Here is a 57,671-nt window from a genome sequence, read left to right on the forward strand (position 1 = left end):
AACATTGTTAGACTTTGTTAAATCTTTCAATACAAAGTTGTTTGACGTATTTGTAATTGCTGTTTCAACATTATTCGACAGATCATCTGTTAGGTTATTATTCGACTTATTGATATTCTGAAACAAATATACGATTAAGAGAGCCGAAAAAAATAATATAACATATGTAGTTACTAATTTTAACTTTTTCATAATACACCTCAATATTTCTAATTAGTTACATTAATGATATTCTATTTTCAATTAATTTCAAAGAGGATTGTCAGTTGTCCATCGAAGTCAGTTACTTCGCCTAACACCATATTCACGTATCGGGCATTCGCCCTCGGTCCGGCAAGAAGATAGAAGTGGATCGGAGAGGCATATCAGCTGCAGGGAAGCATAATCAGCCGGACACACCCGCACCACCTAACCGCATCGCGGCCGTCCTTCGGACTTAAGGTGGTGGGGCGTCGTGAATACAACAACGTTAGGCGAAATCAGAATTAAGCATATTAAGAAGAGAGGGATCAGAATGAATAGAGATTTATTATCTGCAAGAGGATTTGAAGGATTCATCCCAATACATTCAATAATAAATACTCCTTGCAAACAAATCCCGAATTCAAGAGGTATTTATGTGATTTATAAGGATACATTCGATAAAATCAAATTCTTAAAGGAAAGCAAAGCAGGATGGTTTAAGAATCAAGACCCAACAGTAGATATTGAGGCGCTTTCAAATAAATGGGTAGATGGATCATATGTTTTATATTTTGGAAAAGCTGGGTCACTAAACGAAAGTTCATCTTCAAATCTCAGAAGCAGAATCAAACAATATTTAGATTTTGGAGCAGGGAAGCCGATTGGACATAGAGGTGGCCGGTACATCTGGCAAATTGAAGGGTTTGAGAATTTGTTGGTTGCATGGTTAGTTAATGAAGAACTAGAACCAAGGCAATTAGAAATTGAATATATTAAAGAATTTACAAGTCATTACGGGGCAAAACCATTTGCTAATATCAATAATTGATTGATTATTCAGGATGGTTCTGACTTCGCCTAACACCATATTCACGCATCGGGCATAAGCCCTCGGTCCGGACCGGAGCAAGATGAGGATTCGATTGAGGCATTCCAGTAGCAAGGAAGTGGAATCAGCCGGACACATCCAACTCCCTAACCGCATCGCGGCCGCCCTTCGGGCTTAAGGGAGTTGGACGTCGTGAATACAAAACGTTAGGCGAAATCAGTCAAGACCATGAATCCAGAGGTGCTAAATGGATAACGAGATTATCTTCAAAGCAAAGGAATTATCAGAAAGAATCATTCGCCAAGCTGGTCAGATTTCTAAAGAGAAGTTTGATAACTTTGTAGAATTGAAATCTAAAGATGATTTTGGAGACGTGGTTACTGAAGTAGACCATATTGCTGAAGAGATTATCATTAATCAGATTAGAACTGCATTTCCAAATCATCAAATTCACAGTGAAGAAGTTGGAGTAATAGGCGAAGAGAATGATTGGCTATGGCTTATTGACCCATTAGATGGAACCAATAATTTTGCAATCGGTTTGTCTGTATTTACTACATCTATCACCTTGATGTACAAGAGAGAACCTGTACTGGGAGTTATTTATGAACCTATGACAGATAGACTTTTTACATCAGTCAGAGATCATGGGGCGTACTGTAATACAAGACCTATTAAAATTAAAAGTAATCCGAATATTCTCAAAGGAAATATTGGATGGATTCAAGGACATAAAGTACAGAACGATATCAAGGCAGTTAAATTAAGGCAATTTATTGATATTAGTTTTAAGAGAATGATGAGGTTATGGGCTCCTACCCTTGTGTGGTGCATGCTTGCCAAAGGAGACATAGATGGAATCATTCTTTTTAATTCAGAGGGTGATGATTTATATTCTGGAATCTTAATGGTAAAGGAAGCTGGAGGGATCGTAATAGATTTTGATGGTAATCCATTTACAGGTATGAATGCAGAACCATATATCATTGCATGCCATCCAGACCATAAAGAACAATTATTACGAATGGTGAGAACAGGTTTGAGTTGACTCGAGGGAGTGACTGACTTCGCCTAACACCGTGTTCACGCATCGGGGGACAAGCCCCCTTGGTCTGGCAGAGGGATCTCGGGGAAGTGGAGGCAGCCAGACACATCCGCACCGACTAAGCGTATCGCGCCCGGCCACTTTGTGGCCTTAAGTTGGTGGGACGTCGTGAACACAACAACGTTAGCTGAAATCCTGGAAAGTGCGAAAAAACCATAGAATCCAAATAAATATTTATATATTCACTGTCATAAAGAGGTGATTTGTATTTTCAAATTTAAAGTAATTGAAATAATGAAAACAGAACAAATGAGTTTTAGTTCACGAATTCCTAAGTACAAAGAAACATTATTTATATATGGACAGAAGATTTTAGATAAGGAAGTTTTGAGAATTGATGAATTGCTCTTTGAAGAAACTAACGAAGAAAACAAAGACTCGGTAATAGATTTTCCACTGGTCAGAAGACTTCCCTATAGAGAAGATCATTTTCATATAATTGTCAAACCACAATTCATAATCAATTCTCTAGATGATCATATAAAGATACTTGAAGAAAGAATATTGTGTAAGCATCCCATTGAAGTCCAGGACATCAGCTAACACCATATTCACGCTTCGGCATTCGCCCCTCGGTCCGGCAGGAGTCAGATGCGGTTCAAGAGGCATTTCAATATGCACGGAAGCAGGCTCAACCGGACACATCCGCACTACCTAACCACATCGCGGCCGCCCCTGTCGGGGCTTAAGGTGGTGGGACGTCGTGAATACACAAACGTTATACGAAACCACTTAACTGCGGGGGAGTTAATTATGGCGGATTCGAAGAAGTGGAAGAGCAAATTACTTTCATCAAGCCTGCCTCTTGAATATGAAGTAGCAAAAATTTTAGTTTCAAAAGGTTTTTCGGTGAGTGCAGATTACACATATAGTAGAAATGACACGGGGTTACACAAAGACTTTTCAGTAGATATCTCTGCAATAGCATTCCCCCCGTTTAGTAACGAACATAAGATTTCCTCGCAGGTAGAATTATTGGTTGAATGTAAGTACCGGGATGAGAACGTTAAATGGTTGTTTTTGCCTGATCCAAACAAACCGGATTATTCACATTTTACAATAGGAAATACAATTAGGATAATTGACCAGTTCTCTTCCTCTTTTATCAATTCAACTAAACCAGCGCAAAAATTTGATGATTTATTTGAGTATGCATATAAAGCAACCGAAATGAGATTAGGAGAAAGTCCTTCAGTTTATGATTCTGAAATAAAACATGGGTTAATGCAACTACAGTATGCTTTACCAGCATTATTTAACGATAGAATAAGCTTTGGAAACCATGTGGATGATATCGAGCCTATTTTTATTTGTCCTATTTTGGTGACATCAGCAGATTTGATATTACTGAATTCTAAGAACTCTGTATCTACAATATACTCCGCGGATACAATTAATGATTTGGGCAAATCGGTCCCATATATTTTACTGTATCATGATTATGGTCCAGACTTTCGAAATCATTGTCAAAACGTGTTTGCTGATTTTGCTGATTTAGAAGATTTGCCAATTATTGTTGAGCTAGAGGAAATGCGGAAGAAATCAAATGATAAATTTTATGATTTTGAATATCCAAGTAATTTTGGTAAATCATTATCATTGGCCACAAGGTACCTTTTGAATAAATATTTCACTCAGATTATTATCTGTAATATTAATGCTTTTCCCGCATTAATCGACAATTTAAAAAAAGCAATTAGTGATATGAACAGATCAATAAGAAAGATATGAATAATAGTTTGCATTTGCAGAGTAGAAGTGGCTTCGTATAACACCGTATTCACGCATCGGACATTCGCCCTCGGTCCGGCACGAAGTTAGAAGTGATTCGGAGAGGGATTTCAGTTTCGGGGAAGCAGAAGCAGCCGGACACATCGATCCCCCTAAGATAGGAGCTATCTAAGGGGGATCGACGTCGTGAATACAAGAACGTTAGATGAAATCTCGAAAGATCTATAAATAGAAAGAATGTCAAAATGATTATTACTAAGTTCAAAGCAAAAGAAATATTCTGAAGATATAAATTACTCATAAATGAGGTTAGTGAAATGAAATTTTCATTTGATGTAGGAATTAATGAGAAACACAGAGTCGATTTCAGCTTCAATCAATTTTGGGGCAATTTAAGCATTTGTGTTAATGGAAAGAAATTAATAAAGGATTTCATAATAATTTCAGTAAGTTTAACAAAGACTTATAATCTAGAGATTGGAGTAGAAGAAAGACACAAAGTAAAAATTGAGAAAACACGAAAACTCTTTTTTGCTGGTTTAAGAAAAACAAAATATAAAGTATATATTGATGGGGTATTAACAAATGAATTTGAAGGAAGATAGAAAAATATTTTATTTTGTGGGTTGGGTCAGAGGAGTTCGAGACTTCATCTAACACCGTATTCACGCATCGGGCATTCGCCCTTGGTCCGACAGGAGTAAGAAGTACATTCAGAGAGGCATTTCAGCTTAATGGAAGTGGAATCAGTCGGACATATCCGCACCGATTAAGCGCATCGCGCCCGGCGACTTCGTCGCCTTAAGTCGGTGGGACGTCGTGAATACAAGAACGTTATCGGAAATTAATGCAATTTATCTTGTGGAGGTATTTCTGTAGGAACTAAATTTGGAAACATTCATATCATTACAAGTTATAAAAATGAAGTGATTTCTGCCTTGAAGGATATTTCTTCAGGCAGAGCACAAACAAGTAGAAATCTTGAAATGTTTCAGGTTTTGAATCGATACTTGAAGAATTAAATAAAACTAAGAACATTTATTACCTTGGTGAATTAAGACCAGGTTGGGTTAGTGTATTGAATGATTCTTTTTATTGGGGAGAAGTTGAAGCATTTGGAGAAGAGCTTTCGAGTTTTATAAATTCTCCGATCTTAACAATCTCATATTTTGATGATGATCTTTTTGAATTGAATTTCTTTTTGAATGGTGGACTGCAAACCGGACATATTTGGTATTCAGAAGAAACTAGAGAAGCTTATGAACTTGAAGAAAAACGTGCTGATATAAGTATTTTGTCTGAACACATAGAGTACCAACACATAAAAAAATCAAATGAAATCTTGAATATTGATGATTGTGAGCAGGCAGTTGAAGAGCTTCAAAATTTACTGGAAATTCCGTTATGGATTAAATCTGACTGGTCTGAAGATATCGATGATAAAGAACTTATCAATAAATTTGAAAAACATAATTTAAATAATTGATTTTAGAGGTATACCGAGAAGGCATTAACTTCCGATAACACCATGTTTACGCATCGAGCCATTCGGCCCTCGGTCCGGCAGAAGTCAGATGGGATTCAGGGATGTAATTGACAGTAGCAGGGAAGCAGAATCAGCCGGACACATCCGCACCGACTTACGGCGACTTCGTCGCCGTAAGTCGGTGGGACGTCGTGAACACAAGAACGTTATCGGAAATTAATGCAATGTACAAATTACAAAACATAAATATCTTTGCAAACAACTGGGGGTAATTATGTGTTACGTATATTAAAAACAAATGAATTTAGAATTGGTGTATTATCAAGCATTGTAGCCACAATCATTTTAGTCTCGATTTTCAATCCTTTGATCAATTTATTTTGGAATTTTTTAAAGAATTCAGGAAATCAATTCTGGACAAGTTATCTAAACGGAATCATCGTTGAAACTTCGAAAGGAAATGACCGCATTATTTTTATTATTTTTTCTTTGGTACTGGCGCTATATATATGGTCCATTTTTACAATTTTTTTCAAAGGAAAAAAAGTAAAAAGGTTGGACAATTTGCTTGAACGGGCGTTAGATAAGACTATTGAGATCTCTAATCATTATACAGAAGAGTATCGATCTACAGTAAGATGGAAGAGGATAAAACGTATTTTTTGGACTTTTAGAACTCTTGAGATCATAACATATATATTTATTTTCGTTTATATTTTGTCAATAATTATTAAAACTACAATGATATTTAGTTTAAACACAACTTTTCAGCACCAGATTGTTATATTAAAACCTTATATAACAGCAAATGAAGTTATTAAGCTAGAGTCAGATTGGGCATTAATGAGGAATTATGAAGATTTTAAAAATATTAATGAATTAATAAATACAAAATTGAGAGAGAACAATATAAAGAAATAATATATAAGAGAACTCATGGAGCCATTAACTGCCAATATCACAATATTCACGCATCGGGGTGTTGCCCCTCGGTCCGGTAGGAGTTGGAGTGTTTCGACTGGAGCGAACTCGGAATCAGCCGGACACATACGCACCACCTAACCGCATCGCGGCCGGCGCTTTTGTCGCCACGACGTGAATACACGAACGTTATCGGAAATTAATGCAAAGCTGGTGAGATTGTAATAGTCGCTGTCAGATATTATTTACGAGATTTCCAAATTTAAAAATAAAAAGGAGAGTGATCAGCTCTCCTTTTTACCTGTAATTAGGGTTGTGTGCTATTTTCTTCTAAGTAAGTATAGCAATATGATTCCCATCAAGGAAGTGCAGACAATCCCGAAAGCCGTAGGGCTTATTGCGGCGATGATGCCCTGAAACCAGGGGAAAAATATCATCCCGAATGCACCTACTAGGAAAACTAACACTTCAATTACATAGCTCGCTGTACCACGCCAATTACTCATTCTAATTGCCCTCCATAGTAGTTTACCTCGGCAACTATTGTTAACTCGAGGGGGGCAACGGACTCTCACCGTTGCCCCGCTATGTTGGCAGCCAATTAGATTGTGTTGTAATGGTAACAGCGAAAATTTATGGAGGGTACAGATTCAAACCAAAGAAGGGCAATGAATGAGAATTGGCGATTTACCCAGCGAAAGTAAATCTATATAAAAAGTTTATCCGGTTAACAAATACGAAACATCCGTTTTGTAAACAATCAACATTTTTTTCATCGACATCCCCTCCTCTGATTGAATTAAGCAAAAAAGTACCCTCCAACGACTATTATATCTTGTATTACTTTATTTTCAAATTGCAAATACCTTTACAATAAAAGAGAATTCCATAAAACCTACTATGAGTTAATTACGATCAAGAATTAATTAAGTGGAAATCTAAGAGGGCATTAACATCCGATAACATCGTATTCACGCTGCGGGGCTTACGCCGCTGGGTCGTCAGATGTATAATGATGGAAGAAATTCAGACGACACACGCCCAAGCCCAAGATAGGAGATATTTAAGGCTTAGCCGCGTCGTGAATACGAGGAACGTTATGTGAAACCACCCAAAGACATATAAAGAATGGATGAAGTATGTGGACCCTATTTCTCTGGAACAATGGATAAAAACTCATTCAATAATTGAAAGAACTATAAACGGCTTCTGGGTCTGTTTTAAGAATTATCTTAACGAGTACCCGGAAGAAGTTAATATGTTTTCTGACGAGATTAATCTTGATGACATTACAATAAAAGTTGATACCATAGCGTATAAAACAACTTTTCATCCGGAATACCAAATCGCAGATAGTGAGTATTCCCAGGAAGTAGTATCTATTTTTGATGTCCTTTATAGGAATAAGAATATTGGATACTACAAGATGTTTTTTTATCTTGATGGTGAGTGCTACGACGATAGTTTAGTGACTGAATGGACAAAGTGGTATATAACAATAAAACTTGAGTCATTGATTGAACTTCAAAGGGATCTGAATAATGAACTCATTAATAATAATGTTAAGGTTGAAGAAGCAAGTATTTTCCAGAACATACTAGAGTCTAAAATAACGAAGATAAGAGCTCAAATATATAACTAAATTACTAGTGAGAATTCGAAGAAGTGGGTGGCATCACATAACAATGTGTTCACGCTTCAGCGGACAAGCCGCCTCGGTCCCGGATGATAAGTCGGGGAAGTGATTGCCGGGACACATCCATTCACCGAACCGCATCGCGGCGGACCTAAAGTTCCTTATGGTGAATGTACGTCGTGAACACGGAAACGTTATTTGAAAGTCTCGAAATACATATTTTATAAGGAGTTGCACTGAAGTGGAAAACCTTAAGAGAAAAATAAAAAGGAAAGCTACTTTGTTTCAGATCGGTGGTTATAGACCTTCCGGAGAACTAACAAGTTCTATATTCGGTAAGGTAAATTTATCGCTTCCCAATGAAGAATGGCCTTATTCAAATAATAAACCTATGATTCCACTATGCCAAATTAACATAACTCAATTACCTTATATTCCAGAATTACTGAAGGATATTGAAATGATCACATTGTTTATTGATAGTGACGAACTTCCGGATAATAATCCAAATGGACAGAAGTGGTGTCTTCGAGCCTATAAATGTATTAAAGATCTTGTCCCTATACTTAACGTCCCATATGAATCTAATATAATGGTTTTTGAGATGAAACCATCACTAATAGAAGAAGACTATCCTTGTTGGGATGATTTTGTTGAGGAGTTAAACAAACAAAACATACCCATTACAGAAGAAGTCAACGAATTCTATGATAATCATTTGAATAATGTTTCAGGATTTAAAGTAGGTGGATGGCCAACAACAATACAATCAGAAATATATTGGGCTCCATATAATCAGCATCCCGTAAATCCTCTGTTTGTATTTCAAATCGATTCAACTGAAAAGGGGAATTGGTATTGGGGAGACAGTGGCGTAGGTTACTTTGGTCGAGGAACAACAAGTGAAGGATCTAATGAGTGGGTTATCGAATGGCAATGTTTTTAGTATTTCGAAGAAGTCGAGACCTTCACATAACACCATATTCACGCTTTGGGCCATTCGACCCTCGTTCCGGTACGAAGTTAGAAGAGGATTCGGAGAGGTATTTCAGTTACGGGGAAGCATTAGCAACCGGACACATCCGCACCACCTAACCGCATCGCGACGCCCTTTGGGCTTAAGGGAGTTGTACGTCGTGAATACAAAACGTTAGGTGAAATTGCTAAAGTACAAATAAAAACGTCCAATTCTGTTAAGAATTGAACTAGTGTTTGTAGACATCACCACGAGAGCTAATCTTGATTACATAAATCATCAGTTTTTGATTTTCAACAGAATAAATTACTCTATGAGAGCCAACCCTCAATCTGAATTCACTTTCTGTTCCCTTTAACCTTTTGATATCAAGTTCCGAATTAAAGGGATTTTCCAAAAGAACTTGTAAGGCATTTGTAATTCTTATTCGTAAAGGACGTTCTAATTTTTGAAGATATTTAAGGGCATCCTTATCAATTTCAATTGAGTAGATCATTTAAAACATCCTTTAGTTTAATACCTTCGCCACGGGCAAACGATTCTTTAGCTTCTTTAATAGCTTTGAGATCATCTTCAGTTGTTGGTTCATCGTCCCATGGAATATGCCTATTGGATTTATTAACCAAGTTCTTTAGGAAATCAGCTGCTATTGGAAGGTCATCTTCAGACAACTGTTGAATTAATTGATTAAGATCACTTTTGGAAACAGCCAAAGTATTCAACCCCTTTAAGGAATATCCTAATAACATTATAACACCAATTCAGAAATTCAGTCATAAGGATATTGATCAAGTGTTCCAGGAAGTCAGCAACATCACCTAACATCATATTCACGCATCGGGGCATTCGCCCCTCGGTCCGCCCGAGGGATTTCATAGAAGAAGATTCAGGCGGACACACCTGCGAGGCTAACTGCGCAAGCGCAACCGGACCTGATCGAACGTAATGAAAGTTCGATCTTTGGAATCCTTAAGCCTCTCGGCGTCGTGAACACGGGAACGTTATCTGAAAGATACGTAGTGATTATTGAAGGGATGATTAAATTGAAGCCAGGGTTAATAGTTTTTCTAAATGGAACTTCAAGTTCTGGAAAGACTTCCATATCGACTGAACTATTAAACAAAAATGAGATCTCGTTTTATCATTTATCAATTGATGATTTTTTTAATGGTTTGTTTCATGACTACATTGATTTCATTAACACCAAATATGCAGAAGATGTGCAAGGCCCAACCAATATAATTATTGAACCATTGATTACTTTGTTTTATTCAACAATTAAATTTATGTCGGTAATGGGGACGAATATCATTGTAGATACAGTAAATGATACGGATGAACGATTTAATACATTTCTAGGTTTATTAATGGATCATCCTGTACTGCTTGTAGGAGTAACTTGCTCGAAAGAGGAGCTTACTAGGAGAGAAAAACTAAGGGGAGATAGAGAGATTGGTTTAGCACTCTCACAGTATGATAAAGTTTATTGCCTTAATAAGTATGACCTTGAACTAAATACTGAAACCTTGAGTCCAGATGAATGCGCTAATTTGATATTAAACTTTATTAGATCAAATCGTGAATGCTCTGCTTTTAAGAAGTTAAATAAAAGAAGTGTTGGTGTTTCTTAGAAGCCGTATCCTTCAGATAACACCATGTTCACGCATCGGGCCATTCGGCCCTCAGTCCGGCAGAAGTTAGATGTGGTTTCGGGGCGGCATTTCAGCAGCGGGGAAGTAAATTCAGCCGGAAACATCCGCACCGACTAAGCGCATCGCGCCCGGCGACTTCGTCGCCTTAAGTAGGTGGGACGTCGTGAACACAAGAACGTTATCTGAAACTACTCGAAGGGCGGGACAAACAATGACAATACATCAAACAATAAAGTTCATCGGTCAGGAACTCTCGCAAACATTAACAGATTATGATAAGTGGTTTGATTTAGATTCAGAACTGCTAAGATTTAGACCTAAAATAGGGTGGAGTATCGAACAAATAACCAATCATTTTTTATTAATATTGATCCGTAAAGGATTTAATAAGGCTCAAGAACTTGCAAGGAAGGTCGACCTAAATGAAGCATTATCAAGTTATCAATATAATTTAAGCGAACTTGATCAGATTGCTAAACATAAATCATTTGAATGGATACGACCAGAACATATGGAACCAAAAGGTGATAAATCATTAATTGAAGTAAAAACAATATTAGCAGAGCAGATAAACGAATGTAAAGATATGCTACATGGAATACCAAATGGTGAAGGGACTTTATATAAAACAACAATGACAGTAAATAATCTTGGAAAGATTGATGTCTATCAATATATTTATTTTTTATGTCAGCATGCAAGACGTCATATTATTCAAATGCAAGGTGTAATAGATGAGTACTGCAGATTCAAAGATGCCGAGTAGCATCAGATAACACCATATTCACGCATCGGGGCGTTGCCCCTCGGTCCGGCAGGAGTTAGATGTGGGTCCGGAGAGGCATTTCAGTATAAAGGGAAGCAGAATCAGCCGGACACACCTGCGAGGCTAAGTGGCGGAGCCACCCGGAGACTTCGTCCCCTTAAGCCTCTCGGCGTCGTGAATACAAGAACGTTAGACGAAACCACTAATTGATAAGAGGTAAATAACATGTATTTATCTAAACTTCTTTTAGCATTTGCGATCTGCCTGTCACATACAGTTTCTCAGAATAATTTCGCTGTTTATAGGGATTTTTCTTTTCACGTTGAGGATAAATCTATTCAAGTTGGCGAGTTTGAGGAACATCTTGATTTAATAAATATACTTGGTAAGGCAAAATACATTGAGGATGGAATTCTTGGAGAAGATGCAGATACCTATGCCGGAATTTATTATAAGAACATTGACTATGAAGACTTGCGGTTGGAATTTTTTGGTGGGTCATTAGTGACGGCTATTTTTAAATCTGATAAATATAAAAGCTATAGAGGAATAAAAGTAGGAGATAGTAAAGGGAAAATGCTTTTATATTATCCTGGGATAATTAATAGAGGCAATGTAACGGATGATCCTAATGTAATTGTATATGAATTAGTAATAAATAATCAGAATTATAGTCTTGATTTTAATGTAAAGAATATGAAGATTATAGAAATTAGAATCGATTATAATTATCAATAAAGTGGGCATCGCCTAACAAAGTATTCACGCTTCGGGCCATACGGCCCTGATCTATCAGAGGTAATTCAAGGAAGATTATTCAGGCAGATACATCCAATCCCCTATGATAAGAGCTATCTAAGGGGATTGGACGTTGTGAATACACGAACGTTAGAGGAAATAGTGGTAGAAATTATTAATAAAGGTGGTAGTTCATTGAAGCAGTTGGTACAGAAAGACTTTGGTATTATCAAGCGTTTTAATTGGGGCGAGAAGAACTTGTTTATTACGGATTCAATTATAGAAGGGAAGAAAGATGCAGAAGTTTTTGTGAATGAGAATCAAACGATGATTCTAATTTGGGACAAAGGACACTGTATCTATATTAATGGTGATGAAGAGACTACCAATGAATTGGTAAGGGTACTTCATTTCTTAACAGATCATTTATTAGATAAAGAAGTAAGAAGTCAATTGAGAGTCTTGAAGATATATTTCAAAGAAGCCGATGAATCGGTTATATTGAATTCTCTTAAAGATTTTAACCCTAGGATTCTCAATAGGATACTGTACAAACATAATCTTAATAAACCATTTCCTCAGATTTTCTTAGAAACAGATATAGTTATCAAAGAAATTAACCGGGAAGCAATATTGAGGAAGAGTCCAGGATCTCATCAGTCAATGATAGAAGAAATCGTTAACATGTGGGGCAGTGAAGAGTCATTTTTACTTAATGGCTTTGGTAATTACGCCACTAATGAAGAAGGTAATATTGTTAGTTGGTGCACATCGGAATATAACAGCAATTCTCATTGTGGAATTGGCATTGAGAGTATAACAGAATATCAAGGAAAAGGGATAGCGACGGCAAATACTATCCATTTTCTAATTAAGTGCCTAGAGAAAAATATAATTCCATATTGGGATTGCTGGAAATCAAATATACCATCAATAAGAGTTGCAGAAAAAACAGGATTTGAAAAACAGTTAGAGTACAAAGTAATTTTGATTAACCTGATATGAACGCGTTTCATAGAAGAGCACTACTTCCTCTAACACCATATTCACGCATCGGGCCATTCGACCCTCGGTCCGGCAGATGTTGAAGAGAAATCGATTGGAGGGAACTCAGATACAGGGAAGCAGAATCAGCCGGACACATCCAACTCCCTAACCGCATCGCGGCCGCCCTTCGGGCTTAAGGGAGTTGGACGTCGCGAATATAAGAACGTTATACTACATCTCTGAAGTGCTTGTAGTGCAGATGATTCGTAATAATCTTTAATATATAAGTTGAGATTCTTGGAGGGGCGTACCATGAAGGTATATTTCAGAAAAGGAATAGACAATGAAATAGCAAACCATAATTTTTATGCTGCTTACGATGGCTTTAAACAGATGGGGTTTGAAATATGCTATTTTCAAGATATTAATGAACTGCCTAAACATCAGAAGGAGGATATCGTTGTTGGTTATGTGGACGACGTTAGAAATATACTTCGCCATTACGAAATTGTCGCCCCAGAGCTTGATTATCCTGAGGAGCTAACTTCATATTTGGGAAGAAAAGTCTGGAAGTCCAGACTCAGCATCGTTGCTAATAATCCGGAGAACTGGAATGTATTTGTCAAGCCAGTAGAAGATAAGAAATTTACGGGAACTGTAGTGAGAAGTACAAAAGACTTAGTGGGCTGTGGGACATATGGTGAAGATCCTGAAATCTTTTGTTCTGAAGTAGTAAAGTTAGTAGCAGAGTGGAGATGCTTCGTAAGATACGGAAACATTTTGGATGTTCGTAGGTATCGTGGAGATTGGCGGAATCATTTTGATCCCCGAATTGTTCAAGATATCGTCAATCAGTTCAAAACTGCTCCAAATGGATATTCGGTAGACATTGGGTTAACTGATAAGGGTGAGACTCTTCTAATTGAAATTAATGATGGATATGCACTAGGACATTATGGTCTAAATTCTCTTGACTATGCAAAATTATTATCTGCCAGGTGGTCAGAATTGACAAAAACAATAGATGAATGTGATTTTTAAGTCAAAAAGGGTAAGTAGTTGATTCGGAGAAGTCAGAGACGTCGTATAACACCATGTTCACGCATCGGGGCATTCGCCCCTCGGTCCGGCAGGAGTTAGATGAGGATTCGAAGTTGCAATTTTCAGCAGCAGTGAAGCGGGATCAGCCGGATACATCCGCACCGACTAAGCGCATCGCACCCGGCGACATTCGTCGCCTTAAGTCGGTGGGACGTCGTGAATACAACAACGTTATCAGATATCATTGCAAGGGCAAAATATTATAATCCATATTATTTACATTTACGAGGTGTGCAGATGTTAGACGCATTCACTAAAAAGAGACTTGAAAAATTAATGACTGATTACGTAGAAGAGAAAATTCCAACGCATATTCGTAATCAAATCAGACTTAACTACAAATTCAGAGGTAATAATATTACTCTAATTGAAGAACGACCGGCCTTCATGAGTGATCAATGGGTAGAAATAGATATAGCCCAATTTCGATTAGATCAAAACAAATGGAAAGTATATTGGAGAGATAGTAAGAATAACTGGCATTTTGTTGAAGACATTATTCCAGATGAAGATTTTGAAAAACAATTGAAAATCGTAGATAAAGATAACAGAGGATTATTTTGGGGCTGATTCGAAGAGGGCAATGACTTCTAATAACACCATGTTCACGCATCGGGCCATTCGGCCTTCGGTCCGTCAGGAGTCAGATGAGGATTCGAAGTTGCAATTTTCAGCAGCGTGAAGCGGGATCAGCCGGACACATTGCAACGACTAAGCGCATCGCGTCCGGCGACATTCGTCGCCTTAAGTAGGTGGGACATCGTGAACACAATAACGTTATATGAAATACGAGGCAAGATCAAAATCATGAAATGGACTAACGTGTTTAAAAGTTGTGTATTATAATAACATAAGGATATCAATGGAGTGATCTCATGAGCGTGAAAGACGAATTGATCAAAATCATTCAGGATCTTCCGGATAATGTAACTGTAGAAGAAACTCTATATAAACTATATGCTCGAGCAAGGATCGAAGAAGGAATTCATGAATTGGATACAGGTAAAGGGATTAGTCACACTGAAGCTCTGGGGAAAATCAGGTCATGGATGAATTAATTTGGTCACCAAGATCTCTTAAAGATCTTGAGCTTATTTATGAATACATCAAAGAAGACTCCATCGAAGCCGCAAGTTTGTTCGTAAATGAACTTATAATTGAAACCACAGCGATTAGTAATTTCCCGCTTAAGGGTTGAAAAGTGCCGGAATTTATGAATGAGCAGATAAGAGAGAAGCTATACAAAAGCTATAGGATTATTTATAGAATTCAAACGGAACAAATTGAGGTTGTAACATTTTTACATCAATCTAGAAGGCTTATCAAACAAGAGTTTAAATGACATCATGTGAAAGTTCAGGCATGGTGTTATTTTTTATTTAAGGGATTATTTGATAGCGAAGCGAAGTCAGTCGGACACATCCAACACCCTAACCGCATCGCGGCCGCCACTTCGTGGCTTAAGTCGCTGGGACGTCGTGAACACAAGAACGTTATACGAAATCCTTGTAAGAGTATAAATTTTAAGGCGAATTAAGGTGCGGCACCCAAGTATACCTTTCTTGGTTTCTGTTTATAGATTGCCGAAGTAATGAAAGTACAAAACATAATATCAAGGAATTTCTACGTATCTTCATTCTTATTTGAACTAAAACAAAAAGGGTTGAACTGCGTGATAAGAAAAGGCTATTTCATTGACAAAGAAAAAAAACGGATTTATAACGATGAAAAAATAGTTTCAAGTAAAATTTACGCTGAATATCCTTCTTTACAGGAACTTGGACAAATGATTTTTAATGGTGAAGTAGAAGAAATATTTATCTGTAACTATCAAACAGGACAAAAATGCGAATTAGAGCGATTATCGATAAATGATGTTAAGGCTGATTGGAATACAAAGTACGAAAATAATATATTCCTTGACGATGAAGCGTATTTAGATGATTTCCCTAATGGATATTGCTTTTTTGTTGAACTTTGGGAAAGCGAAAAAGGAATTCCTTTTCTGGTGTTATTCTATTGTCATTAAAAGTTCCATTAGTTTGGTAGCAGTTCATGAGGACAAGGACTTCGTATAACACCATATTCGCGCTTTAAGGGCCATTCGGCCCTCGATCAGGCCGAGGGCTTTTGAGGAAGTGGGTAGCAGCCGGACACATCCAACTCCCTAACAGCGTCGCGGCCAGTCTTTCGGGCTTGAGGGAGTTTGACGTCGTGAATACATTAACGGTATCTGAAAATGATGTAAGTGCAGTAATACAATAAAATCAGAAAGCGGAGGAATTAACAATATGCTTCGTTGTTCTTGGTGTATGAAGAAAATCAAAGAAAACAATGAATGCTTGGGCTTGGGCGTAAAATTCAAAAATGAAGTAGCTTTTAAACAAGCTCAAGGGACAATCCAATCAATTTTTCTAGCATCTAGGAATACAAGCGTTCCGTTAATTATTGTCGCGGATAACTCGGAAGCAAAGAAACAAGGACAAGATGGGATATTTGCTCTTTGTAGTGAAAAGTGTGGAGTACAGATGAAAAAGACATTAACTGATGAAACAAACCTGTTTAAAGCAATAGGAGAAATGATGGATCTAAGATAAAAAAGCAATACATGTACGATCATAAACATTTTTTCAGTATATTCGAAGAAGACATCAACTTCACATACACCATATTCACGCATCGGGTATTCACCCTTGGTCCGGCAGGAGTTTGGAGTGTGTTCAGAGAGGCATTTCAGTATCGAGGAAGCTGGATCAGCCGGATAAGTAAAAGTACTATTGAATAAGAATTCATGATGGTGATTACTTCAGATAACACCATATTCGCGTTGCGGGCAATTCGGCCCTTGATCACAAAAACGTTAAATGAAATAGTTGCAAAGCGAAATATACTACTCAATTCAGGAGGGCAAAATTGGAATTCATTAATGAAGTTGTTCAAATCTATATTCCTTCAACAGATATTAAGAGATCAGTAGATTGGTATGTTGACGTTTTTGCTTATCAATTAATATGGGTGGAAGAAAGTTCTGCAAATCTTAAATTGCCTAGTGGGCCATTATTATTCTTGAAAAAAATAAAAACATCACAGTCGTTAAAATTTATTACAGAAGATCAAGAGGAATCGCCAGTTATTAGTTTTAAGACAAGCAATTTTATATCATTTCACAACCAATTGAAAGTTAAAGGAATTAATGTGTCGGAAATCAATGAATACGGTTTAGGTGAGAATGGACCATTTAGAGATTTTTTAATTAGAGATCCAGATTCGAACTTAATAGAAGTTAATGAGTTTCCAGACCTTTACATGCCGCAGTACAGAGGAATTGAATAATCGATATGGGAAGCTCCAGAAGGCAACAACTTCATCTATCACCATATTCACGCATCGGGCCATTCGGCCCTCCGTCCGGACCGGAGCAGAAGCGGATACGATAGGAGTGAACTCGCGGCCGCCCTTCGGGCTTACGGGGATGGAAGTCGTGAATACGACAACGTTATATGACTTACAAAGAAAGGAAGTAAGAGATTATTAATACTCCAACACGAATAATGTTTTGTTTCATTGCCTTAATTTTTATTGTAACAAGTTGTAAATATAATTCTGAGAATGAACCTGACATGCCAGACGCATCGCCCACATACATTGGTCCAGCAAATTATGATGATATTAAAGAGTTGTTTACGGATTCTGGATTAGGGGGTTATTGGGATCTTTTCAAGCCGTTGATTGAACCAGGAATTGTTTTAACACCAGTCCCAACAGAAGAACATAACATTGAGATTGGCAAAAGTAAAATTGGTGGGAGTCCCGATTTACCTGCATCATTTTCTTGGCCGCATTGGCGAGACATACCAATGTCCTTTTTAGCTCAAATTAACTTGAGTGAATTACCAATGGAGTCTTTTAACGAGAAATATCCAAGAGAAGGCATTATATATTTCTTTTATGTTTATGATTCTGATATATGGTATGAAGACCCAGAATTTGATGTTGATCAATATAAGAATGGAAAGGTTCTATATTACCCAACAACTTCACAGTTACAAAGAGTTACTGCACCAAAAGAATTAAGAGAGGTCCAAGTTTTTAAGAATTGTTCGATAAAGTTTAATGTTGAGTTAACGATACCAGATTCCGATTATCTACAAGAAAATAGGATAATCCTTGATAATGAGAGCCTCGAAATGTATTGGTCTAAGTTTAGCCCGGCTTTCTTAGATAAACATAGTCTAGGAATAGGCTTTAGATTTCTTGGATACATAGATCCTTTACAATTTGGTGGTTATCTATCAAGTGAAACGTTATTGTTTCAAGCTGATTCTAATAGCGATATAGGAATGGAGTGGGATTCATCAGGTCTTTTATATTTCTTTATTGATAAAGAAGATTTAATAAATCTGGATTTCGAGAACGTTATGACAAGTCGAGTCGGAACTTAGTTGGTATTTTAATCTTCGGGCTTAAGGGAGATCAACGCCGTGAACACAACTGCGCTATAGGAATTATCCGCAAAATATAAAAGAAAGGGAGTTTTCTATGGAACTTCAAGATATCAATCAAAAATTAAAAGAGACCAGAGACGAATTATTTGGAATTCTTACTGGATTGAGTGGGGATCAATTAAACAAACAGAAAGACATAAACAGTTGGAGTATTAGTCAGGTTTGTCAACACCTATATAAGACAGAAGAATTATATGTCGTAGCGATAAAGAAAGGATTAAAGAGCAGCGAAGATTCATTTATAGAAAATAAACCAGTAGAAATTCTACTTGATAGAAGTCATAAGTTAGAAGCTCCTGACATTGCTAAACCAACGGATGAAATTTTAGAATATCAAGAGATCATTGAGAAACTAAACAATTCAAGACAGAAGTTAAATGAACTATTAAATACATTAGCAGACCCGGCAGTGCTGAGTAAAAGACATTTTATACACCCCGCCTTTAAAGAGATGTTATTAATTGAATGGGTTAAATCACTTTACTTGCATGAACAAAGGCATATTAAACAAATAAATGAAATTATAGATAGACTTAAGTAAATGAGCTGAATATTCCGAAGAAAATCGCGAGGCTATTCCTATAACGGGGATGGCCTTTTTAGTGATTTCATAAGAGTATAACTCGTTTTTGCACGAAATTAATTGAAATTAATTTATTTTGCGTGTATTTTAGGTTGTAGACCGACGAATGCCATTATGTATATTTATTTCCATGAGGAGGGTAACGGTATGATCAAATTGCAATTAGCGCTCGATTTTACGGACAGTCAGCAAGCCGCTGCCATGTTGGAGAAAGTCAATCCGTGGTTTGATGTAGTCGAAGTAGGCACGCCATTAATTAAAGCGGAGGGGATGAGAGCGGTCGCGAAAATGAAAGCCGCTGTGCCGGATAAATGGATTCTGGCCGATATGAAAACGATGGATGCCGGTGACTTGGAAGCAAATCTGGCTTTCGATGCGGGGGCCGATATGGTTACCGTGCTGGCAGCTGCAAGCGACATAACAATTCGGAATGCGGTCTTAGCAGCGGAGAAACGGCAGAAGAAAGTTATCGTAGATCTCATCGGTATGAAAGACAAGCTGAGAAGGGCTAGTGAAATGGTTGAGCTAGGCGTGCATTATCTTGGCGTGCACAGCGGGTATGATGAACAGTCGCAAGGCGGAGATCCGTTGTCGGCGCTGCGAGAATTGTCTGCACAGACAACGATGCCGCTTGTCGTGGCTGGCGGAATCGGTTTGCACAATATGGCGCCTATTGCGGCCTGTAGACCTGATATCATCGTCGTTGGTTCGCAGATCACGGCGGCGAAACAACCATCTGAGACAGCCAAAGCGATTCGCGGAGCATTGCACCAATTCCTTGAAGGGGGTCAAACAATATGACATCCCCCGATATCAACCAAATATTCTCCGAACTACAACGTGTATTCGCCTTGATTCGCAAGGAACAAACCGAGATATTGATGCAGTCCATTCTTAAAGCCGACCGAGTGTTCGTCGCGGGAGCGGGGCGTTCCGGATTAATGATGCGAGCATTTGCGATGAGAATGATGCATTTGGGATTAAACGTGTATGTGGTCGGGGAGACGACAACCCCCAATATTTCGCAAGGGGATCTGTTAATCGTAGGATCTGGCTCAGGAGCAACCGGCAGTCTTGTTCATATGGCGGAGAGAGCGAAAAAGTATCAAGCTGGCGTGGCATTAATCACAATTTATCCGGAGTCGCCGATTGGACGAATAGCCGACCATATCGTCGAAATTGCGGCTTCGACACCGAAATCCGAGCAGAAGGCGGCATCCGTATCCGTACAGCCGATGGGATCATTGTTTGAGCAGGTATTGCTTCTATATTTGGATTGGCTCGTTATGCAAGGGATGGTTGCGAAAAATAAAGACGAAGGGCAAATGTTTGCTCGTCATGCTAATCTGGAATAGCGTAGCTTGCTGATGTAGTGCCGGCTAAAGAACCGTTATATGCAGCTGCAAGTACGGATCCACAAGGTTCGATTCAATCTGCTCTTCCGTGATCAAGTATGTCAGAGCGCTTGCGGGAGCTGCGATAAACGAGGAGACTGAGCTTAATTTATCGGACGTCGCTAGAGCGGCGACTTCGGTTGCAACGGAAATCATTTTACGTTTAACTAGCGCTTCTTCTTGGTTTGGGTAGCTGATCCCGGTCTGAGGATGTAAATGATAAACGCCAAGCACGTAAAGATCGACTTTTATATCATTTAGAGATTCCATCGTGCTGGCGCCCAGCGTGACCATAGAATGTTTATACAATTGTCCGCCAAGCAAAATAACGTCTATATGCGGATGCGACTTTAGCGCGTCGGTAATCGGAGGACTGTTCGTGATGACCGTCGCATGCAAGTCTAACGGCAGGTGCAGCGCGAATTGGACATTCGTCGTTCCGCCGTCGATCAGAATGACCTGTCCGTTGTGCACAAGCTGCAAAGCTTTCTTGGCCAGCAATGTCTTCGTAGAGGCAGCGACGTTCCGCCGTTCGTCGAAGTCGACGAGCGGAGGTCCGATCAGCAGCGCGCCTCCATGAACGCGACGCAGCAAACCGGCTTTATCCAATTCCCGCAAATCTCTTCGCACGGTGTCTTCCGACACTTGGAGCCGATGGATGAGATCTGTAGCAACGACTTTTTGTTCGTTTCGCAGCCAATGCAGAATGAGCTGATGTCTTTCTTCTCTTAACATAGGATCCATAACCTCTCGACAGCAAAGATTATAATGCGAGTCGACAGAATTATATCCGATCGCTGCAAGACAGGTCAATGCATTCCGGCCTTAGCCGGACAGTAAGATAAAAATGTAAAGAATAAGTGGTAAAGACATCTTGACAAACATTTTGCAAGGTGGTTAGAATAGGGACAGGAAGAGATTAGCATATCAGCAGTGGTATAGACATCCTTACATCATTCGGATAAAATGAAAGCCTTCACTTCATTTTCATTGTCGAATCTGTCGTTATAATAGGAGAGAGGGATTTTAATTCGCAGAGGTGTGGGATGATGTTGGAGAAAATAAAGTTGCAGAAGGAAAGTCCGCTTCCCTTGTACTATCAACTGAAATCAATTATTAAGACCGAAATTGAAAATGGCGGATTAATCCAAGGGGATCTGATTCCTTCGGAGAGAGAATTGGTGGAAGTATGCCAAATCAGCAGACCGACGGTCAGGCAAGCGATTAATGAGTTGGTTGCCGAAGGTTTGCTGATGCGGGAGAAAGGCCGAGGCACCTTCGTGTCGAAGCCGAAAGTAGATCAGTGGTTTCTGGAAAGCCTGCTGAGCTTTTCGAAAGAAATGGAATTAAAAGGTATGGTTCCGTCCACGAAAGTGATTTCTTTAGAAGTCGTTAAGGCGGAAGACCCCGTGTTGATCGATATTTTCGGAGAAGATTGCAATGAACTCGTTTGTTTGAAACGAGTCAGGTACGCAGATGGTCAGCCTTTGGTTGTTGTAACGAGTTACATTCCGCTTCAAATCGCTCCGGGGTTGGAGAAGGAGGACTTCAGCTCAGCTTCTCTGTATGATCTCATCGAAAATAAGTATGGCAATCAAATAAGTTATGTCACGCGGGTTCTGGAATCGATCAACGTTCACAAAGAGGATGTTGAATGGCTGCAGGTAGATCCGAAGGCTGCCGTTCAATTGATCAAGACGACGGCCTACTTGGAAGGCGACCGGCCATTCGAGTATTCGATTGCCCGTTACCGTGGCGACAACAATAGTTTTACCGTTACATTAAAGTATCGCAAATAAGAGACGTAAGGAAGGAGGTGAAACCCGTAATGAAAACACTTATACTTGCACATGACATTGGCACGACAGGGAATAAAGCCTCGCTGTATAACGAAGAGGGCGAAGCATTGGGAAGCACTTTCTACGGTTATGACACCAGCTTCCCCGAAGTCGGTTGGGCGGAACAAAATCCGCACGATTGGTGGAAAGCGGTCTGTGTTTCCTCGAAAGAACTGCTTCGAAAAACCGGAGTACTGCCAAATCGAATCGCCTGTGTCACGTTTAGCGGTCAGATGATGGGCTGTGTCTTGGTGAACCGGCAGGGCGAAGTGCTTAGGGATGCGCTCATTTGGGCGGATATGCGCGCAGAGCAGGAAGCGGAGCAGTTACTTGATAAAATAGGTATGGAGAAGGTGTATCGGACAACCGGACACCGGGCCAGCTCTTCGTACTCGGGCGCCAAATTCAAGTGGATCCAAGCGCATGAGCCTGATATTTATAAGCAAACGTACAAGATGCTTCATGCAAAAGACTACCTGGTGTACAAATTAACGGGCGAATTCGCTACCGATTACTCGGATGCATCGGGGACAAATCTGTTCGATCTTGTCGGCAAAAGATGGTCCGAAGAAATCATAGACGCTTGGGGGCTGGATGCCGATAAACTGCCCGTCCCCTACCCTTCCACGCATGTGGCAGGGGAAGTAACGAGACGTGCTGCAGAAGAAACGGGATTGGACGCAGGCACGCCGGTAGTTATCGGAGGCGGAGACGGCTGTTGCGCAGCGGCGGGAGTTGGCGTCGTATCGAATGGCGATGCATTCAATTACATTGGATCATCATCCTGGATTGCCGTTGCTACGGATGCGCCTGTTTTTGACAAAGAAATGAAAACGTATACATGGGCGCATGTCGATCCGACCAAATACTCGCCGAACGGCACTATGCAAGCGGCGGGTGCTTCGTATCAATGGTTGCGGGATCAGTTGTACGCGCAAGAGCATTTGTCCGCCAAACAAGTGCAAACGTCTGTCTACGATCTGATGAACGAGGAAGCTGCGGCCTCGCAGCCGGGAGCCAATAAATTAATTTATTTGCCCTATTTGATGGGAGAACGTTCACCTAGATGGAACCCCAACGCGAGAGGCGCTTTCGTCGGCATGCATATCAAGCATTCCCGGGGAGACATGGCGAGGGCTGTCATGGAAGGTGTTGCTTTTAATTTGAAAATCGTACTTGACACTTTCCAGCGCGAGGGCATTCCGATCGATCGCATGTGGGTGTTGGGCGGCGGTGCAAAGGGTAAGCTTTGGCGGCAGATTCTGGCCGATATTTACGAGGTCGAGATTACTGTTCCCGCATTGCTGGAAGAAGCGCCGTCCATGGGCGCCGCGGTCGCGGGGGGCGTTGGCGTCGGATTGTTAAAAGACTTTTCTGCCGCCAAACAATGGGTCCGCCAAAAAGAAGCTATTGCGCCAGACAAGACAAATTATCCGATCTACCGGCAAATGTATGACGTGTTCGAGGAGGCGTACATGCAGCTTGTACCGGTATACGGAAAGCTAGCGAAGTTATAGGTCGCGCTAATCAACATGTTTAGAAAATCAAAATGGATATTGAGGGAGAACTTATGACTAAGATTTTTCAGCCTTTTTCAACGATGTACGAATTTGATAGTGGTGCCTTGAATCCCCAAGGAAAATTGATTTCTCGACGGCTGTCGGACATGTCGAGCATGTACCAAGACAGCGAAGCGGTACAGGCTCTGTTGAATGACAACCCGCTTATTTACGAGGTATACAACGTTGAGGTGCCAGAGAACGAGGAACATATTCAGCACTGTACAACGATTCTCTATCCCGGCAAAGTCGGCAGCGAATTTTTTATGACAAAGGGACACTATCACGAAATCATCAATCGCGCCGAGATTTATTTTTGCTTGAAAGGAAAAGGTTTGCTGATCATGCAGACGAAAGAAGGAGAATTCAGCTCGCTTGAGATGGAACCCGGAACCATTGCGTACGTCCCTCCGTACTGGGCCCATCGGACGGTAAATACCGGCGACGAGACATTCGTGTTCTTCGCGGCGTATCCGGGCGATGCCGGTCATGATTACGGACTAATCGAGACGGAAGGCTTCGTGAAGGCGGTCATGGAACAGGCTGAGAAATATGCGCTTGTAGCCAATCCGAGCTATAGAAAAGAAAACGAGATAGGAGAATAAGCGTGTTGGCGCTCGTTGAACGATCAAGTTCCGAGGCGACATGAATAGGGGGAGAAGAGCGATGCCGAATGTCGTCATCACTCCGCGTTCGTATGGCGTTTATTCGCCGGACATATGGAAAGATTGGAAGGACGCCGGTTTCGAGGTCATTGCAGAGCCGGGGCCGCTGCCTGAAGAGCGGTTGGCCGAATTGTTAGCGGAAGCGGACGCTTTGTTGGTCGGCACGGACGTTGTCTCGCGACATGTGCTAGAGCGTTCGCCGACTTTGAAGGTGATTGCCAAATACGGCGTCGGCGTGGACAACATCGCCGTGGATTACGCTAAGGAAAGAGGAATTTCCGTATTCAATACGCCGGGCGTCAATACGGAAGCCGTTGCCGACTACGCATTCGGACTTATCCTATCATTGGCAAGAAATATACCAGGCAGTCACGCCGATCTCATGGATGGCAAGTGGAAGAAAGCGGTCGGTCGTGAAATATGGAGCAAGACGATCGGGATTCTCGGTCTCGGTTCAATCGGGAAGGCCTTGGCGAGAAGAGCCAAAGGGTTCAATATGCAAGTACTCGCTTACGATCTATATCCCGACCATAAATTTGCCAATGAGCATGGTGTTATGTTCGCAGATTTTGAAACGGTAATTCGCTCTAGTGACGTCATTAGCGTTCACCTGGCACTGACGCCGGACACGCGTCATTTAATCGGGGCCAAGGAATTGGAATGGATGAAGGAAGAAACGCTCCTTATCAATACGGCAAGGGGCGGTATCGTGGATGAAGATGCGCTCTTCGAGGCTCTATCCCGCAATCGCATAGCTGGTGCTGCACTGGACGTGTTTCAGGTCGAGCCGCCTATCGCATCTCCGTTGCGGAAACTGAACAATGTCATTCTGACTCCGCACAATGCTTCGGCTAGCGTGGAAGCGATTAAAAGGATGACGGAACAGTCTACGGAGCAAATTATGCGTTTTTACTCCCATAAATGAAAGCCCTTACATTTTGTTGCGAATGTACCGGGAAACCGTTACAGATAGATTTCACATGAAAATTTGAGAGGGGATTGATTTCTGTGTTTAGAAGAAAAGGGTTCACATCGGCGTTTGTCCTATTGTTATCCGTAATGATCGTTGTGGGTTGTTCTACGAACAGTAATACGGCAAGCACAAGCGAAGCGCCAAGTAATTCGCCGAGCAAAACGTCATCCGAAGGAAATTCATCCAAAACTTATAACATTGACGTTATTGTGAAAGCGACGGATTCCGATTTCTGGCAAACGGTTCTTAAAGGGGCGGAGGGCGCCGCGGCAGATTCCGGAGGCAAAATAAAAGTAAAAACGTACGGACCGCCATCAGAAAAAGATATCGATCAGCAAATATCGATTCTGGAAAATGTCATTTCCAAAAAGCCGGACGGCATCGTCATTGCCTCGACAAGCTCGGACGCAAGCATACCGGCAATCGAGAAAGCAATGGGGCAGAACATTCCGGTTGTGCTAGTCGATAACCGTGTAAATACTGACCAATTTACTAGCTTCCTGGCGACTGACAACAAGAAGGGCGGCGCATTGGCTGCCGACATGTTCGTTGAAGCATTGAAGGGACAGGGCAAAGAATTAAAAGGCACCATAGGTATTATCAGCTCCATGGCAGGCGTACAGGTGTTGATTAACCGGAATGAAGGTTTCATAGAACGTTTGAAGGAAATCGCGCCGGACATCAAGCCGCTTGAGACTCGCTACACGGATGCCGACATCATGAAAGCGCTCGGCGCGGCGGAAGATATTTTGACGAAAGACCCGAACGTACTGGGATTTTTCGCGGACAACAACTCTACGGGCGTGGGCGTTGCCAGAGCAATTACCGAACGTAATCTGAGCGGTAAAGTACCGGTTGTTGCTTACGATGCGGATAACGAAGAAATCAATGCATTGAAATCCGGCGCGATCTATGCGTTGGTCGTACAAGATCCGTACGGCATGGGTTATAAGGGCGTCTTGAGCGTCATTGACTCGCTAGAAGGCAAGGAAGTGGCTAAAGAAGTGGATACGGGTGCAACGGCCGTGACGCAAGCGAACTTTGACACAGATGAAATTCAGAAACTATTGTTCCCTGAAAAAAGATAATAACCGTTCGGACTCCTTGGGAGGAGACAGCTCTTTCCAAGGAGCTTCATTTTATAGGAGGTGAGCGCGGATGGGTGACGCATTCATTGAAATGAAGGGCATCGTGAAAAAATTCAGAGGCACGGTCGCATTAAAGGGCGTTGATTTTGAGGTTAAACCGGGCGAAATACACGCTTTGCTCGGCGAAAATGGTGCGGGGAAGAGCACGTTGATCAAAATTTTGACTGGCGCTTACGCACCGGATGAAGGGGAAATTCTTGTCGCGGATAAATCGTTTTCTTCGATTCCCGTCAAAGAATTAGCGGACTTGGGTATTTCCGTCGTGTACCAGGATTTGAAGCTGGCCCCCGGCGTCTCGATTATGGAAAACATTCTGATGGGCAATCTGCCGAAAAAAGCGGGGATGTTCATCGATCGCAAAGCAGCGCTCCAATTGGCAAAAGAGGCGATCTCCAAAGCCGGCGTCGAGATGGATCCGGACACGATCGTCGGCGATTTGAAAGCGGCGGATCAGGAAATCGTTGCAATCGCCAAAGCATTGTCCAAAAACGCAAAGCTGCTCATTCTGGACGAGCCGACGGCACTGTTGGCCGAAGACGATGTACAGCGTTTATTCGAAATCCTTCGTGCGCTGGCGAAGAAAGGCGTCTCCATTCTGTACATATCGCACCGTCTAGAAGAGGTATTTACGATATGCGACCGAGTGACCGTTTTGCGAGATGGCAGCAAAGTATGGACCAAGTCTATTGCCGACGTCTCGAAAAATCTTCTGATCGAAGCGATTGCCGGTAGCATGCATGCCGAAGGCGACCTGTATTATAAAGCGCCAATCAAAGATACGTTGTTGAAGGTTGAAGGTTTGAGCCGAAAGCCATATTACCAACAAATTTCATTCGAATTACGAGGCGGAGAAGTCGTTGGACTGTTCGGGTTGGTAGGTGGCGGAAAAAGCGAAATGCTTAAAGGGATTTTCGGCGATATGAAGCCGGACTCGGGTACAATCTATCTCGGCGGTGAGCGGTATGCGACGCCTTCTCCGCAGGCGTCCATTAATAAGGGCATTGGTTTTGTGCCCGAAGACCGCAAGTCGGAAGGGTTTCTCCCGCGAATGCCGATTTATATTAACGCCAATCTGCCGGCTTACCGACGGATTTACGCCAGGTCCGGTTGGGTGGCCCCTAAGGCGGAAAAGCGAAGAGCGCAAGCGCTAGTAGAAGGATTTAACGTTAAATTCAGTTCTCTTGAACAAGATATAGACGGGCTTAGCGGCGGTAATCAGCAGAAAATCGTCGTTGCCAAATGGATCGGCACGAAAATCAAAGTATTACTGCTGGACGAACCGACGGCAGGGATCGATGTTGGGGCGAGACGAGATATTTTCCGTGTTTCTCGCAAGCTGGCGGATGAAGGAAAGACCGTCATGTATTGCTCGTCTTATTTGCCGGAAATTATGGAAGTGGCGGATCGCATTCTGGTCATGAGTAAGGGCCGGATTACGGAGGAATTTCATCGGAACGATGGATTTCATGAAGATGAAATCATGAAAGCGGCTTATCAGTAACTTTTACTATAGGAGGAATTTGTATGGGTGTGAGGGGAGAATCACTGCTGCAGGCTAACAAATCGGGCGGCTGGAAAAAAAAGCTGTCTAAGTTTACACTGCCGCTAATTATGGTATTGATGTGGCTGATCGTCTTTATGTTCGAACCGCGTTTTTTGTCCTTTGAGAACTTATCCAATCTAGGCAGACAAACTTCGATTATTGCGATTGTGGCGATTGCCCAAACGTTCGTTATTATTACCAGAGGGATCGACTTATCGGTTGGCTCGACCGTTGGGTTGGCGAGTATTATCTCTGCCAAGCTATTAGTTGCGGGAATGCCCGTCATACCGACGATTCTGATCTCCCTACTTGTTGGCGCCGCCGTTGGGATTGTCAATGGCATTATCGTTCACGATGCGAAAATTACGCCGTTCATCGCTACGCTCGGTATGATGACCATATTACGGGGAGCGACGTTGCTTCAGAGCGAAGGCAAGTTGATCAGCAACGTACCGAAAAGCATATCCAAAATCTCTGAGTCGTCCTTTCTTGGCATACCTGTACTCCTGTACTTCCTTCTATTCATTGCGATCATTGCTGCGATCATCATTAAGTATACGGTCTTCGGAAGAAATCTGTTCGCGATTGGCAGCAGCGAAGACTCCGCTCGGCTGTCGGGCGTGAATGTGCGGGCAACGACATATGGGGCGTATATGGTTTCAGGTCTTCTATCTGCGGTTGCCGGCTTTTTGCTAACCGCCCGATTGGCAAGTGGCATCCCGACAGCCGGTACAGGCTACGAATTGGATGCAATCGCCTCCGCCGTCATTGGGGGAGCTAGCTTGTTCGGCGCGCAGGGCAGCATAATCGGCACTGTCATCGGTTCGTTTATTATGACGACGCTGCGCAATGCGGGGAATTTGCTTGGCATCGAGGCATTCTGGCTGCAGATTGCCGTTGGCACGCTTCTTATTATCGTTGTATTCTTCGATCAACTTCGTAAACGGGTGAAATAATCGATAGATCGTTTTCAAGCATGAACGTTAGCTGTCAAAAAGGTGGAGAAGAGAACATGAGAAAGATAATGGAAAAAGCCATACAGCCGACGTTTTATTTTATCGGTGTGACGACCGGACAATCCGCGATTATGGATATTTTTCCGAGGTGGGCGGAAGCGCTTGGGCTTGAAAAAGCTGTCATCAAAGGCATCGATATCGAATTAGACTCAGCGCCGGAAATCTACAGGGAAGTCGTTCAATTTATTAAAAACGATGAACTTTCCCTGGGAGCGCTCGTCACGACGCATAAGCTGAAAGTTTATGAAGCGGCGCACGATCTGTTCGATTATCTGGATCCCTACGCGAAGGCATTCGGCGAAATGTCGAGCATATCGAAAAGGGACGGTAGGCTGGAGGGATATGCCAAGGACCCGATCTCCAGCGGATTGGCGATGGAGGACTTTATCCCGAATCAATATTGGAGCAGGCATCATGGCGAGGCGTTTATTATGGGTGCAGGTGGTAGCGCCATTGCCATCGCATCCTACTTGATCAAGGAGATCCACGGAGCGAACAAACCGTCGAAAATTTTCGTCAGCGACCGAAATCGGGAACGATTGAATCATATGTCCCAAATGATAGGAGCCATCAATCACGCCAATGTGGCGTTCGAATATAGGCTAGCGGAAAACGAAGGGGATAATGACTTGATCTTAAGCGGATTGCGTCCTCACTCGCTTGCGATCAACGCGACGGGTCTTGGCAAAGACAGGCCGGGCTCGCCGGTAACGAAAGCTGCTGTATTCCCGCTCGACTGTCTCGTCTGGGAGTTGAACTATCGGGGAGATTTGCTGTTCATGGAACAAGCGCAGCAGCAAAAAGAAGAGCGCAATCTGCGCATTCACGACGGATGGATTTACTTTATTCATGGTTGGACTCAAGTCATCGCTGAAGTATTTCATATTTCGATCGATCCGAAGAAGATCATACGGTTATCGGAGATTGCTTTGAAATGAGACAAATTGAATGATGTAGCTTGGAGGGAAAAACGTTATGCGTTATAGGCAGGTTGCTTCGATGGATTTAAAGTTTTCGGAAGTCGGACTAGGGTGTTGGGCCTTTTCCGGGGACTCTGTCTGGGACGGTTACGACAAACGCTCATCGATTGCGACAATCCACGAGGCGCTTGATGCGGGCATTCAGTTTTTTGATGTGGCGCCGATCTACGGCTTCGGACAGGCGGAGAGGGTGCTCGGGGAAGCATTGGCCGGAAGGAGCAGGGACTCAGTCGTTATCGCTTCCAAGTGCGGGCTTGTCTGGGACGATGCGAAACGGGACCGGATCGATCTGTCTGGAGCCAGCATTCGAGATGAAATCGAGGCTAGTCTCTGCAGGCTGCAAACCGACTATATCGATCTGTATCAGATGCATTGGCCGGATCCATTAACGCCGATCGAAGAAACGATGGATATGTTAGTGCAGCTTAAGGAACAAGGGAAAATACGATATATTGGCGCTTCAAATTACAGCATTTCCTTGAATGAAGAAGCGAATCGGTATGGCCCCATTGCTTCGCAGCAAAGTTTATACAATATGATCGAACGCAATCCTTCCACTTATCACGCCATATCGCTAACTTATCGGACGGAAGCGGAAATATTGCCGTATTGTAAAGAGCATGGGCAGGCATTTTTCCCGTATAGTCCTTTATTCCAGGGTCTGCTCTCGGGAAGGTTTGAACCGGAAGGGAATTTCAGTGAGCAGGATGTTCGGAATAACAACCCTAAGCTACGGGGAGATCGGTTTACGCAATACTACAAGCTGATTGAAAGCTTGACGCGTTATAGTGCAGAGTCGATCGGCAGACCCATGAATGAAGTGGCGATTAACTGGCTGCTGCATCGGAACGAGGTAACGTCGGTCATTTGCGGCGCACAAACGCCCGAACAAATCCGCGCGAACGCGAAGGCATCCGAATGGCGGTTAACTGATCAGCAGTTTGCGCATTTGAACGATATTGTGGAACTGAGATCGGATTTGGAACATTAATGTAAAGGATGCCATTGATACATATATTATCGTGGCGATAAAGAATCGCGAGGCTTTTCTTATCTAAATGATAGGGGATGGCCTCTTTTTTTGTTTTCCAAATGTTGGGGCATTTTGATAAAATGAGAGGGTGAGGGTATTCCAAAGTGCAAAAAATAAAGGATGGAGCAAAGATGAAGGTGCGTTATCCATTATAGGAGGATTTATATATATTTATATGAATTCTAAAATTAAAGAAGAAGCGGATTCGACGACTAAGTGGGATTGATGATGTCGTGAATGTAAGAACGTTATAGAAAATCAACGGATAGCAATAAAGACAAAAAAAACAAATAAAGAAAGAGTTGGTTCTGTGAGGATAGTTGAACTCAATGAAAAGAAGCTAGTAGGAATAAGAGTCGTTTGTCCTGGTGATCAATATGTCAATGAAATCCCAAAGGCGTCTTTTAAACTTAAGGAACGACTAAACGAGATAAATGACGTTGTAAACCCAACAAGACTTGTTGGGGCATTTGTTGTTGGTGATTTCTCCGAAGAAGAGGATGGTTACTGGGTATGTATTGAGGTAAAAGAGATTAATAAAGTTCCTGAAGGAATGGTTTATTTAGTAGTTCCTAAACAAAAGTATGCAGTTATAAGGCATAAGGGACCCAATCATGAAATCAGAAACACGTATGAAAAGCTACATAAATGGATAAAAGAAAATAAATTTGAAAGATTACAAAGATCCTGGCATTTGGAAATTTCTGATGAATGGGGACATATGGAAAAAGTCGATATTGAAATAGACTTGTATGACACAATTATTTAGAATCTGAGAGTTTTTCTGAGTGGTTTTGACATTCTATAACACTATATTCACACATTGGGGCATTCGGTGGGACATCGTGAACACATGAACGTTAGCTGAAACAATGGCATGAGATTAATCAACAAATAGGGGAGAGATGATGATGCAGATTTCACAAATTGAAATTGTTACGTTAGAAGCGAAGTATTTTATCGGAGTTCCGGTGACCAATGTATTCCAAAAATTTGATTCAGAAAGAATGAAAGAAGCAAACCAACTTTTTCTTGAAAGGAAAAATGAAATTAAAGGGATTATTAATGAACAAGAATATGTTTGCCCTCATTTTGCTAACGATATACTGTTCACATATATTTACTGCATGGAAGTAGAAGGGATTGGTGATGTTCCCAAAGGAATGATTGGATTTGAAGTGCCTCGTCAAAGATACATCAAGGTAAGATCATCGGATCAAGATCCATATGCAATTAGCCAGGAATACTTAAAAGAAAAAGGTATTGAAAACAATATCAAATCTTTAGCATTAGAAGTATTTAGATTTGGAGAAGAACAACACTTCAACAATGCGGATATTTACATACCAATAGTAGAAACAAAAATATAAGTTGCTCAGGAATGCAGTTATTCTAGCTATCACCGTATTCACTCATCGTAGCCTTTCGGGTTTAAGGTGGTGAAACGTCGTGAACACATGAATGTTATCCGAATTCTAAGCGATGGAATTAGCGAGGTGAATGGTTATGCCAACGACAAACCATTTGTTCAAAAGTGATATTCAAGAAATGGGGTATAAGCTGTTTTTGCCTAATGGTTATGTAGGAAATAAAAATGAATTTTTCCCCTTGATTCTCTTTTTACATGGAATTAAGAGACGCGGAAATGATCTTAGTTTATTGGATGGCTATGGATTAATGCAAATTGCAGAACAAGACCCTGGATTCAATTACATAGTTATAACACCGCAATGTCCTATTAATACGTTTTGGCCAGAAAATCATTTAATTCTTGTTGAATTAGTAAATAGACTTATTAGAGAGTATAGAGTAGATCAAAGTCGAATTTACTTAACCGGATTCAGTATGGGTGGTAATGGCGTATGGGATCTTGCGGCAAAGACGAGAGGTTTATTTGCTGCCGCTGTACCAATAGCAGGATGGTATGAGAGCAATGAAGCACAAAATTTAACTCACATTCCTATTTGGGTATTTCATGGAGAAAAGGACGATGTTGTTCCAGTATCTTATTCAGAATCTATGGTCAATGCGATAAAGAGAATTGATGGTGATATCAAGTTTACTCGGTACTCTGATTTTGATCACAGTCACAATGTAATGAAAGAAACGTTTACAAATCCGGAACTATACAGTTGGTTAGAGATGAATAAAAAGACTGATTGAAAGTAACTCGAGGGATTCATAGGTTTCGGATAACAACGTGTTCTCGCATCGGGGCTACGTCGGATGTGCGATCAATAATCATGGAAAAAGCTCAGACAACACACGACCCAGCCTAAGATAGGAGTTATCTAGGGCTGGGTCGCGTCGTGAATACAAGAACGTTAGGTGAATACCAATAGAGCTGATAAAGACAGGAGAATAATTCGTGAATAATTTAACCTGGATTAGTTCAATTCAACACCTCGATTCATTTATTTCAGTAGCAAAAGATTCTTCAAAATTAAGAACAACTAAGTTGCCTAAAGTTAGAGCACTTTTTTCATTCGTGCCCATTGTGTACTTTTCAAGAGGCATATTAAATGTTGAAGAAAGAAGTATTCTCTATAATGCAAATAAGCCTCAAAACGGTTTTTTTAAAGGCTACTATAACTTACAGAACGATCTACATTTTGAAATCGATTTTAATGAGATAACATCAATTGAACGCTATAAACATCCAAACTCTATTAACGATTACTTTAATACTAATTGGATAAGAATTAAAACGTCAAAAGAAATTCTTAATGGCGATTTCTTAGTAGCACAACATGGAACAGGACCAACAATGAAACAAGTTAATGAGGGATCAGATAGAATTTACAAAGAAATTTTGAGTCGAGTTAATCGATGAAAATTGGTATTTCACCTAACACAATGCTCATGCTTCGGGCTATTTGGCCCTCGGTCCGGCAGGAGTCAGATGTGATTTCTAAGAAGTAATTGGCAGTAGCAGAGAAGCGGAATCAGCCGAACACATAGGGGAGCGAGAGTAGATCCAATGAAGATGGGAAAAACTATTAATCTACTTCTATTAGTAATTGTATTTTGTTTAAGTGGATGTAATAAAAGCCCCGATTATTTAATTGAGGAAGTAAACATTCAAGAAATAAATAAAGACGCTCAAACTTTTGTAAAGAATATCCAGGATAGTACAGGACTTTTCTTATTTTCGCCAGTTAATAAAGATCAATATTTGATTGTGAAATATTCAAGTGTCCTGCAGGGAGAAGAAGCAAAATTTCTAAATTCTATCTCGTCTGAGATAGCTGATCGTAAACTGATTATTAATATTGAAGAGCTGGGGACTAACAATTACGATGATAATAGATTACGGGGAATTAGAATATTTAAAATCGGGAGAATTAAAGAATTCGATAAAATACAGATTTTTAAAAATGGGGAAGAAAGAAAAATTGATTCAGTGGGTGGATAATGAGGGTCCTGAATTTCTGATGTCACCATACTCACGCTTTGGCAGACAAGCTGCTTCGGCGCGAAGTTAGAAAGAGACTTCGAAGAGGCATATATAGGTTTGGTTTGAAACTACTAAAACATATCTGGAGTAGGTGCCTTCATGGAAAAGAAGTCTGTAAATAGATCAAGTATTATTGGCGCTTGCGAAGTTGGCATCGCTATTTCAGAAGACGTGGATAAGAATGTTATTCATAAGACAAACAGCTTCTATTGGGATACAAAAGGCAATGACTTCTTAAGAGCAATCGTACTTCCTTATTATGGAGCGTTTGTCTCAGAAGAAAAATACAAGCTCTTTGGTGATATTTCAGGGAAAAAGTTATTGGAGATAGGCTGTGGCAACGGTCAATCCTTGCAATATCAAGCGGAGCGCAACGCATCTGAACTATGGGCTATTGATATTTCAGAAAAACAAATCGAAAAGGCAGCGCAGCATTTGGAGTCATCCGGTGTTTCGGCAAAGTTGATCTGTTCACCCATGGAAGAAGAATGCGGCATACCGGAGGATTACTTTGACTATGTTTATTCGATTTATGCCATCGGTTGGACAACCAATCTTGAGGGTACTTTTTGCCGGATCGCTTCTTACCTTAAAAAAGACGGTGTATTTATCTTCAGTTGGTCTCATCCTATACACAGATGTGTTACTGAAGATAATGGTAGGTTTGTTTTTAAGAAGAGTTATTTCGATGAAGCTTGGTATCCGGTAGCTGTTGAAGGTGAACTATTATTAGCGGACCGTAAGCTATCAACCTATGTGAACGCATTGGCGAAAGCGGGATTTGTAGTAGAGCAAATGATTGAGCAGACTGATGATGAGATTATTCAATCGAGTGAAGATGATGGTGATATGGCAAAGAGAGCAAAGATGTTTCCTGTAACTTTCGTGATTAAGGCAAGAAAACTATAAATCTGATGTCAAAGCGCAATTTAGATAAAGATCTTTAGATGAATCGAGGAAGGCATTAACACCATATTCACGCATCGGGGCGTTGCCCCTCGGTCCGGACAGAAGTTGGAGAAGATTCGAATAAAGCGAACTCAGATACAGGGAAGCGGAAACGGCCGGACGCATCGATCTTCCTAAGATATAAGTTGTCTTAAGAAGAACGACGTCGTGAATACAAGAACGTTAGATGAAATTACCGAAAAAACAGAAAGGAATAAAAACATGGGAAACGCAATATCACTACCTAACGAATTAGAACATTTAGTTGACTCCTTACATATGTCTAATGGATTAACTTCAGTTTTTATTGAGGTTTTAGCTATTAGTGGATCCATATTAGCTAAAACAAATAGAGAAAAAGAACTAATTATCTGGTTAGCACAACGTGATCAAGCAATAGTAGGAATAGGTACTGTAGGTTTTGACATAGATGAAATGCCCTGGACAATTGGTTACTTTGAAAAAGAAAAGGAGTTTATCTTACGAGTTATTAATAGTGCAATGGATGGTTTAGGATGGGAGAGATTAAGTTATGAACCGCGCAAAGATTGGGTTATTAAAAGCTTAGATAAATTTCGACTAATGATTTGTACTTTTGATAAAGAAAATGTAAATTTAAATAATTATTTAGAATGGTCTGAAATTGAAGAAGATGATGAGTGGCCAACAATCCCAATAGGATACCCCAAATGTGAGAAACATGATCTTTACTTGTCATGTCATGGCTGTATTCTCTGTAATAATGGAAGCTAGATAAAGCTGGACCAAGAAGTTTTTAGAACATCGGAGTCTCTCGGCTTCGTGAATACAAGAACGTTAGCAGAAACTTCTGCAGTGCATGTTCAAATCCAAAATTGGGGTTGAATTTATATGTTTCTTATTTTTTGTTCAGATCCGATGAATAAAAATGTAGTAGATTCGGATTATCAATTGGAATATACCATTGCTAAATCTCTTGGGTTTACTGTGAAGTTGATCAGCCTTGAGGAGTTATTGGAAGGCAACATTGACGGAGCACTTAGTAAAATTAGTGCTGTTGAACATCCTGAATCAGCCCTATATAGGGGCTGGATGATGAAGCCTAAGATCTATGAAAACTTTTATACCGGATTGCATAAAAAGAATATCATTCTCATTAACAATCCTGATGCGTATAGGAATGGTCATTGGCTGCCCCATTCTTATGACAAAATTAAAGACTTTACCCCTTATAGCAATTGGATTCAAATTGAAAATATTAAGAATGATTTCGATCAGATCTTAAAGAATCTATCTGAATTTGGGCAAAAGCCGATAATCATAAAGGACTATGTAAAGTCTAGAAAACACGAATGGAACGAATCATTTTTCATACCTGATGCTTCGGATAGTCAACATGCAACCAAAGTAATCAAGAGTTTCATCGATCGACAAGGCGAAGACATTAATGAAGGTATAGTATTTAGGGAATTCGTGAATCTCGAACGAATAACTGTGCATACAAAGAGCCAGATGCCACTCTCAAAGGAATATAGGTTATTTTATCTCGAGAATCGTTTTCTTTTTCAGTTCGATTATTGGGAAGAAATCCAATATGATGAAGACAAACCTGATTTGACGATCTTCAATCGTCTTGCCCAACAGATTAGTAGCAACTTTTTTACGATGGACATAGGCAAGACAGTTTATGGAGATTGGATAGTTATTGAAATCGGGGATGGGCAAGTATCTGGTTTGCCAATTGATTCAGATATTCTGGGATTTTATAAAGCCATTAAAGAGCGTATGGGTTGAATCGGAGAGGGCAGTAGCATCAGCTAACACCATGTTCTAAGAAAGGACTATAATATGGCTACAATTGCCCTAGTAAGGCACGGGACAACTGATTGGAACAAAGAAGGCAGGGCCCAGGGGAGTTCAGATATTTCTCTAGATCAAGAAGGAATTCACCAAGCATTGCTTTTGGCCCATAGGATAAGTTCTGAAGATTGGGGCCATATATATTCAAGTAGTTTAGCAAGAGCACATCAAACAGCAATTATTTTAGGCAATGCAATTGGACTTGATATCAAATTTGATAATCGCCTTAAAGAAAGGCGAGGAGGTCAAATTGAAGGAACCACTGAAAATGAAAGAATAAATAAATGGGGGGAAAATTGGAGGAATTTAGATCTTGGTATTGAACCCATTGAGGATGTTCAAAAAAGGGGAATTAACTTCTTAGAAGAGATAAACTTAAAACATAAAGGTGAAAAAATTCTTGTGGTTTCTCACGGTGCTTTGATTCAATATAGTTTTAATAAATTATTACCACATATCCCAATAAAACACTTAGGTAATACATCAATTACTATCATAGAAAAGATTGATAACCAATGGTCAACCGAATTATATAATTGCACGAAACATCTTTTGAGTACATTCAAAGAAGACTGATCCTTCTGATAAACCATATTCACGCTTTGGGGCACTTGCCCCTCGATCCGGCAGAAGTATGAAGAGGATTCGATGATGAATTTTCAAAGCAAGAAAGCAGATCAGTCGGACACATCCGCACCACCTAACCGCATCGTTGCCGCCCTTCCGGCTTAAGGTGGTGAGACGCCGTGAACACAAGAACGTTAGATGAAATACATGCACGAGCGGAGAGGATCTTATGGTTTTTCGATTGCTGACATTAGCTTTAGTTTTTATTTCTCTTATTTCAGCTTGTAGTTCAAAGCCGTATAACTATGATACAGCTATTAATAACGGGAACATTGTAAATTTACATGGAAACATAAAGAATGGTGAACGACTCGAAGTATTTTATCAAAACTATAAATCAAAAACTAAAGACAAAATAAGAATCACGCAGTTCACAATTGAGGGAGATCCAATTATTTATGATTTTGATTTTGATGGGATAGATATTAAATTAAGGTATGATAACTCGAAAGATAAGCATGGAACATCGAATATCAGATCTACTGCCTGTAAAGAACTTATAAAAACAGCAACCAAGGCTGGAAATGATTACACATTAAAAGGATGTTACGGTAAGGATATAGATTTAGGAAATGATTTCAGGTTCGAAGTGAGCACTTAATGATTTTGAGGGTAGCCCAAGATGGAAGAAAATTAATATACTCTGGCGTAAGGAGAGAAGCACATATGAGCAGAAAGAAAAAAACCTTACCGAAAAATTTTGATGAACTCGTTAAAGCAGGCGACATAACAGTATTAAAAGAGGTATTCACCCAAAGCGAATTGAATGCCCGTGGCGGTTACAGTAAATCACCAGCCTTGAGCTTTTTCAAAATACCGAATGAATTGATTCGCTGGCTCGTAGTACAGGGGGCGGATATAAATGCTAGAGACAATTACGGAAGAACGCCTTTGCACGAACATGCAATAAGTTGGTGCGGTAATACTGAATTGCTGCTTGAATTAGGTGCAGATATAGAAGCCATTGATTATCAAAACGAGACACCTTTATTTGCCGCCGCAGGTTCGTTTAAATCAAATGCGGTTCACACGTTGGTTACTAAAGGTGCAAATATCAGCGCAGAAAATAAGATGAAACAGACTCCATTAGAAAAAGCTTTGGCACGGTGCAAAAACGCGGATATTGTTAATATCGCGGAAATTGCCGATATTTTGCTTAACGCTGGAACAGCAGTAACGCCGGAAATGAAAGACTCTATTAGGCGAATTGGAAACGATTTTGAATTTCATAGAGATGGCTTTAATAAAGAATATTTGAATCAAACCGATGAGGCACTTTTACGTCTATATGAGCTATTTGATGTTCCCCCAGTAGAAAAGCGAAAGACGCACGACGGCGCTTCTTCAATAACAGTATCAACAAAGGGGTGGCAGGCGCAACATAATGAACTCTGGAGTTTACTTATTCCTTCAAAGGGACATGCGAAAACCGTACAAGGTGAGGTTATCCGTATTACTGGTAAAGTGTCATACGAAATTTTAGATAATGGCGGTATCAACTGGGATAATCAATATCGTAAAATGCTCAATAGTTTAATACATTACTTTGGCTTAGGTACACCATTAAATCCCGATGCACTTCAGGAGGCAGTAACATTGGCGAAAGAACTTCACATTATAAATGGTAGTGCTGAGCCTGCGAGACTGTGCGAACTGGCTGTGCATTGGGTACTCAGCAATCCGAATCCTATTACTCTGGAAAAGCCTGACTATAGGCGATAACTAATGTTCGAGCGAGAAAGGAAAAACAAAATTGATTACTCTAAGACTTACTAAAGAATTATTGAAAGACATGAAAACAACTCCAATTGAAAAAATGAGCTTGCCTCCGTTGTTAAGCTGGCATGTAAATATCTATAACTTAAACAAGCGTAAACACATCGTCTTTGTGAATGATCTTACAAGATTAGCAATAATCATTGATGGAATAAGAACAGGACAGTTAGAGCGATTGAAAGAGAAATTCTTGTTAACTCTCCGGGAATACCTACTGCGAGAGGGAGTTGAAGAGAATTTGATCAATACATATTTAGAGTATGGTAACGAAGTAGTTATTTCAAAGTCAAACAATAGAAGTGTACTAGGAACGATGAAGGAAGTTACATTTTTCATAGAAGATGATTTTAACGACAACACTGAAAGATTGAAATGGCTGAATAGATTAATTCATAAACCAATAGATTACAAGAAACCAATAAAGCTCTTTGAAGAATCAATCAAAGAGCATAAAAACTATCTTGCAGAATGAATGTAAACACAGACGGGCACTGGCGTCGCCTAACACGATATTCATGCATCGAGGCATTCACCTTTCGGTCCGATTGGAAGTAAAGACGAATTCAAATCAGCGCGAACTCAGATACAGGGAAGCAGAAGCAGTCGAACACATCCAACCCCCAAACCGCATAGCTGCCGTCCTTCGGGCCGTTAAATGAAACCACCTTAGCGAAATAGAGATCTATATCCTAAAAATGGATTTTGTTGTAGAATAATAGAGAATTTAATAAGTCCTAAAGCATAGGGCATTTCAGGTGAATATATGAAAAAGTTATTTGTGATTCTCATTGCTCTGGCAGTATTAGTTGGGACTACATCTTCTGCATATGCTCATTCAGGGCGGACTGATAAAAATGGTGGACATAATTGCTCGGCAAAATCTAAACAAAAAGGACTTTGTACAGGATATCATTATCACAATAAGAAGAAATAATAAAATAAAAAAGTATCATCTTAAACCCAGCTTAAGTAATCAAAAGCTGGGTTGATCTCTATGAGGACGAAGAACAGCATGAAGGGCGGAAATTATTTGATTACTGTTACGACTCACATTGAGATCTCTGCACCTATTCAGATTTGTTTTGATTTAGCAAGAGATATTGAAATACATACAAAAACAGTCTGGAAACACACAAAAGAAAAAGCAATTATGGGGATTACATCGGGACCTATCGGATCAGGTCAAACCGTAACATTTGAAGCCACTCATTTTTTAGTAAGGCAAAGACTGACCTCAAAAATTACAGAATATCATGAACCCTATTTATTCGTTGATGAAATGGAAAAAGGAGCTTTTAAGAGCCTTAAGCATGTACACGAATTTAAACAAAGTTTTTAGAACATCGGAATTATCAATTAAAGATACTTGCTGAAGAACGAGTGTAGGCATCTCAAGGATCCGCCAGAGGCATTTCGGAGAAGGGGGAATAACAATGAAAAAATATATTGAATTTTCTTTTTATTTACCGTTTTTTGATTTGATAGATGATACAGATGAAACTTCTAGTCTAGAAGAATTAATGAGACAATTTGATTTAAGTCTTAATATAGAGGGGTTAGATAATCAATATTTATCATATGGAGATGGGGCTTTTAGAGCAGGAAAGGGCGATATTTTTGTATTTTTTAAGAAAGACGATAAGGAAAGTTTTATATTAATAGATTTGTTTAACGACTTTACCGATCAACATAACATGGTGAAATTAGGAGTACGCTGTGAAGTTAATAAAGATAAACAAATAAGGAATATACTATCAAGTATACACTCAAGGGCGGAAATTAAAAGCAGCCTAAAAGAGAGCGATGATGATTTACTGAAGTTTGAGATATGTAACGTAGATTATCCAAAAGAGATTCGTTATGGGAATCAAAAATACATAATAAACATTTATTATAACGCTATCTAGACATTATGAGAGTAGTTCAAAGTCAGATACTTTTTATAACACCATATTCAAGCATCGAATCATCACGACTTTTTTTGAAGTAGTAAGCCAGTAAATCATACATATCAACGTCCTGTGGCTGCCCAAAAAACAGAACATACGTTTTTGTGTGTGGTAATATGAAATTATTACTATTTTAAGGAGATGACTAGGATGTCAAATGAGCCATTAAAGGTAATAGAAGCATACACATATTTTTGGGCGGATTATGAATTCAATGATTTAACCTGGAACCAATCATATGCCGAAGGAAAAGCGACTATTGCAGAAATTATTGGTCATCTTATGAATTGGGATCACTACTTAATATCTAACGTCGTTCGTGCTGTGAAAGCAGGGAAAGGAATAGAATTCCCTGATTTTGATTCACATAATAAGCTCGGATATGAATACGTAAAGAATAAAACGAAAAACCAGATAGTAAATGAGTTTAAAGAAACCAGGATTCAATTGCATAGTTTATTAATTGAAAACCTAGAAATAGTGAATAGGCACACAACAGCCAACGGAGTGAGTAACTGCCCGAATACAGGAACCCCATATAGTTTACTTTATATCATCCAAGAATTTATAGAACATGATGAACATCATAAAAAACAAATAGAATCTGTGAATACAAACGAATAAGGAATTGAAAGACTCTTTTGGGCCGACCACGAAACCCGAAACAAGATCAAAATCGTGAAATGGACTAACGTGTTTTATTGCGTATTATAATAAAATAAGGATATAATACGCCCGAGCAAAGATCGAAGAAGGAATCCTTGAATTGGATTCAAGTAAAGGGATTAGTCATTCTGAAGCGATGGAGAAAATCAGGTCATGGATGAATTAGTTTGGTCACCAAGATCACTTAAGGATTTTGATGAGATTGTAACATTTTTACATCAATCTAGAAGACTAATCAAACAAGAATTTAGATGACATCATGTGAAAGATCAGGCATGGTGTTATTTTTATTTTAAGGGATTATTTGATAGCGATTCAGGTGTGCTTCGTTCCTTTAGACTGGTGGGACGTCGTGATTACAAGAACGTTATACGACATAGACTAAATTCTTATTTGGAGTGATTTCAAAGATGTTTAAATTAAACAAGCGTATTCAAGCAATTATGGGAGATGTAATTGTATTTTATTATGCTTTGTTTAAGTGGAGTGGTGTTAATGAAGAGGGGCTATGCAATTCATTTTCATTCCATAAAAGGAGCATCTATTTTTTTATTTTTCTTATTCTTTATTAATGTTCGTACAAATGATTCACCTATATGGCATCGTTTATATGATAGGTGATTATAATTTAATCCGTCAGAGTCGAGTTAAGATAGCCGACAACAAATTGTTAGTCAACGTTGGGATAAGAAGAACAACTGAAATTGAACTGACTAACATTGAATTTATAAAGGAAATCAAAAGTGATAAAGAATTGATTCAGTCTTTTAATAGTTTTTGGGCATGTGTTACCCCATTAATATTGAAATATTTGATTGGATTTAAAGATGAAGTAAATTGTCAGATTAAGCTGAAGAAACAGGTTAAGGCATACGGTATCTTGGGGAGATCTTACCCTATTACTAATGTAAATTTGTCATTAGATAATTGTAAGGATTTCGTTAATAAAATGATTAAGTAACTTTTTGAAACCTTTTTTTCAGAGGCGTGTAGTCGTATTACACCGTATTCGCGCACCTGGCAACTTCGCTGTCTTCAGCCGCGGAGACGTCGTGAATGACAATAAAGTTATCGAAAATTCATGTAGAACTAAGAGCAGGTGAAACCATGGATTTTACCGCCATAATTCTCGTGATTGTTTCTGGTTTATTTCATTCAATATGGAATGTATTTACAAAGCGGAGTGTAAATAAAGATGTATTTTTGTGGTTTTGTCAGTGGGCGGCCATTATTATTTTTCTTCCTTTTCTTCTAATAGAAATAAGATCGATTACTTCAGTTTCAGCTAGTGGGTTATTGTTGGTATTGCTAAGCATGCTGTTTCATGGTCTATATGTAATATTGCTTGCACGAGCATATGTGGTTGGAGATCTCTCTCAGGTATACCCAATCATGCGTGGGACTAGCCCGTTATTAGTTCCGATCATTGGAATGATTGTACTTGATGAACGGCTGGGCTTAATTGGCGTTACGGGTGTGTTTATAATTGTAGCAGGGATATTTCTCAATGGAGATTTTAAATCGTTTAGGAACTTGAAGAACTCAAACAAGGGAATCATTTATGCATTTTTAGTAGGATGTATGATAACTTTGTATACAATACTTGATAAAATAACCTTGAAATACATACCACCAATTACGTTAAACGAAGCGACTAATCTCGGGAACATAATCGCTTTATCCTTTTTTGTTATGAAATCAGGAGCTGTTTGCAGAGAATGGACGGTCAATTGGCGAACGATTTTGTTAGGTGGAATTTTAGCACCAGGTGGATATATTCTATTTCTGAAGGCAATAGAGTTTGGGTCTGTTTCACAACTGGCTCCGATGCGAGAAGTAGGTACGGTCTTTGGAACTTTGTTTGGAATTTTGATATTGAAGGAATCAAAAGGATTAAGAAGAATAATAGCATCAATATTGATTACATTAGGAATTATTTTTCTTGCTCAGTGAGGCATTTTGGAGAAGGGGATCAGGCGCACACACTAACGAAGCTAACTGTTCAATACAGCCGGACCTATTCGATCGAATAAAGTTCGATCTTTGGAATCCTTAAGCCTCTCGGCGTCGTAAATACAAGAACTTTAGATGAAATATCTTTTTAGTACTCAAAGGACGTGAGACCATGAAAGATCTGATTAATACCTGGGGATTGTATCCTTGGTTCAATGAAGACGGCGGAGAACTAATTCATCCAGAAGATATAAGGCAGTTTACACCAAATAACACTAAAGTATTTCACTGTATCGGGCTAGAAGATGAATACATGATTTTACAGTCTGCAACTGCACAATTCCGAGTGAACCCGGAAAACTATAAGAGACTTAATGTGCCTCTTTATCGGTTTAGAGATCAAATAGTAACAAATGATCAAGAAAGAATAGGAGAAATACATGAAATTGAGTGGCATTATAGAGATAAGGAGTTTATTTACTATATAAGCGTAGAAGGGGTTAATAAGACAAGAAGATATAAAGAACACGAATTGAAAAGATATGAATGAAGCGAATTCAGATACTGGGAAGCGTGATCAGCCAGACACATCCAACTCCCTAACCGCATCGCAGCCGCCCTTTTGGGCGTGCTTAAGGGGGTTGAACGTCGTGAATACAAGAACGTTAGCTGAAATCTTATTTAATTGAAAAGGGAGAATTAAAAAATGAATTTAGATAAGTTTTTGAAAACTTTTCCGCCCGATTATTTTGTTAAGCCTATAAGAGATAAATTACCTAGTTCATTACCGGTACCATTACTAGGTTTATTTGAGAAGATTGGTGCTGGTAAATACAGAAAAGGAATTATTGAAATCGTAGACTCTGAGGAATATAGACCTACACTTGAAACGTGGCTTGGAAGAAAAGCGCCGAATTATTTTCCTCTAGCATTAAGTGCATTTGGAGATCTTTATTATTATAGAAAGTTAACCGATACGGATGAAGATGTTTGCGTTCTTTCCCCACATTATCGTTCAATAAATACATGTGTTTGGAGTCTTAATTCATTTTTGAATGAATATTTAACAGATGATGAAGTAATAAAAAGTAAGTTAAGAGAAGATTTGTTTATGAAGTCGGTCAATAAATTAGGGGCTCTCGATGTTGGAGAAATTTTTTATTTTGAGCCAGCATTAATATTAGGTGGAGCAGAGGAACTCCAATTTGTTAGTAAAGGTAAAGCAAAAGTACATTTGGACATTTTATTTCAGATAGGATGAATATATTTATTTTTGTTGGGTTAAATAAAATACCCTGCGAGGCTAAGTCCGTTGGACCCGGCGCAGACAAGAGCGGGTGAGTCTAATACGTTTTGATCTTATATCTGATATTCATTTGGATTTTTGGGTTGAAAACACTAGTAATCATTCAAAGCAAGATAAAAGGCTTGATAAGTTTATTGATAATATTTTACCAGACAATCTTTCGAATACTTTAATAATAGCTGGAGACATTGGCCACTATAATATTCAAAATATTAGATTTCTTGAAAAAGTGAAGAAGTACTATCCGTACATACTTATAGTGCCAGGTAATCATGATTATTACTTAATTTCAAAATCCACAAAGAACAAATATAAGCGGAATTCAATTAACAGATTCCTTGAAATGAAAACAATGGCAGAACAAATATCCGGTATTAGTTATCTTGATGGAAATCTGGTGGAGATCGATGGTATTGTATATGGCGGTTGTGGCATGTGGTATGACTTTGAATATGGACTACAGCAATTGAAAGCAGATTGGAATAGGGTTTTTGATAATTGGAAGTCAATATCAAATGATTCTGTATTAATCGAAGGATTGCCTCGCAGGGTAGAAGCAATGTTCATGAAAGAAAAAGCAAAACTAATGAAGATATTGAATATTTCAGACGTTGTAGTAACTCATATCTCGCCTGATTGGTCTAAGGTACCCAAAAGTAAGGAAATGGATTTGTCCAATAGCTTTTATTACTTTAATGGTAAGGAATTTTTATCGGAATTAAAGGGACGAGTATGGTGTTATGGGCACGTTCATAAGAGAACTGACTATTTAAATGACGGTTGTAGATTAATTAATGCATCTTTAGGATATCCCGATGAAAACAACAATCTCCCTCAAAGAATTATGAACGTAACACAAACATCGTCGAGAACATAAGAACGTTATCGGAAATTCATTCAATACACAAGGAGTGATAAATATCAAAAGAAAAATACTTATTACAATTATTGTATTGCTTGTTGTAATAGGACTATCAACATTAACAGAAAAGAGAGCGTTTGCATGTAGTTGTGTAGGAGGGAGTGCAAAAGATAAATTAGAAAGCCATTCAGTTGTTTTTGTAGGAAAGGTAATTAAAAAAGGTGGCACAATAAAATCCCAGATTGGTGGATTAAGAGAGTATACATTTGATGTTCATAAAGCATGGAAAGGTGTTAGTTCTAATACGATTACGATCTATAGTTATGATGGAAGTGAAGCTTCTTGTGGGATGCAGTTTATTCTGGGTGAGAGTTATTTGGTTTTTTCAAATTTAGATAAAGATGAATCACTGCAAACTAATTACTGTAGTGGAAATTTACTTGTTTCACAAGCTGAAAACGAAATAAAACAGTTAGGAATAGGAACGACGTTTAGTGCGGAGGAAGATATACTAATAGTTACGGAAAAGGAAAATGATAAAGGATCAATGTATGTTCCGGTTTTGGGAGTCGGAATACTTATTCTAATATCAATTTTACTTTATTGGAGATTTAAGAAGAGAACTTTAAAGACCAGGTGAAACCTCACATATTTCATATGAACCAATCAGGATATATATAGATTCTTATAACCCACCGATTCCGAACTTTGCTCCTCACGGCAATATCATAGCTTCTTGCTGCCGCCGCCGGATTACTCTATTTATTGAAGAATCGACTATCTTTCCATAAGCTTGTCGTAGCGAAAAGAGACAATAAACCGATTATAATAGAATAAGTAAAAGCGCTTTCGACGTTTCGTTAAATAAAGGCCGCGGCCTATACACACTTTGGCATTTTCTTCGGGGAGGACGCCTATGTACAAGCTGATCATCGTGGATGACGAGTATTCGACGCGCAACGGCCTGAAACTTTGCATCCATTGGTTCGATTACGGCATTGAAATCGCCGGGGAGGCCGAGAACGGCAACAAGGGGCTAGAGCTGGCCGACCGGGTTCAGCCGGACATTGTGCTGACCGATGTGAAGATGCCGGGCATGGACGGGATCGAGATGGTGAAACGGTTGAAGGAACGCCATCCCGATACGAAGATCGTATTCATCAGCGGTTACGACGATATTGAATATTTGAAATCAGCGATGAAGATGGATGCGGTGGACTACATCCTGAAGCCCGTTAATCTGCAGGAATTGACCACGGTCATCGAGAAAATCATGGCGATGTCGAAGCGGGAAGAAAACCGGAAGGATATGCTTCAGCAGTTATCCGCCAAGCTGAACGAGAGCATCCCGCTGTTGAGGGAGAAGTTTTTCGTCCAACTGATCAAGGACGGCAACATGGACCGCGCTTCGACGGAGAAGCGCATCGATTTCCTCGACTTGCTGCTGCCCTACCAGGCGCCTTACTGTGCAATCATCATCGGCATTGACAACCCGCGGACCGTATTTGAGAAGATGCCCGAGCAGAATACACAGCTCATTTCCTTTGCCATTCAAAATATATGCCGGGAAGTCATCGAGGCGCGCGCCTCCGGCAGCGTGTTCGAGCATCAACGGGGAGAATACGTGCTGATCGTGGAATTGCCGGAGAATGAAGGGGAAGAGATCATCTTTCCCCTGGTAAGCGAATTGATGGCCAGTCTGAACGGGTTCCTGAATCGGATGATCGGCGGAATCAGCCTGACGATCGGCATCGGCGGTACGGTCGAGCATCTGGGGCGATTGGCCGACAGCTACCAGATGGCGTCGGACGCGATCGAGCGCAAACTGTTTCTCGGCAAAAATCAGGTCGTGACCTTCGACGCGATGGCAGCGCGCAAGGATGTCGATTACCGCGCCATTAACGAACGAATGACATCGCTTTCCTCCGTGCTCAAAACGGGCAATGCCGGCCAGGTGTCGCAACGGCTGGATGCGCTGTTTGAAGAATTGCGCGGCAGCTCGGGAATCGGCTATATCGATTGTCAGCGGATAGGCTTGCAGGTACTGCTTGTCGCCTCGCAGTTTCTATCCGAGTCCGGCATTCGTGCGGGCGATCTAGGCGAACGGGAGTCCGAAGCCTGGGCGCAACTGATGAAGCTGGAGACGCTGGACGATATGAGCCATCATTTAATGGTGTACTTAACGCAGGTATGCGAACGGATAGAGCATCGGGAAGAAAGAAAAATACCGGAAGTCATTACGGAAATCATGCGCATCATCCAGGAGCGGTTCTCCGAAAATTTGACGATTGCGGACATTGCTTCGCAAGTGTATCTGGCCAAAACGTATATTTGCCTATTGTTCAAGCAGGAGACCGGAGAGACGATCAACGAATATATAACAAGAGTCAGAATGGAGAAAGCGAAGGAATTGTTGAACGGCACGGACCGCAAGCTGGCAGAGATATGCACGGCGATCGGCTATGCGGAGCCAAGTTATTTCACCAAGCAATTCCGCAAATTTACGGGCATGAATCCGAGCGACTACCGGGACATCCAGAGGAGGACGAGCGGATGAACAGGGTCAGGTGGCACGCTGCCTACTGCTGTAGGACATAAATGGACCTTCATGGCGGAGGTAAACAGAGCAATGGGGATTTGGCGTAAATTACAGCTGTTGTGGCTCACCTACCGGAAAATGCTGCTGCTCTATCTCTTGGTTGTGTTGCTGCCGGCCGGCGTTATGCTGTATTACTATTTCGAGAAATCGGCCGATATTTTGGAACGACAGGTCACGCAGTCGATGCTGAAATCTGTCCAACAAGTGAAAATCAATCTGGATTATCGATTGTCCAAGGTAGGCGATATTTCCGATGCGCTGATTCTCAACTCCGATCTGTACGACATTCTCGCCCTCGATCCGCTTGTCGGCACCAGGTTCAGCCAAGTGGAAGAGGAGAAGAAGCTGGGTAACATGATCCGAGGTCTCCAAGGCAGCGATATTCTGAAAATCAAGCTGTACGTTAACGCAGACAAAATGTACGCGGGCGAGCACGTTAACTTTTTCAGTCTCGACCTTGCGCGGCAGATGCCGTGGTATGACGATGTGATCGGGCGCAATGGCGCAGTGGAGTGGGTTCCGACGCATGTCGAGAATTATATCAGTACGCCCGGAGAGGTCCGGGTATTCTCGTCTGCTCGCATGATTCGGGACCCGAACGAATATGCCCGCATTATCGGCATTCTGATGCTGGACATGCCGGAAGCCAATCTTGCCGCCATTCTGAACGATGCCGAGCTGGACGCTTCCAATCGGAACATGTATATCGTCGATCAAGACGGCGTTATCGTATCCCACGGGCAACCGGACAAAATCGGAAGCAAGCTTCCGGTGCCGGAATCCGTCAGTTTTTCCGGCAAACGGCCGTCCGGCATCGAGAAGTTTGTGATGAACGGGCAGCCCTATTTCATGATTCACGCCGCGCTGGGCGCAGGCGGATGGAGCGTTGTGTCCTTGCTGCCCGCTCGTCAGATCAACCACACGAACAACGATTTCAATTTAGGATTTTCGCTTGTTTTGACTTTGTCGCTGGTGCTGCTGTTTATTCTTGGCGCTTTCCTTGTTTTCGTGCATGTCACCCGCGGTACGATCAACCGTGTTCGCCATATTACCGAGCAATTGCGGGAGCGCGGCGCTGCCATGATCGAAGAAGGGATTCCCCATCGCAGCGGAGTCGTCATCCGACTGGAGAAGAGCGTGGCGCACATGCTATCGACGTTCCAGCATCTGCTAGAAGACAATTACCGCGTCAAGGAACAGGAGAAGGAAGCGAGATTTCGGGCTTTGCAGGCGCAGATCAATCCGCATTTTCTGTACAACGCGCTTGATACGATCAATTGGATGGCGTTGACCAAGGGCGCACACGACATCAGCCGGATGCTGAACATGCTGGCGCAGTATTTTCGGCTTACCTTGAGCAAGGGCAAGGACATCGTGTCGCTGGAGGACGAGATGAACCTGGCGCGGGCCTATCTGGAAATCCAGAAGCAGCGATTCCACAGCTTCGATTACGCGGTGGAGTGTCCGGCGGCCCTGTCCGATCTGCTCATTCCCAAGCTGTCGATTCAGCCGCTGATCGAAAACGCGATTTTGCACGGCATACAGGGCATCGAAGGACATTACGGCAGCATTCGAGTGGAGGCGGAGCCCGTTGCTGACGGCGGCGGATTCGTTATCCGGGTATCCGACGACGGAAACGGCATGAACGAAGATCAGGTGGCGCAGCTATATGCCAGTCTAGACGCCCCGCCGTCACCCTCGCCGTCCGGCTACGGTCTGTATAACGTATGGGAGCGCGTTCGTCTGTTCACCGGCGGCGAGGGCAGGCTGCACTTTCGGTCGGCGCCGGGAGAAGGGACGACCGTAAGCCTGTCTTTGCCAGAGCGCATCGAGCCTGAAGGCTCGCAGTAGGGAAAATCCGAATCGCAGAAGAACGTGACAAGGCTGTCCGCAAGGCCGTAAGCAGGCCGGGGCAGCCTTTTTGCTGCGCTTGTCGCAGCATCCGACCTGAAGAATGTACCAGTAGCGTTGAATGATGTACCTCACGACCGAGCGCCGCCGGCCGCTATGATAAAACCATGATCAAGCAGCGACGCTGGATGGGAGGGATAACATGAGGGGCCGTACCCAGTGGGTTTCTCAAGTCAGACGCAATTACGATTTATACCTGTTACTTATTCCTGGACTCGTATTTTTGGCGATATTCAAATATACCCCGATATACGGTCTTGTGATCGCGTTTCAGGATTTTAACATTTTCAAGGGAATCGACGGCAGCGAGTGGGCCGGGCTAAAGCAGTTCGAGCGATTGTTCTCCTCCGACGATTTCGTCCGGGTCATGACAAACACGCTGCTCATTAGCTTGTACAAGATCGTCATCCTGTTTCCGATTCCGATCGCGATCGCGATCTTCCTGAACGAAGTCGGAAAAATGTGGTTCAAGCGCACGATTCAGACGATCATCTATTTGCCCCACTTTCTGTCGTGGGTCATCATCGCCGGGTTGTTCATCAACATCATGTCGCCCTCTACCGGCATTGTGAACAACATTATCGAATTTTTCGGCGGTGAACCTATCAACTTCTTCATGGACAACAACTATTTTCGCAGTGTTGTCGTGGCGACGGCAGGGTGGAAGGAAGCGGGATGGAACGCCATCATATTCATCGCCGCGATCGCCGGGCTCGATCCTGAATTGTATGAGGCTTCGAAGCTGGACGGCGCCAGCCGCATTCAGCAGATTTTCACCATTACGCTGCCCGGAATTGCCTCGACAATCGTGCTCATGTTCATTTTACGGATCGGTAATGTGCTGGAGGCGGGAACGGAACAAATTCTGCTGTTGTACAACCCGACCGTCTACGAGACAGGCGACGTGATCGGCACTTATATTTACCGGATGGGGCTGACCTCGATGGAATACAGCTTCTCCACCGCTGTCGGACTGTTCGAATCGGTCATCGGGTTTTTCCTGGTCATCGGAGGCAACTGGATGGCCAAGCGGGTGACGGGCAAGGGCATATGGTAACGAAGGAGGCGGACGAAGTTGGAAAATTCGATCAAACGGCCATGGTCTGAAAAGATTTACATCGGGGCGGTGTACGTCACCCTGATCGTCTCAGGCATTCTCTGCCTGTTTCCCTTTTTGAACGTGCTTGCCAAATCGTTCAGCTCCAACTGGGCGATCATATCCGGCAAAGTGGGGCTGCTGCCGGTGGCATTCACGATGGAGAACGTCATGTTCGTCATTCGCGACCGTCTGTTTCAGAACGCGTTCCTGATATCGGTCTTCGTGACTGTCGTCGGCTCGCTCGGCGCCGTCGTGTTTACCGCCGTGTCCGCGTACCCGCTGTCCAAAAAGCATTTGCCGGGCATCAAGTTTATTTTGCTGCTCTACATCTTCACGATGCTGTTCAAAGGCGGCCTGGTGCCTACCTACTTGCTTGTCAAAAATCTTCATCTCATGGATAACCTGGGTTCGCTTATTCTGCCGGCTCTGATCAATGTGTTCAACCTGCTGCTGATGAAAAATTACTACGAGAGCCTTCCGGAAAGCCTGGAGGAATCGGCCAAGCTCGACGGCGCGAGCAACCTGAGGATCGTACTCTCCATCATCATTCCGATCTCGGCGCCGGTATTTGCGACCATCAGCCTGTTCTATGCGGTGTACTTCTGGAGCGACTGGTTCCATCCGATGCTGTATTTGAACGATCCTTCGCTGAAACCGCTGCAATTGTACTTGCGGGACATTATGTTGCAGGCTTCGGATGAGAATCTGCTCAACCAGGACATCGATGCGTTGCTTAATCTGTCGCCGGAGGGCATCCGCAATGCGACCATCATCGTATCGACGATTCCGATTCTGCTCGTCTATCCGATGCTGCAGAAGTATTTTACCAAAGGGATATTGATCGGATCCGTGAAAGGTTGACCATATCAAGAGGGACTTGCCGGACGGAATACTCCCTTGCGCTTTCATCTCGGCACCTGCTCTTGACGGGGGTGGCAAGCTTGTGCAAATTTGCAGCAAAGCGCAATGGGTTTATTTATAATAAAGTTTATTGGAGGGGTTCGACATGTCGAGGAAAAAAGGTCTCTTTGCACTGCTCGTACTACTGCTTTCATTCACGACGGTCCTGGCAGCGTGCGGAGGCAAGAACAACGATGCCGGCGGCAAGTCCGGCGAAGGCTCGGCTGCGCCGAGCGCAAGCGGCAAGGCGACTGAAAGCTCTGTGGCAGCGGCGGAACAGAAGCCGGTTCTGAAAGCTTTGCGCAACTACATGCAGGTCGATTACAACAGCTATCCGGTGAATCAGTACATCGAGGAAAAGACAGGCTATAAAGTTCAAAATGATATGCTGCCGCAAGAGAAGCCGAGCGACAAGCTGAACTTGATCATGGCTTCCGGTACGGATTACGATTTCATCGATGCGTTGAACACGCAGGACTTCTTCAACTTCGCGAAGAACGGGGCGCTGACCGATCTTACGCCGCTGATCGAGCAGTACGGCCCTAATATCAAGCAAATGCTCTCTCCGGAATCGCTGGCGGGCGCGACGGTGGACGGAAAAATATATGGAATTCCTACGCTTAACGTCAGCTATGTGAGGGATGGCTTGCTGATTCGCACCGATTGGCTGGAGAAGGTTGGAAAGTCCATGCCGACAACGCTGGACGAGTTCGTCGATGTGCTGAAGGCGTTCAAAGAGCAGGATCCTGGCGGCAACGGGAAGAACAACATTCCGTTAACGATCGACAGTATCGGGCTCGTGGACAACATCATGGGCGCTTTCGGGATTTACGGCCAATGGAACGAGCTCGACGGCAAGCCGGTCAACGTGTCGAACCATCCTGCGTTGAAGGATTATGCGGCCTTCATGCGCTCCTTGTACGAGCAGGGGTTGCTGGACAAAGAATTCGCCACGAACAAATCGGCGACTTCCGCCGAGAAGTTCACCAGCGGCCGCGCAGGCGTCATGTGGACGCGCTGGTCGTCGATTCCCGGATATGACGAAGCGATCAAGAAGAATGTCCCCGACGCCGCATACCAGTTCATTCCGCCGATGAAAGGCCCGGACGGACAAAGCGGGTTTACGCTGTTCGGAGGATTTAACAAAATCACGTTCGTGCCCAAGTCGGCGAAGCATCCCGAAGATGTTGTGAAACTGGTCAATGCGATGCTGGACCCGGAGACGTTCAAAGGGGTATTCGTCGGCGAGGAAGGCGTCACCTATACGATCGAGAACGGCAACTACATGCCGATCGAACCGGCGTTCTTCGATCAAAGAGGCTCCGCGAACAACTTCGTAATCGGCATGGATGAATCCAACTTCGTCACGTATTGGCAAGCTCGCCTGCAGAAGAGTAAAGCGATGTTCGACAATTTCCAGATCGTCAACAACATCCCCAAGGAGCAAATTCATCAAGACGTGCTGGCGTTCGCGCCGTATTTGCCGAAATATTCGGCGAACGTCGCCAAGCTGGAAAGCGCCGTGAACGACTATCTGATTAAGATGATCGTGGACGGCGTATCGGATGATTCGATCGCAAGCCTTCAGAAAGCCTGGAAAGGCGCGGGGGGAGAAGAAGTCGCGCAAGAAGTAAGCGCCTGGTACGCGAGCAAATAAAGTCTGAATCGGGGCTCCGTCTGCGCCGGGGTCCCCGATTTGTGTGCGCCGCTTAAGACGGCGAATTCCGGCGATTCCGACATCGAAAAGACTGGAAAGTGGAGAGGAAGTGGCAGGGATGGCGAGTTTTAGGTCAAATGAAAACGGCGCAGCAGGCGTTCCGCTGCAGTCGGCGCCGATTATTCAACGGTATTCGGACAATCCCGTGTTGTCGCCCAGTCAAGTGCCTTATGGGCCAGCGATGGTGTTCAACGCAGGCGTAACCAAGTACGAGGGAAAATACGCGATGGTGTTCCGCAACGATTACGGCGATGAACAGGCCGAGCGAGTACATGACAGCCGGACGACGAATCTAGGGCTGGCCTTCAGCGACGACGGCGTAAATTGGGAGGTGCAGCCATCGCCTGTCTGGCAGTGGTGCGATGATGAAGTGGATCGCGTGTACGATCCGCGCTTGACTGTCATCGAAGGCAAGGTGTATTTGTGCTTCGCGATGGATACGAAACACGGACTGCGGGGCGGCATTGCGACGACGGAAGATTTTGCGAGCTTCGACGTGGTCAGTCTGAGCGTGCCGGACAATCGTAACATGGTGCTGTTTCCGGAACGAATTGGCGGCCGTTATGTGCGGTTGGAGCGGCCGATGCCGGTGTACAGTCGGGGTGGGCGCGATCGGTTCGATCTGTGGCTGTCCGAGTCGCCGGACCTAGTCTACTGGGGGAATTCGTCCTTGTTGCTGGGCGTTGAACAAGTCGCGTATGCCAACGACAAGATCGGTCCCGGCGCGCCGCCGGTTCGCACGAAGCAGGGCTGGCTCACGACGTTCCATGTGGTCGATATCGATCCGGCGCGCGGTAAGAACGGCTGGGAGCCGAAGTGGACCAAGCGCTACAGCGCCGGCATCATGCTGCTCGATCTGGACGATCCGCGCAAGGTGATCGGCCGCTCCCGCGCGCCGCTGCTGGCGCCAGAGGCTCCCTATGAGGTCGAAGGCGGATTTCGCAACGATGTGATCTTTCCCGGGGGCATGATTCTTGAAGACAGCGGAGAAGTGAAAATCTATTACGGTGCCGCAGATACGGTGGAGTGTCTGGCGACCGCGCATGTGGACGATCTGATTGCCCTGTGCCTTAAGGACGGTCCAAGTGGTTCCGCGACGGTGGAGGATTGACGAATGATATATGATCTGGTGATCTATGGAGGCACATCGGCAGGGTTGGCTGCCGCCGTGCAGGCAAGCAAGCTGGGACTGCGCACGGTCGTACTGGAGCCGTCCGCGCGTTTGGGCGGACTTAGCTCGGGAGGGCTAGGCGACACCGATTTCGGGGACAAAAGTACGATAGGCGGATTGTCGTTGGATTTCTATCGGAGGCTCGGCCGCAGGTACGGCACGGATAACGCGGCGGCCTGGCTGTTCGAACCCAAAACAGCGCTGGCCGTGTTCCGGGAATGGGCCGAGGAATACAGACTTGACGTGCGCTTCGGAGAACGGCTCGACCCGATCGACCCGATCGTCAAGCAAGGGAACCGCATTGCGGCGATCCGGATGGAATCCGGCAGCATCTTCAGCGGGCGGATGTATATGGATGCCGGGTACGAAGGGGATCTGATGAAAGCCGCGGGCGTGTCTTACGCGACGGGCCGCGAGTCCAACAGCGTATACGGGGAAACGTACAACGGCATTCAGACCGCCACCGCGGTTAAAAACCAGCTACCGCATGGCGTCGATCCTTATGTGGTAAAAGGTGACCCGTCAAGCGGCTTGCTCCCGGGCGTCAATCCGAATGCCGGCGGCACTGACGGACAGGGGGACCACAGAATACAAGCCTACTGTTACCGGATGTGCCTGACGGACGACCCGGCCAACCGGGTATTCGTAGAGCAGCCGACAGGCTACGACGAGCGGGATTACGAGCTGTTGTTCAGGGCGATCGAGCAGGGCGAGAAAATATTTTTCAAGTTGAACAAGGTGCCGAATCGCAAGACCGATTCGAACAATGATAAAGGTTTCTCCACGGACTTTATTGGCTGCAACTACGATTATCCGGAAGCTTCGTACGCCGAACGGGATTTGTCCGCGGCTGCGCACGAGCGCCACCAGCGCGGCTTGATCTGGACACTGCAGAATCATCCGAGGGTGCCGGAACAATTGCGCGCATTCTATGCGCCGTGGGGGCTGCCCCTGGACGAATTTGAAGAGAGCGGCCATTGGTCGCCGCAGCTCTATATTCGGGAAGCCAGAAGAATGGTTAGCGACTTCGTAATGAACGAGCACCATATCTTTCTACGTTCGCCCGTGGCGGATGCCATCGGGCAAGGCTCCTACACGATGGACTCGCATAACGTGCAAAGACATGTGAGCTCGGAAGGCTTCGCGGTCAACGAAGGCGATGTACAGATCAAGCTGAAAGGCCCATACCCGATCAGCTATCGCGCCATCGTGCCCAAAGAAGAAGAGTGCGTCAATCTGTTTGTACCCGTCTGCTTGTCAGCCTCGCATATCGCTTATGGCTCGATCCGAATGGAGCCTGTGTTCATGGTGTTGGGGCAATCTGCGGCAGCTGCCGCGGCGCTCGCATTGGAAGCGGACATCGCTGTGCAGGCGGTGGATTACGCTGCGCTGCAGGCGCAGATGCTGCGGGACGGGCAAGTGTTGACGTGAACATAGCCGCCTTGCCGGGCAGAGCTGCGTAACGAACGCCGGGGCAGTCGCATCGGGTGCGGGGCAACGAATAAAGTGGATGTATAAGCTAATAGGAACGAAGTCGCTCCAA

At 42.3% G+C, this 57,671-nt stretch carries 63 protein-coding genes and 1 pseudogene; 61 read left to right on the forward strand and 3 right to left on the reverse strand.

The features are described 5' to 3' along the window. Positions 1-454 precede the first annotated feature (454 nt). The 9 genes from FPZ45_RS21165 to FPZ45_RS21205 all read left to right on the forward strand — a co-directional run bounded on the left by FPZ45_RS21165 (position 455) and on the right by FPZ45_RS21205 (position 8,837). Positions 455-1,012: a hypothetical protein gene (locus FPZ45_RS21165; RefSeq protein ID WP_144706250.1), complete on the forward strand. Its 558-nt coding sequence runs from the start codon at positions 455-457 to the stop codon at positions 1,010-1,012. A 247-nt stretch (positions 1,013-1,259) separates the two neighbouring features. Then, positions 1,260-2,060: an inositol monophosphatase family protein gene (locus tag FPZ45_RS21170; RefSeq protein WP_144706252.1), complete on the forward strand. Its 801-nt coding sequence runs from the start codon at positions 1,260-1,262 to the stop codon at positions 2,058-2,060. A gap of 291 nt (positions 2,061-2,351) precedes the next feature. Continuing rightward, positions 2,352-2,660, forward strand: a complete 309-nt coding sequence (locus tag FPZ45_RS21175; protein WP_144706254.1) for a hypothetical protein — start codon at positions 2,352-2,354, stop codon at positions 2,658-2,660. Between the two features lie 210 nt (positions 2,661-2,870). Continuing rightward, complete coding sequence (locus FPZ45_RS21180; RefSeq protein WP_144706256.1) at positions 2,871-3,848, forward strand: hypothetical protein; 978 nt, start codon at positions 2,871-2,873, stop codon at positions 3,846-3,848. A 317-nt stretch (positions 3,849-4,165) separates the two neighbouring features. Beyond that, on the forward strand, positions 4,166-4,453 hold the full coding sequence (locus tag FPZ45_RS21185) for a hypothetical protein (RefSeq protein WP_144706258.1): 288 nt from the start codon (positions 4,166-4,168) through the stop codon (positions 4,451-4,453). 473 nt (positions 4,454-4,926) lie between these two features. Further along, a complete protein-coding gene (locus tag FPZ45_RS21190) occupies positions 4,927-5,334 on the forward strand; it encodes a hypothetical protein (protein WP_144706260.1) in 408 nt (135 codons plus the stop codon). Between the two features lie 276 nt (positions 5,335-5,610). Then, positions 5,611-6,255: a hypothetical protein gene (locus tag FPZ45_RS21195; protein ID WP_144706262.1), complete on the forward strand. Its 645-nt coding sequence runs from the start codon at positions 5,611-5,613 to the stop codon at positions 6,253-6,255. A 1,141-nt stretch (positions 6,256-7,396) separates the two neighbouring features. Further along, positions 7,397-7,897: a hypothetical protein gene (locus FPZ45_RS21200; RefSeq protein WP_144706264.1), complete on the forward strand. Its 501-nt coding sequence runs from the start codon at positions 7,397-7,399 to the stop codon at positions 7,895-7,897. 235 nt (positions 7,898-8,132) lie between these two features. Continuing rightward, positions 8,133-8,837 carry a DUF1963 domain-containing protein gene (locus FPZ45_RS21205; RefSeq protein WP_222430798.1) on the forward strand — a complete coding sequence of 235 codons (705 nt, stop codon included), beginning with the start codon at positions 8,133-8,135 and terminating at the stop codon, positions 8,835-8,837. 259 nt (positions 8,838-9,096) lie between these two features. Here FPZ45_RS21205 and FPZ45_RS21210 read toward each other — a convergent pair whose 3' ends face one another. Together FPZ45_RS21210 and FPZ45_RS21215 are read right to left on the reverse strand one after the other, a co-directional pair. After that, complete coding sequence (locus FPZ45_RS21210; RefSeq protein WP_222430799.1) at positions 9,097-9,363, reverse strand: type II toxin-antitoxin system RelE family toxin; 267 nt, start codon at positions 9,361-9,363, stop codon at positions 9,097-9,099. Continuing rightward, a complete protein-coding gene (locus FPZ45_RS21215) occupies positions 9,347-9,580 on the reverse strand; it encodes a hypothetical protein (protein ID WP_144706266.1) in 234 nt (77 codons plus the stop codon). Before FPZ45_RS21215 ends, FPZ45_RS21210 begins: the two co-directional genes overlap by 17 nt. Before the next feature lie 330 nt (positions 9,581-9,910). On the opposite strand from FPZ45_RS21215, the gene FPZ45_RS21220 reads away from it, so the two are divergent. The 15 genes and pseudogenes from FPZ45_RS21220 to hxlB all read left to right on the forward strand — a co-directional run bounded on the left by FPZ45_RS21220 (position 9,911) and on the right by hxlB (position 20,554). Continuing rightward, complete coding sequence (locus FPZ45_RS21220) at positions 9,911-10,498, forward strand: chloramphenicol phosphotransferase CPT family protein (RefSeq protein WP_144706268.1); 588 nt, start codon at positions 9,911-9,913, stop codon at positions 10,496-10,498. A 184-nt stretch (positions 10,499-10,682) separates the two neighbouring features. After that, on the forward strand, positions 10,683-11,285 hold the full coding sequence (locus FPZ45_RS21225; protein WP_246120537.1) for a DinB family protein: 603 nt from the start codon (positions 10,683-10,685) through the stop codon (positions 11,283-11,285). 225 nt (positions 11,286-11,510) lie between these two features. Then, entirely contained in the window at positions 11,511-12,023 is a 513-nt protein-coding gene (locus FPZ45_RS21230) for a hypothetical protein (protein ID WP_144706269.1), read from the forward strand. A 135-nt stretch (positions 12,024-12,158) separates the two neighbouring features. Beyond that, positions 12,159-13,028 carry a GNAT family N-acetyltransferase gene (locus FPZ45_RS21235; RefSeq protein WP_186438498.1) on the forward strand — a complete coding sequence of 290 codons (870 nt, stop codon included), beginning with the start codon at positions 12,159-12,161 and terminating at the stop codon, positions 13,026-13,028. A 294-nt stretch (positions 13,029-13,322) separates the two neighbouring features. Continuing rightward, positions 13,323-14,051 (forward strand): ATP-grasp domain-containing protein, encoded by a 729-nt coding sequence (locus FPZ45_RS21240; RefSeq protein ID WP_144706273.1) that lies wholly within the window; start codon positions 13,323-13,325, stop codon positions 14,049-14,051. A gap of 216 nt (positions 14,052-14,267) precedes the next feature. Beyond that, complete coding sequence (locus FPZ45_RS21245; RefSeq protein WP_246120538.1) at positions 14,268-14,681, forward strand: DUF3024 domain-containing protein; 414 nt, start codon at positions 14,268-14,270, stop codon at positions 14,679-14,681. Between the two features lie 305 nt (positions 14,682-14,986). Next, positions 14,987-15,169: a hypothetical protein gene (locus FPZ45_RS21250; RefSeq protein ID WP_144706275.1), complete on the forward strand. Its 183-nt coding sequence runs from the start codon at positions 14,987-14,989 to the stop codon at positions 15,167-15,169. Then, positions 15,157-15,453: pseudogene (locus FPZ45_RS25845) on the forward strand (type II toxin-antitoxin system RelE/ParE family toxin). The gene FPZ45_RS21250 and the pseudogene FPZ45_RS25845 overlap by 13 nt, the downstream one beginning before the upstream one ends. 330 nt (positions 15,454-15,783) lie before the next feature. Next, positions 15,784-16,140, forward strand: coding sequence for a hypothetical protein (locus FPZ45_RS21265; RefSeq protein WP_144706281.1), 357 nt, complete (start codon positions 15,784-15,786; stop codon positions 16,138-16,140). A 262-nt stretch (positions 16,141-16,402) separates the two neighbouring features. Further along, positions 16,403-16,708 carry a hypothetical protein gene (locus FPZ45_RS21270; protein ID WP_144706283.1) on the forward strand — a complete coding sequence of 102 codons (306 nt, stop codon included), beginning with the start codon at positions 16,403-16,405 and terminating at the stop codon, positions 16,706-16,708. A gap of 316 nt (positions 16,709-17,024) precedes the next feature. Beyond that, entirely contained in the window at positions 17,025-17,444 is a 420-nt protein-coding gene (locus FPZ45_RS21275) for a VOC family protein (protein ID WP_144706285.1), read from the forward strand. Between the two features lie 287 nt (positions 17,445-17,731). Beyond that, positions 17,732-18,553 carry a YwqG family protein gene (locus FPZ45_RS21280; protein ID WP_186438499.1) on the forward strand — a complete coding sequence of 274 codons (822 nt, stop codon included), beginning with the start codon at positions 17,732-17,734 and terminating at the stop codon, positions 18,551-18,553. 97 nt (positions 18,554-18,650) lie between these two features. Beyond that, on the forward strand, positions 18,651-19,157 hold the full coding sequence (locus FPZ45_RS21285) for a DinB family protein (protein ID WP_144706289.1): 507 nt from the start codon (positions 18,651-18,653) through the stop codon (positions 19,155-19,157). A gap of 189 nt (positions 19,158-19,346) precedes the next feature. Beyond that, positions 19,347-20,000 (forward strand): 3-hexulose-6-phosphate synthase, encoded by a 654-nt coding sequence (hxlA, locus tag FPZ45_RS21290; protein WP_222430800.1) that lies wholly within the window; start codon positions 19,347-19,349, stop codon positions 19,998-20,000. After that, complete coding sequence (gene hxlB, locus FPZ45_RS21295; protein WP_144706291.1) at positions 19,997-20,554, forward strand: 6-phospho-3-hexuloisomerase; 558 nt, start codon at positions 19,997-19,999, stop codon at positions 20,552-20,554. Before hxlA ends, hxlB begins: the two co-directional genes overlap by 4 nt. Positions 20,555-20,578: 24 nt before the next feature. Here hxlB and FPZ45_RS21300 read toward each other — a convergent pair whose 3' ends face one another. Next, a complete protein-coding gene (locus tag FPZ45_RS21300; protein ID WP_144706293.1) occupies positions 20,579-21,328 on the reverse strand; it encodes a DeoR/GlpR family DNA-binding transcription regulator in 750 nt (249 codons plus the stop codon). Between the two features lie 311 nt (positions 21,329-21,639). Here FPZ45_RS21300 and FPZ45_RS21305 point away from each other — a divergent pair, with 311 nt between their 5' ends. The 37 genes from FPZ45_RS21305 to FPZ45_RS21485 all read left to right on the forward strand — a co-directional run bounded on the left by FPZ45_RS21305 (position 21,640) and on the right by FPZ45_RS21485 (position 57,559). After that, positions 21,640-22,392 carry a GntR family transcriptional regulator gene (locus tag FPZ45_RS21305; protein WP_144706295.1) on the forward strand — a complete coding sequence of 251 codons (753 nt, stop codon included), beginning with the start codon at positions 21,640-21,642 and terminating at the stop codon, positions 22,390-22,392. A gap of 29 nt (positions 22,393-22,421) precedes the next feature. After that, on the forward strand, positions 22,422-23,948 hold the full coding sequence (gene xylB / locus FPZ45_RS21310) for a xylulokinase (protein WP_144706297.1): 1,527 nt from the start codon (positions 22,422-22,424) through the stop codon (positions 23,946-23,948). A gap of 53 nt (positions 23,949-24,001) precedes the next feature. Next, positions 24,002-24,595 carry a glucose-6-phosphate isomerase gene (locus FPZ45_RS21315; protein ID WP_144706299.1) on the forward strand — a complete coding sequence of 198 codons (594 nt, stop codon included), beginning with the start codon at positions 24,002-24,004 and terminating at the stop codon, positions 24,593-24,595. Between the two features lie 61 nt (positions 24,596-24,656). After that, positions 24,657-25,580 (forward strand): phosphoglycerate dehydrogenase, encoded by a 924-nt coding sequence (locus tag FPZ45_RS21320; RefSeq protein WP_186438500.1) that lies wholly within the window; start codon positions 24,657-24,659, stop codon positions 25,578-25,580. 83 nt (positions 25,581-25,663) lie between these two features. Further along, positions 25,664-26,716 (forward strand): ABC transporter substrate-binding protein, encoded by a 1,053-nt coding sequence (locus FPZ45_RS21325; RefSeq protein ID WP_222430801.1) that lies wholly within the window; start codon positions 25,664-25,666, stop codon positions 26,714-26,716. A 70-nt stretch (positions 26,717-26,786) separates the two neighbouring features. Further along, positions 26,787-28,277, forward strand: coding sequence for a sugar ABC transporter ATP-binding protein (locus tag FPZ45_RS21330; RefSeq protein WP_144706303.1), 1,491 nt, complete (start codon positions 26,787-26,789; stop codon positions 28,275-28,277). Positions 28,278-28,300: 23 nt separating this feature from the next. Then, positions 28,301-29,275, forward strand: a complete 975-nt coding sequence (locus tag FPZ45_RS21335) for an ABC transporter permease (RefSeq protein ID WP_144706305.1) — start codon at positions 28,301-28,303, stop codon at positions 29,273-29,275. Between the two features lie 56 nt (positions 29,276-29,331). Beyond that, the gene (locus FPZ45_RS21340; protein ID WP_144706307.1) at positions 29,332-30,273 is read left to right on the forward strand and encodes a shikimate dehydrogenase family protein; all 942 of its coding nucleotides are present in this window, start codon (positions 29,332-29,334) and stop codon (positions 30,271-30,273) included. 37 nt (positions 30,274-30,310) lie between these two features. Next, complete coding sequence (locus FPZ45_RS21345) at positions 30,311-31,306, forward strand: aldo/keto reductase (protein ID WP_144706309.1); 996 nt, start codon at positions 30,311-30,313, stop codon at positions 31,304-31,306. 352 nt (positions 31,307-31,658) lie between these two features. After that, positions 31,659-32,117 carry a GyrI-like domain-containing protein gene (locus tag FPZ45_RS21350; protein WP_144706311.1) on the forward strand — a complete coding sequence of 153 codons (459 nt, stop codon included), beginning with the start codon at positions 31,659-31,661 and terminating at the stop codon, positions 32,115-32,117. A 136-nt stretch (positions 32,118-32,253) separates the two neighbouring features. Continuing rightward, positions 32,254-32,718, forward strand: a complete 465-nt coding sequence (locus FPZ45_RS21355; RefSeq protein WP_144706313.1) for a GyrI-like domain-containing protein — start codon at positions 32,254-32,256, stop codon at positions 32,716-32,718. A 136-nt stretch (positions 32,719-32,854) separates the two neighbouring features. Further along, a complete protein-coding gene (locus FPZ45_RS21360) occupies positions 32,855-33,511 on the forward strand; it encodes a carboxylesterase family protein (protein ID WP_186438501.1) in 657 nt (218 codons plus the stop codon). Between the two features lie 205 nt (positions 33,512-33,716). Beyond that, a complete protein-coding gene (locus FPZ45_RS21365) occupies positions 33,717-34,181 on the forward strand; it encodes a hypothetical protein (RefSeq protein ID WP_144706317.1) in 465 nt (154 codons plus the stop codon). Positions 34,182-34,328: 147 nt separating this feature from the next. Continuing rightward, the gene (locus FPZ45_RS21370) at positions 34,329-34,763 is read left to right on the forward strand and encodes a hypothetical protein (protein ID WP_144706319.1); all 435 of its coding nucleotides are present in this window, start codon (positions 34,329-34,331) and stop codon (positions 34,761-34,763) included. Positions 34,764-34,904: 141 nt separating this feature from the next. Further along, positions 34,905-35,714 (forward strand): class I SAM-dependent methyltransferase, encoded by an 810-nt coding sequence (locus FPZ45_RS21375; RefSeq protein WP_144706321.1) that lies wholly within the window; start codon positions 34,905-34,907, stop codon positions 35,712-35,714. 207 nt (positions 35,715-35,921) lie between these two features. Further along, positions 35,922-36,506 carry a hypothetical protein gene (locus tag FPZ45_RS21380; protein WP_342780081.1) on the forward strand — a complete coding sequence of 195 codons (585 nt, stop codon included), beginning with the start codon at positions 35,922-35,924 and terminating at the stop codon, positions 36,504-36,506. 117 nt (positions 36,507-36,623) lie between these two features. Next, a complete protein-coding gene (locus tag FPZ45_RS21385; RefSeq protein WP_144706323.1) occupies positions 36,624-37,526 on the forward strand; it encodes an ATP-grasp domain-containing protein in 903 nt (300 codons plus the stop codon). Positions 37,527-37,580: 54 nt separating this feature from the next. Further along, positions 37,581-38,168 carry a histidine phosphatase family protein gene (locus FPZ45_RS21390; RefSeq protein ID WP_144706325.1) on the forward strand — a complete coding sequence of 196 codons (588 nt, stop codon included), beginning with the start codon at positions 37,581-37,583 and terminating at the stop codon, positions 38,166-38,168. Between the two features lie 220 nt (positions 38,169-38,388). Continuing rightward, a complete protein-coding gene (locus tag FPZ45_RS21395; protein ID WP_144706327.1) occupies positions 38,389-38,820 on the forward strand; it encodes a DUF4362 domain-containing protein in 432 nt (143 codons plus the stop codon). A gap of 65 nt (positions 38,821-38,885) precedes the next feature. Continuing rightward, complete coding sequence (locus FPZ45_RS21400) at positions 38,886-39,941, forward strand: ankyrin repeat domain-containing protein (protein ID WP_144706329.1); 1,056 nt, start codon at positions 38,886-38,888, stop codon at positions 39,939-39,941. Positions 39,942-39,972: 31 nt separating this feature from the next. Beyond that, the gene (locus FPZ45_RS21405) at positions 39,973-40,467 is read left to right on the forward strand and encodes a DUF6933 domain-containing protein (RefSeq protein ID WP_144706331.1); all 495 of its coding nucleotides are present in this window, start codon (positions 39,973-39,975) and stop codon (positions 40,465-40,467) included. Between the two features lie 291 nt (positions 40,468-40,758). After that, positions 40,759-40,929 carry a YHYH domain-containing protein gene (locus FPZ45_RS21410; protein WP_144706333.1) on the forward strand — a complete coding sequence of 57 codons (171 nt, stop codon included), beginning with the start codon at positions 40,759-40,761 and terminating at the stop codon, positions 40,927-40,929. A 78-nt stretch (positions 40,930-41,007) separates the two neighbouring features. Next, positions 41,008-41,334, forward strand: a complete 327-nt coding sequence (locus FPZ45_RS21415) for an SRPBCC family protein (RefSeq protein WP_186438502.1) — start codon at positions 41,008-41,010, stop codon at positions 41,332-41,334. 94 nt (positions 41,335-41,428) lie between these two features. Further along, positions 41,429-41,902: a hypothetical protein gene (locus tag FPZ45_RS21420; protein WP_144706335.1), complete on the forward strand. Its 474-nt coding sequence runs from the start codon at positions 41,429-41,431 to the stop codon at positions 41,900-41,902. Positions 41,903-42,094: 192 nt separating this feature from the next. Then, on the forward strand, positions 42,095-42,568 hold the full coding sequence (locus FPZ45_RS21425; RefSeq protein ID WP_186438503.1) for a DinB family protein: 474 nt from the start codon (positions 42,095-42,097) through the stop codon (positions 42,566-42,568). A gap of 1,098 nt (positions 42,569-43,666) precedes the next feature. Then, positions 43,667-44,563, forward strand: coding sequence for an EamA family transporter (locus FPZ45_RS21430; RefSeq protein WP_144706339.1), 897 nt, complete (start codon positions 43,667-43,669; stop codon positions 44,561-44,563). Positions 44,564-44,735: 172 nt separating this feature from the next. After that, complete coding sequence (locus FPZ45_RS21435) at positions 44,736-45,113, forward strand: DUF6960 family protein (RefSeq protein ID WP_144706341.1); 378 nt, start codon at positions 44,736-44,738, stop codon at positions 45,111-45,113. 156 nt (positions 45,114-45,269) lie between these two features. Then, positions 45,270-45,824, forward strand: coding sequence for a T6SS immunity protein Tdi1 domain-containing protein (locus FPZ45_RS21440; protein WP_144706343.1), 555 nt, complete (start codon positions 45,270-45,272; stop codon positions 45,822-45,824). A 76-nt stretch (positions 45,825-45,900) separates the two neighbouring features. Then, on the forward strand, positions 45,901-46,746 hold the full coding sequence (locus FPZ45_RS21445) for a metallophosphoesterase family protein (RefSeq protein ID WP_144706345.1): 846 nt from the start codon (positions 45,901-45,903) through the stop codon (positions 46,744-46,746). Between the two features lie 34 nt (positions 46,747-46,780). After that, a complete protein-coding gene (locus tag FPZ45_RS21450) occupies positions 46,781-47,371 on the forward strand; it encodes a hypothetical protein (RefSeq protein WP_186438504.1) in 591 nt (196 codons plus the stop codon). Positions 47,372-47,647: 276 nt separating this feature from the next. Continuing rightward, on the forward strand, positions 47,648-49,288 hold the full coding sequence (locus tag FPZ45_RS21455) for a response regulator (RefSeq protein ID WP_144706349.1): 1,641 nt from the start codon (positions 47,648-47,650) through the stop codon (positions 49,286-49,288). Between the two features lie 72 nt (positions 49,289-49,360). Further along, complete coding sequence (locus tag FPZ45_RS21460; protein ID WP_186438505.1) at positions 49,361-51,181, forward strand: cache domain-containing sensor histidine kinase; 1,821 nt, start codon at positions 49,361-49,363, stop codon at positions 51,179-51,181. 202 nt (positions 51,182-51,383) lie between these two features. Further along, the gene (locus tag FPZ45_RS21465; protein WP_144706353.1) at positions 51,384-52,298 is read left to right on the forward strand and encodes an ABC transporter permease; all 915 of its coding nucleotides are present in this window, start codon (positions 51,384-51,386) and stop codon (positions 52,296-52,298) included. 18 nt (positions 52,299-52,316) lie between these two features. Further along, positions 52,317-53,201 carry a carbohydrate ABC transporter permease gene (locus FPZ45_RS21470; RefSeq protein WP_144706355.1) on the forward strand — a complete coding sequence of 295 codons (885 nt, stop codon included), beginning with the start codon at positions 52,317-52,319 and terminating at the stop codon, positions 53,199-53,201. Between the two features lie 145 nt (positions 53,202-53,346). After that, entirely contained in the window at positions 53,347-54,897 is a 1,551-nt protein-coding gene (locus FPZ45_RS21475) for an extracellular solute-binding protein (RefSeq protein ID WP_144706357.1), read from the forward strand. Between the two features lie 118 nt (positions 54,898-55,015). After that, the gene (locus FPZ45_RS21480) at positions 55,016-56,068 is read left to right on the forward strand and encodes a glycoside hydrolase family 130 protein (protein ID WP_144706359.1); all 1,053 of its coding nucleotides are present in this window, start codon (positions 55,016-55,018) and stop codon (positions 56,066-56,068) included. A gap of 3 nt (positions 56,069-56,071) precedes the next feature. Next, positions 56,072-57,559, forward strand: coding sequence for an FAD-dependent oxidoreductase (locus FPZ45_RS21485; RefSeq protein ID WP_144706361.1), 1,488 nt, complete (start codon positions 56,072-56,074; stop codon positions 57,557-57,559). Positions 57,560-57,671 lie beyond the last annotated feature (112 nt).

Origin of the sequence: Cohnella terricola, assembly GCF_007786475.1 — a bacterium.
Taxonomy (GTDB): domain Bacteria; phylum Bacillota; class Bacilli; order Paenibacillales; family Paenibacillaceae; genus Cohnella; species Cohnella terricola.

Bases quoted from the DNA above. Each gene is read 5' to 3' on its own strand.
- FPZ45_RS21170 (WP_144706252.1), top strand. From the start codon at position 1,260: ATGGATAACGAGATTATCTTCAAAGCAAAGGAATTATCAGAAAGAATC.
- FPZ45_RS21175 (WP_144706254.1), top strand. From the start codon at position 2,352: ATGAAAACAGAACAAATGAGTTTTAGTTCACGAATTCCTAAGTACAAA.
- FPZ45_RS21180 (WP_144706256.1), top strand. From the start codon at position 2,871: ATGGCGGATTCGAAGAAGTGGAAGAGCAAATTACTTTCATCAAGCCTG.
- FPZ45_RS21185 (WP_144706258.1), top strand. From the start codon at position 4,166: ATGAAATTTTCATTTGATGTAGGAATTAATGAGAAACACAGAGTCGAT.
- FPZ45_RS21210 (WP_222430799.1), bottom strand. From the start codon at position 9,363: ATGATCTACTCAATTGAAATTGATAAGGATGCCCTTAAATATCTTCAA.
- FPZ45_RS21230 (WP_144706269.1), top strand. From the start codon at position 11,511: ATGTATTTATCTAAACTTCTTTTAGCATTTGCGATCTGCCTGTCACAT.
- FPZ45_RS21240 (WP_144706273.1), top strand. From the start codon at position 13,323: ATGAAGGTATATTTCAGAAAAGGAATAGACAATGAAATAGCAAACCAT.
- FPZ45_RS21250 (WP_144706275.1), top strand. From the start codon at position 14,987: ATGAGCGTGAAAGACGAATTGATCAAAATCATTCAGGATCTTCCGGAT.
- FPZ45_RS21270 (WP_144706283.1), top strand. From the start codon at position 16,403: ATGCTTCGTTGTTCTTGGTGTATGAAGAAAATCAAAGAAAACAATGAA.
- FPZ45_RS21280 (WP_186438499.1), top strand. From the start codon at position 17,732: ATGCCAGACGCATCGCCCACATACATTGGTCCAGCAAATTATGATGAT.
- FPZ45_RS21285 (WP_144706289.1), top strand. From the start codon at position 18,651: ATGGAACTTCAAGATATCAATCAAAAATTAAAAGAGACCAGAGACGAA.
- hxlA (WP_222430800.1), top strand. From the start codon at position 19,347: ATGATCAAATTGCAATTAGCGCTCGATTTTACGGACAGTCAGCAAGCC.
- hxlB (WP_144706291.1), top strand. From the start codon at position 19,997: ATGACATCCCCCGATATCAACCAAATATTCTCCGAACTACAACGTGTA.
- FPZ45_RS21300 (WP_144706293.1), bottom strand. From the start codon at position 21,328: ATGTTAAGAGAAGAAAGACATCAGCTCATTCTGCATTGGCTGCGAAAC.
- FPZ45_RS21305 (WP_144706295.1), top strand. From the start codon at position 21,640: ATGATGTTGGAGAAAATAAAGTTGCAGAAGGAAAGTCCGCTTCCCTTG.
- xylB (WP_144706297.1), top strand. From the start codon at position 22,422: ATGAAAACACTTATACTTGCACATGACATTGGCACGACAGGGAATAAA.
- FPZ45_RS21315 (WP_144706299.1), top strand. From the start codon at position 24,002: ATGACTAAGATTTTTCAGCCTTTTTCAACGATGTACGAATTTGATAGT.
- FPZ45_RS21320 (WP_186438500.1), top strand. From the start codon at position 24,657: ATGCCGAATGTCGTCATCACTCCGCGTTCGTATGGCGTTTATTCGCCG.
- FPZ45_RS21330 (WP_144706303.1), top strand. From the start codon at position 26,787: ATGGGTGACGCATTCATTGAAATGAAGGGCATCGTGAAAAAATTCAGA.
- FPZ45_RS21335 (WP_144706305.1), top strand. From the start codon at position 28,301: ATGGGTGTGAGGGGAGAATCACTGCTGCAGGCTAACAAATCGGGCGGC.
- FPZ45_RS21340 (WP_144706307.1), top strand. From the start codon at position 29,332: ATGAGAAAGATAATGGAAAAAGCCATACAGCCGACGTTTTATTTTATC.
- FPZ45_RS21345 (WP_144706309.1), top strand. From the start codon at position 30,311: ATGCGTTATAGGCAGGTTGCTTCGATGGATTTAAAGTTTTCGGAAGTC.
- FPZ45_RS21355 (WP_144706313.1), top strand. From the start codon at position 32,254: ATGATGATGCAGATTTCACAAATTGAAATTGTTACGTTAGAAGCGAAG.
- FPZ45_RS21360 (WP_186438501.1), top strand. From the start codon at position 32,855: ATGCCAACGACAAACCATTTGTTCAAAAGTGATATTCAAGAAATGGGG.
- FPZ45_RS21370 (WP_144706319.1), top strand. From the start codon at position 34,329: ATGAAGATGGGAAAAACTATTAATCTACTTCTATTAGTAATTGTATTT.
- FPZ45_RS21375 (WP_144706321.1), top strand. From the start codon at position 34,905: ATGGAAAAGAAGTCTGTAAATAGATCAAGTATTATTGGCGCTTGCGAA.
- FPZ45_RS21385 (WP_144706323.1), top strand. From the start codon at position 36,624: ATGTTTCTTATTTTTTGTTCAGATCCGATGAATAAAAATGTAGTAGAT.
- FPZ45_RS21390 (WP_144706325.1), top strand. From the start codon at position 37,581: ATGGCTACAATTGCCCTAGTAAGGCACGGGACAACTGATTGGAACAAA.
- FPZ45_RS21395 (WP_144706327.1), top strand. From the start codon at position 38,389: ATGGTTTTTCGATTGCTGACATTAGCTTTAGTTTTTATTTCTCTTATT.
- FPZ45_RS21400 (WP_144706329.1), top strand. From the start codon at position 38,886: ATGAGCAGAAAGAAAAAAACCTTACCGAAAAATTTTGATGAACTCGTT.
- FPZ45_RS21410 (WP_144706333.1), top strand. From the start codon at position 40,759: ATGAAAAAGTTATTTGTGATTCTCATTGCTCTGGCAGTATTAGTTGGG.
- FPZ45_RS21415 (WP_186438502.1), top strand. From the start codon at position 41,008: ATGAAGGGCGGAAATTATTTGATTACTGTTACGACTCACATTGAGATC.
- FPZ45_RS21420 (WP_144706335.1), top strand. From the start codon at position 41,429: ATGAAAAAATATATTGAATTTTCTTTTTATTTACCGTTTTTTGATTTG.
- FPZ45_RS21425 (WP_186438503.1), top strand. From the start codon at position 42,095: ATGTCAAATGAGCCATTAAAGGTAATAGAAGCATACACATATTTTTGG.
- FPZ45_RS21430 (WP_144706339.1), top strand. From the start codon at position 43,667: ATGACAATAAAGTTATCGAAAATTCATGTAGAACTAAGAGCAGGTGAA.
- FPZ45_RS21435 (WP_144706341.1), top strand. From the start codon at position 44,736: ATGAAAGATCTGATTAATACCTGGGGATTGTATCCTTGGTTCAATGAA.
- FPZ45_RS21440 (WP_144706343.1), top strand. From the start codon at position 45,270: ATGAATTTAGATAAGTTTTTGAAAACTTTTCCGCCCGATTATTTTGTT.
- FPZ45_RS21455 (WP_144706349.1), top strand. From the start codon at position 47,648: ATGTACAAGCTGATCATCGTGGATGACGAGTATTCGACGCGCAACGGC.
- FPZ45_RS21460 (WP_186438505.1), top strand. From the start codon at position 49,361: ATGGGGATTTGGCGTAAATTACAGCTGTTGTGGCTCACCTACCGGAAA.
- FPZ45_RS21465 (WP_144706353.1), top strand. From the start codon at position 51,384: ATGAGGGGCCGTACCCAGTGGGTTTCTCAAGTCAGACGCAATTACGAT.
- FPZ45_RS21475 (WP_144706357.1), top strand. From the start codon at position 53,347: ATGTCGAGGAAAAAAGGTCTCTTTGCACTGCTCGTACTACTGCTTTCA.
- FPZ45_RS21480 (WP_144706359.1), top strand. From the start codon at position 55,016: ATGGCGAGTTTTAGGTCAAATGAAAACGGCGCAGCAGGCGTTCCGCTG.
- FPZ45_RS21485 (WP_144706361.1), top strand. From the start codon at position 56,072: ATGATATATGATCTGGTGATCTATGGAGGCACATCGGCAGGGTTGGCT.